Annotated in this window: 51 protein-coding genes and 1 pseudogene; 41 read left to right on the top strand and 11 right to left on the bottom strand. The window is 75.7% G+C overall.

Annotation, left to right across the window (positions count from 1 at the left end; genetic code table 11):
* The first annotated feature begins 418 nt into the window (after positions 1-418).
* From AC3WUG_RS11145 to AC3WUG_RS11200, 12 genes and pseudogenes are all read left to right on the top strand, one after another.
* On the top strand, positions 419-1,195 hold the full coding sequence (locus AC3WUG_RS11145) for a cell division protein FtsQ/DivIB (RefSeq protein WP_492327720.1): 777 nt from the start codon (positions 419-421) through the stop codon (positions 1,193-1,195).
* A 141-nt stretch (positions 1,196-1,336) separates the two neighbouring features.
* Positions 1,337-2,590: a cell division protein FtsZ gene (ftsZ, locus tag AC3WUG_RS11150; protein WP_166944191.1), complete on the top strand. Its 1,254-nt coding sequence runs from the start codon at positions 1,337-1,339 to the stop codon at positions 2,588-2,590.
* Between the two features lie 4 nt (positions 2,591-2,594).
* Entirely contained in the window at positions 2,595-3,356 is a 762-nt protein-coding gene (locus tag AC3WUG_RS11155) for a purine nucleoside phosphorylase YfiH/LACC1 family protein (protein WP_492327721.1), read from the top strand.
* A 123-nt stretch (positions 3,357-3,479) separates the two neighbouring features.
* Positions 3,480-3,965: a cell division protein SepF gene (locus AC3WUG_RS11160; RefSeq protein ID WP_492327722.1), complete on the top strand. Its 486-nt coding sequence runs from the start codon at positions 3,480-3,482 to the stop codon at positions 3,963-3,965.
* A 24-nt stretch (positions 3,966-3,989) separates the two neighbouring features.
* Positions 3,990-4,280: a YggT family protein gene (locus AC3WUG_RS11165; protein WP_147793780.1), complete on the top strand. Its 291-nt coding sequence runs from the start codon at positions 3,990-3,992 to the stop codon at positions 4,278-4,280.
* A gap of 157 nt (positions 4,281-4,437) precedes the next feature.
* Positions 4,438-5,094, top strand: a complete 657-nt coding sequence (locus tag AC3WUG_RS11170) for a DivIVA domain-containing protein (protein WP_492327758.1) — start codon at positions 4,438-4,440, stop codon at positions 5,092-5,094.
* A 123-nt stretch (positions 5,095-5,217) separates the two neighbouring features.
* A complete protein-coding gene (locus AC3WUG_RS11175) occupies positions 5,218-5,670 on the top strand; it encodes a TraR/DksA family transcriptional regulator (RefSeq protein ID WP_492327759.1) in 453 nt (150 codons plus the stop codon).
* 95 nt (positions 5,671-5,765) lie between these two features.
* On the top strand, positions 5,766-6,479 hold the full coding sequence (locus AC3WUG_RS11180; protein ID WP_492327723.1) for a signal peptidase II: 714 nt from the start codon (positions 5,766-5,768) through the stop codon (positions 6,477-6,479).
* Positions 6,472-7,407: an RluA family pseudouridine synthase gene (locus AC3WUG_RS11185; protein WP_492327724.1), complete on the top strand. Its 936-nt coding sequence runs from the start codon at positions 6,472-6,474 to the stop codon at positions 7,405-7,407. Before AC3WUG_RS11180 ends, AC3WUG_RS11185 begins: the two co-directional genes overlap by 8 nt.
* Positions 7,408-7,485: 78 nt before the next feature.
* Positions 7,486-11,064, top strand: a complete 3,579-nt coding sequence (gene dnaE, locus AC3WUG_RS11190; protein ID WP_492327725.1) for a DNA polymerase III subunit alpha — start codon at positions 7,486-7,488, stop codon at positions 11,062-11,064.
* 134 nt (positions 11,065-11,198) lie between these two features.
* Positions 11,199-11,540, top strand: a complete 342-nt coding sequence (locus AC3WUG_RS11195) for an ArsR/SmtB family transcription factor (protein WP_492327726.1) — start codon at positions 11,199-11,201, stop codon at positions 11,538-11,540.
* 31 nt (positions 11,541-11,571) lie between these two features.
* Positions 11,572-11,994 (top strand): annotated as a pseudogene (locus AC3WUG_RS11200) (SRPBCC domain-containing protein); the annotation flags it as partial.
* A 323-nt stretch (positions 11,995-12,317) separates the two neighbouring features.
* On the opposite strand, the gene AC3WUG_RS11205 reads toward AC3WUG_RS11200, so the two are convergent.
* Positions 12,318-12,536 (bottom strand): RNA-binding S4 domain-containing protein, encoded by a 219-nt coding sequence (locus AC3WUG_RS11205; RefSeq protein ID WP_246855135.1) that lies wholly within the window; start codon positions 12,534-12,536, stop codon positions 12,318-12,320.
* 64 nt (positions 12,537-12,600) lie between these two features.
* Between AC3WUG_RS11205 and hisD the strand changes: the two genes are divergently transcribed.
* A complete protein-coding gene (gene hisD / locus AC3WUG_RS11210) occupies positions 12,601-13,923 on the top strand; it encodes a histidinol dehydrogenase (protein ID WP_492327727.1) in 1,323 nt (440 codons plus the stop codon).
* Between the two features lie 175 nt (positions 13,924-14,098).
* The gene (locus tag AC3WUG_RS11215; RefSeq protein WP_492327728.1) at positions 14,099-14,521 is read left to right on the top strand and encodes a hypothetical protein; all 423 of its coding nucleotides are present in this window, start codon (positions 14,099-14,101) and stop codon (positions 14,519-14,521) included.
* A 48-nt stretch (positions 14,522-14,569) separates the two neighbouring features.
* Here AC3WUG_RS11215 and AC3WUG_RS11220 read toward each other — a convergent pair whose 3' ends face one another.
* Complete coding sequence (locus AC3WUG_RS11220) at positions 14,570-16,759, bottom strand: RecQ family ATP-dependent DNA helicase (protein ID WP_492327729.1); 2,190 nt, start codon at positions 16,757-16,759, stop codon at positions 14,570-14,572.
* A 101-nt stretch (positions 16,760-16,860) separates the two neighbouring features.
* Between AC3WUG_RS11220 and AC3WUG_RS11225 the strand changes: the two genes are divergently transcribed.
* The 6 genes from AC3WUG_RS11225 (at position 16,861) to AC3WUG_RS11250 (ending at position 21,679) form a co-directional block, all read left to right on the top strand.
* Positions 16,861-17,991 carry a histidinol-phosphate transaminase gene (locus AC3WUG_RS11225; RefSeq protein ID WP_492327730.1) on the top strand — a complete coding sequence of 377 codons (1,131 nt, stop codon included), beginning with the start codon at positions 16,861-16,863 and terminating at the stop codon, positions 17,989-17,991.
* The gene (gene hisB / locus AC3WUG_RS11230; RefSeq protein WP_492327731.1) at positions 17,988-18,602 is read left to right on the top strand and encodes an imidazoleglycerol-phosphate dehydratase HisB; all 615 of its coding nucleotides are present in this window, start codon (positions 17,988-17,990) and stop codon (positions 18,600-18,602) included. Before AC3WUG_RS11225 ends, hisB begins: the two co-directional genes overlap by 4 nt.
* On the top strand, positions 18,599-19,234 hold the full coding sequence (locus AC3WUG_RS11235) for a hypothetical protein (protein ID WP_492327732.1): 636 nt from the start codon (positions 18,599-18,601) through the stop codon (positions 19,232-19,234). Before hisB ends, AC3WUG_RS11235 begins: the two co-directional genes overlap by 4 nt.
* Before the next feature lie 69 nt (positions 19,235-19,303).
* Positions 19,304-19,951: an imidazole glycerol phosphate synthase subunit HisH gene (gene hisH / locus AC3WUG_RS11240; protein ID WP_492327733.1), complete on the top strand. Its 648-nt coding sequence runs from the start codon at positions 19,304-19,306 to the stop codon at positions 19,949-19,951.
* Positions 19,952-20,009: 58 nt separating this feature from the next.
* Entirely contained in the window at positions 20,010-20,750 is a 741-nt protein-coding gene (priA, locus tag AC3WUG_RS11245) for a bifunctional 1-(5-phosphoribosyl)-5-((5-phosphoribosylamino)methylideneamino)imidazole-4-carboxamide isomerase/phosphoribosylanthranilate isomerase PriA (RefSeq protein ID WP_492327734.1), read from the top strand.
* Positions 20,747-21,679, top strand: coding sequence for an SseB family protein (locus AC3WUG_RS11250; RefSeq protein WP_492327735.1), 933 nt, complete (start codon positions 20,747-20,749; stop codon positions 21,677-21,679). Before priA ends, AC3WUG_RS11250 begins: the two co-directional genes overlap by 4 nt.
* A gap of 226 nt (positions 21,680-21,905) precedes the next feature.
* Here the strand turns inward: AC3WUG_RS11250 and AC3WUG_RS11255 are convergent, their stop codons facing one another.
* From AC3WUG_RS11255 to AC3WUG_RS11265, 3 genes are all read right to left on the bottom strand, one after another.
* Positions 21,906-22,694, bottom strand: coding sequence for a hypothetical protein (locus AC3WUG_RS11255; RefSeq protein WP_492327736.1), 789 nt, complete (start codon positions 22,692-22,694; stop codon positions 21,906-21,908).
* A gap of 76 nt (positions 22,695-22,770) precedes the next feature.
* The gene (locus tag AC3WUG_RS11260) at positions 22,771-23,511 is read right to left on the bottom strand and encodes a S1C family serine protease (RefSeq protein WP_492327737.1); all 741 of its coding nucleotides are present in this window, start codon (positions 23,509-23,511) and stop codon (positions 22,771-22,773) included.
* Complete coding sequence (locus AC3WUG_RS11265; protein WP_492327738.1) at positions 23,508-24,215, bottom strand: hypothetical protein; 708 nt, start codon at positions 24,213-24,215, stop codon at positions 23,508-23,510. Before AC3WUG_RS11265 ends, AC3WUG_RS11260 begins: the two co-directional genes overlap by 4 nt.
* Positions 24,216-24,353: 138 nt before the next feature.
* Here AC3WUG_RS11265 and AC3WUG_RS11270 point away from each other — a divergent pair, with 138 nt between their 5' ends.
* Positions 24,354-25,742 (top strand): MFS transporter, encoded by a 1,389-nt coding sequence (locus tag AC3WUG_RS11270; RefSeq protein WP_492327739.1) that lies wholly within the window; start codon positions 24,354-24,356, stop codon positions 25,740-25,742.
* Positions 25,743-25,843: 101 nt separating this feature from the next.
* Here AC3WUG_RS11270 and AC3WUG_RS11275 read toward each other — a convergent pair whose 3' ends face one another.
* The 3 genes from AC3WUG_RS11275 to AC3WUG_RS11285 all read right to left on the bottom strand — a co-directional run bounded on the left by AC3WUG_RS11275 (position 25,844) and on the right by AC3WUG_RS11285 (position 28,491).
* Entirely contained in the window at positions 25,844-26,200 is a 357-nt protein-coding gene (locus tag AC3WUG_RS11275; protein ID WP_147793764.1) for a DUF1844 domain-containing protein, read from the bottom strand.
* A 138-nt stretch (positions 26,201-26,338) separates the two neighbouring features.
* Positions 26,339-27,841 (bottom strand): catalase, encoded by a 1,503-nt coding sequence (locus AC3WUG_RS11280; protein WP_492327740.1) that lies wholly within the window; start codon positions 27,839-27,841, stop codon positions 26,339-26,341.
* 140 nt (positions 27,842-27,981) lie between these two features.
* Complete coding sequence (locus tag AC3WUG_RS11285; RefSeq protein ID WP_492327741.1) at positions 27,982-28,491, bottom strand: Fur family transcriptional regulator; 510 nt, start codon at positions 28,489-28,491, stop codon at positions 27,982-27,984.
* Positions 28,492-28,842: 351 nt separating this feature from the next.
* On the opposite strand from AC3WUG_RS11285, the gene infC reads away from it, so the two are divergent.
* The 9 genes from infC (at position 28,843) to AC3WUG_RS11330 (ending at position 41,741) form a co-directional block, all read left to right on the top strand.
* Positions 28,843-29,904 (top strand): translation initiation factor IF-3, encoded by a 1,062-nt coding sequence (gene infC / locus AC3WUG_RS11290; RefSeq protein ID WP_492327742.1) that lies wholly within the window; start codon positions 28,843-28,845, stop codon positions 29,902-29,904.
* Between the two features lie 86 nt (positions 29,905-29,990).
* Positions 29,991-30,185, top strand: a complete 195-nt coding sequence (gene rpmI, locus AC3WUG_RS11295) for a 50S ribosomal protein L35 (protein ID WP_147793761.1) — start codon at positions 29,991-29,993, stop codon at positions 30,183-30,185.
* 61 nt (positions 30,186-30,246) lie between these two features.
* Positions 30,247-30,633 (top strand): 50S ribosomal protein L20, encoded by a 387-nt coding sequence (rplT, locus tag AC3WUG_RS11300; RefSeq protein WP_147793760.1) that lies wholly within the window; start codon positions 30,247-30,249, stop codon positions 30,631-30,633.
* Between the two features lie 392 nt (positions 30,634-31,025).
* Positions 31,026-31,925 carry a TrmH family RNA methyltransferase gene (locus tag AC3WUG_RS11305; RefSeq protein WP_492327760.1) on the top strand — a complete coding sequence of 300 codons (900 nt, stop codon included), beginning with the start codon at positions 31,026-31,028 and terminating at the stop codon, positions 31,923-31,925.
* 145 nt (positions 31,926-32,070) lie between these two features.
* Positions 32,071-32,709 (top strand): RNA 2',3'-cyclic phosphodiesterase, encoded by a 639-nt coding sequence (thpR, locus tag AC3WUG_RS11310; protein ID WP_492327743.1) that lies wholly within the window; start codon positions 32,071-32,073, stop codon positions 32,707-32,709.
* A 336-nt stretch (positions 32,710-33,045) separates the two neighbouring features.
* Positions 33,046-34,110, top strand: a complete 1,065-nt coding sequence (pheS, locus tag AC3WUG_RS11315; protein ID WP_492327744.1) for a phenylalanine--tRNA ligase subunit alpha — start codon at positions 33,046-33,048, stop codon at positions 34,108-34,110.
* Positions 34,110-36,692 (top strand): phenylalanine--tRNA ligase subunit beta, encoded by a 2,583-nt coding sequence (gene pheT, locus AC3WUG_RS11320; RefSeq protein ID WP_492327745.1) that lies wholly within the window; start codon positions 34,110-34,112, stop codon positions 36,690-36,692. Before pheS ends, pheT begins: the two co-directional genes overlap by 1 nt.
* A 393-nt stretch (positions 36,693-37,085) precedes the next feature.
* Positions 37,086-41,222: an ExeM/NucH family extracellular endonuclease gene (locus AC3WUG_RS11325; protein WP_492327746.1), complete on the top strand. Its 4,137-nt coding sequence runs from the start codon at positions 37,086-37,088 to the stop codon at positions 41,220-41,222.
* Positions 41,223-41,405: 183 nt separating this feature from the next.
* Entirely contained in the window at positions 41,406-41,741 is a 336-nt protein-coding gene (locus tag AC3WUG_RS11330) for a helix-turn-helix domain-containing protein (RefSeq protein ID WP_492327761.1), read from the top strand.
* A gap of 37 nt (positions 41,742-41,778) precedes the next feature.
* Here the strand turns inward: AC3WUG_RS11330 and AC3WUG_RS11335 are convergent, their stop codons facing one another.
* The 3 genes from AC3WUG_RS11335 to AC3WUG_RS11345 form a co-directional block, all read right to left on the bottom strand.
* On the bottom strand, positions 41,779-42,171 hold the full coding sequence (locus AC3WUG_RS11335) for a VOC family protein (RefSeq protein ID WP_492327747.1): 393 nt from the start codon (positions 42,169-42,171) through the stop codon (positions 41,779-41,781).
* Positions 42,172-42,249: 78 nt separating this feature from the next.
* Positions 42,250-42,981, bottom strand: a complete 732-nt coding sequence (locus AC3WUG_RS11340; RefSeq protein ID WP_492327748.1) for a DsbA family oxidoreductase — start codon at positions 42,979-42,981, stop codon at positions 42,250-42,252.
* On the bottom strand, positions 42,978-43,961 hold the full coding sequence (locus AC3WUG_RS11345; protein ID WP_492327749.1) for a quinone oxidoreductase family protein: 984 nt from the start codon (positions 43,959-43,961) through the stop codon (positions 42,978-42,980). The genes AC3WUG_RS11340 and AC3WUG_RS11345 overlap by 4 nt, the downstream gene beginning before the upstream one ends.
* Before the next feature lie 232 nt (positions 43,962-44,193).
* Between AC3WUG_RS11345 and argC the strand changes: the two genes are divergently transcribed.
* The 11 genes from argC to tyrS all read left to right on the top strand — a co-directional run bounded on the left by argC (position 44,194) and on the right by tyrS (position 55,642).
* A complete protein-coding gene (gene argC, locus AC3WUG_RS11350) occupies positions 44,194-45,264 on the top strand; it encodes an N-acetyl-gamma-glutamyl-phosphate reductase (protein ID WP_492327762.1) in 1,071 nt (356 codons plus the stop codon).
* The gene (argJ, locus tag AC3WUG_RS11355; protein ID WP_492327750.1) at positions 45,261-46,445 is read left to right on the top strand and encodes a bifunctional glutamate N-acetyltransferase/amino-acid acetyltransferase ArgJ; all 1,185 of its coding nucleotides are present in this window, start codon (positions 45,261-45,263) and stop codon (positions 46,443-46,445) included. The genes argC and argJ overlap by 4 nt, the downstream gene beginning before the upstream one ends.
* Entirely contained in the window at positions 46,442-47,446 is a 1,005-nt protein-coding gene (argB, locus tag AC3WUG_RS11360) for an acetylglutamate kinase (RefSeq protein WP_158373226.1), read from the top strand. Before argJ ends, argB begins: the two co-directional genes overlap by 4 nt.
* Entirely contained in the window at positions 47,447-48,733 is a 1,287-nt protein-coding gene (locus AC3WUG_RS11365) for an acetylornithine transaminase (protein WP_492327751.1), read from the top strand. It abuts the gene before it with no gap.
* A complete protein-coding gene (gene argF / locus AC3WUG_RS11370; RefSeq protein ID WP_492327752.1) occupies positions 48,730-49,662 on the top strand; it encodes an ornithine carbamoyltransferase in 933 nt (310 codons plus the stop codon). The genes AC3WUG_RS11365 and argF overlap by 4 nt, the downstream gene beginning before the upstream one ends.
* Positions 49,659-50,213: an arginine repressor gene (locus AC3WUG_RS11375; RefSeq protein WP_492327753.1), complete on the top strand. Its 555-nt coding sequence runs from the start codon at positions 49,659-49,661 to the stop codon at positions 50,211-50,213. Before argF ends, AC3WUG_RS11375 begins: the two co-directional genes overlap by 4 nt.
* 57 nt (positions 50,214-50,270) lie before the next feature.
* Complete coding sequence (locus tag AC3WUG_RS11380; protein WP_492327754.1) at positions 50,271-51,509, top strand: argininosuccinate synthase; 1,239 nt, start codon at positions 50,271-50,273, stop codon at positions 51,507-51,509.
* Positions 51,502-52,917: an argininosuccinate lyase gene (gene argH / locus AC3WUG_RS11385; RefSeq protein WP_492327755.1), complete on the top strand. Its 1,416-nt coding sequence runs from the start codon at positions 51,502-51,504 to the stop codon at positions 52,915-52,917. The genes AC3WUG_RS11380 and argH overlap by 8 nt, the downstream gene beginning before the upstream one ends.
* Positions 52,918-52,936: 19 nt before the next feature.
* Positions 52,937-53,539, top strand: coding sequence for a nucleoside/nucleotide kinase family protein (locus tag AC3WUG_RS11390; RefSeq protein ID WP_492327756.1), 603 nt, complete (start codon positions 52,937-52,939; stop codon positions 53,537-53,539).
* Positions 53,540-53,601: 62 nt separating this feature from the next.
* On the top strand, positions 53,602-54,324 hold the full coding sequence (locus AC3WUG_RS11395) for a DNA-3-methyladenine glycosylase (RefSeq protein ID WP_492327763.1): 723 nt from the start codon (positions 53,602-53,604) through the stop codon (positions 54,322-54,324).
* A gap of 52 nt (positions 54,325-54,376) precedes the next feature.
* Positions 54,377-55,642 (top strand): tyrosine--tRNA ligase, encoded by a 1,266-nt coding sequence (tyrS, locus tag AC3WUG_RS11400; RefSeq protein ID WP_492327757.1) that lies wholly within the window; start codon positions 54,377-54,379, stop codon positions 55,640-55,642.
* Positions 55,643-56,365: the final 723 nt, after the last annotated feature.

Consider the following 56,365-nt stretch of genomic DNA (forward strand, 5'->3'; position numbering starts at 1 on the left):
CCCCCCCCCCCCCCCCCCCCCCTCCACAACAAAAAAGCCCCCCCCCTAGATCAGGCGCCATGTCTCGTGGGCTCGGAGATGTGGAGAAGAGACAGCGCCGCAGCCGCCGCGCCCCGCGGCGCCGCGGCCGGCCCCGGCGCGCCGTCCCGCGCCCCGGGCCACCCCGGACGCCGGCGACGCGACCGCTCCCACGGCGGCGGTCCCGTCGGCCGCCCGGCCGGCGACCCCGCCGGCGGGTGCCGCAGCGGCCCCGCGCCCGGACGGCCGCCCGGCCGCGCCGCGCGCAGGCGCCGCCCGGTCTGCCGGTGCCCCGCGCACCGCCGAGACGCCCGCGACCCCCGCGGCGCCCGGCCGCCGCCGCACCTCCGGCTCCGCCGCCCTCGCCCCGCGCACCGGCGCGTTCCCCGTCCGGCCCCCGGTGGTCAGCCAGGGGTCGGCCGCGCGGTTCGCCGAGCGCGCCCGCGCCCGCCGGCGGCTTGCCTGGCGGCAGATCCTCATCGCCGCGGGCTCGGTGGTCGTCGTCGGCGCCCTGGCCTGGCTCCTCCTGCTGTCCCCGGCGCTCGCCCTCGACGCCGAGCAGGTGCGGGTCACCGGCGCGGGGACCGTCGTCGCCGTCGACCAGGTGCGGGACGTGGTGGACGACGAGGCGGGCACGCCGCTGACCCGGCTGGACACCGCCGCGCTGCGCCAGCGCCTGCTCGACGTGCCCGGCGTCCGCGACGCGGCCGTCACCCGCGACTGGCCGCACGGCCTGGCCGTGCAGCTGGAGTCCCGCGAGCCGGTCGCGGCGGTGCCCGAGGCGTCCGACGTCGCCCAGCACGCCGACGGCGACGACGCGACCGGGCCCGGCTACGCCCTGGTCGACCAGGACGGCGTCAAGGTGGGCCGCGCGGACGCGCCGCCGGAGGGCCTGCCGGTCGTCGAGGTGCCCGTGGGCGAGGCGCGGATCCTGTCGGCGGCGCTCGGGGTGCTCGAGGCGCTGCCCGAGGACCTGCTCGCGGCCATCGGCCAGGTGTCGGCCGGCACGCGGGACACCGTGCGGTTCACCCTGCGCGACGGCGCGACCGTCGAGTGGGGGAGCGCGCAGGACTCGGCGCTCAAGGTGGCGGTCCTGCAGGCCCTGCGCGCGGCGCCCGAGACGGCGGGGTCGGCGCGGTACGACGTGTCCGCGCCGACGATGCCGGTCGTCGGGTGATCCCGGCCCGACACGCGCGCACGGGTCGTTGAACGACCCCCGCGCGCCACATACCGTCACCCCTAGACAGAACTGACATAACTATAACCCTCAACTTGAGGGTGAAGGTTCGTCGACATCGCGAGACGAGAGGCACCCACCGTGGCAGCTCCGCAGAACTACCTGGCGGTCATCAAGGTCGTCGGCATCGGTGGTGGCGGCGTGAACGCCGTGAACCGCATGATCGAGGTCGGCCTCAAGGGTGTCGAGTTCATCGCCATCAACACCGACGCCCAGGCCCTGCTCATGTCCGACGCGGACGTGAAGCTCGACGTCGGCCGCGAGCTGACCCGCGGCCTCGGCGCCGGCGCCGACCCCGAGGTCGGCAAGAAGGCCGCCGAGGACCACGCGGAGGAGATCGAGGACGTCCTGCGCGGCGCCGACATGGTCTTCGTCACCGCGGGCGAGGGCGGCGGCACCGGCACCGGCGGCGCGCCCGTCGTGGCCCGCATCGCCCGCTCGCTCGGCGCGCTGACCATCGGCGTGGTGACGCGCCCGTTCACGTTCGAGGGCCGCCGCCGCACCGTGCAGGCGGACTCCGGCATCGAGGCGCTGCGCGCCGAGGTCGACACCCTCATCGTGATCCCGAACGACCGCCTGCTGTCGATCTCCGACCGCTCGGTGTCCGTCCTCGACGCGTTCCGCTCGGCCGACCAGGTGCTGCTCTCCGGTGTGCAGGGCATCACCGACCTCATCACCACGCCGGGCCTCATCAACCTCGACTTCGCGGACGTGAAGTCCGTGATGCAGGGGGCGGGGTCGGCCCTCATGGGCATCGGCTCGGCCCGCGGGGAGGACCGCGCGGTCCAGGCGGCCGAGCTCGCGATCTCCTCGCCGCTGCTCGAGGCCAGCATCGACGGCGCCCACGGCGTGCTGCTGTCCATCCAGGGCGGCTCGGACCTCGGCCTGTTCGAGATCAACGAGGCCGCGCGCCTGGTGCAGGAGGCCGCGCACCCCGAGGCCAACATCATCTTCGGCGCGGTCATCGACGACGCCCTCGGCGACGAGGTGCGCGTGACCGTCATCGCGGCCGGCTTCGACGGCGGCGCCCCGGTGGTCCGCCGCGACGCTCGCGGGCTCGGCCAGGTCTCCGCCGGCGGCGGCGGCCAGGCCGCGCAGCAGGCGCCCGCGTCGATCCCGCCGGCCGCGGCCGTGCCGACGACCACCGCGGCGCACGCCGCCGTCCCGCCGCGCCCGGTCGGCCCGGACGAGGAGCGCCGCCAGGCCGCCGAGGTCCCCGCGTTCCTCACCCCGGACCAGGCCGGCACGAGCCAGCTCGAGGTCCCGCGGATCTTCGAGGAGGAGGTCGCCCGCCGCAAGGAGGACGACCTGGACGTCCCCGACTTCCTCAAGTAGCCGCGTGCCGCTGCCGGTCCTCGGGGTCGACCTCGGCCCGGGCGTCCGCGCGGGGTTCACCACCCGCGCGGGCGGCGTGAGCGCGCCCCCGTGGGACGAGCTCGACCTCGGGCTGCTGGTCGGCGACGACCCGGCGCACGTGCGGGAGAACCGCGCGCGCGTCGCGGCGTGGGCCGGCGCCCCGGTCGCCTGGGCCACCCAGGTGCACGGCGCCGACGTGCACGTGGTCGGCGGCCCGGGGGACGCGGCGACGGACTCGGTGGGGGAGGCCGACGCGCTGGTGTCGGCCGTGCCCGGCACCGCGGTCGGCGTGCTGGTCGCGGACTGCGTCCCCGTGCTGCTGGCCGACGCGCGGGCGCGGGTGGTCGGCGCCGCGCACGCCGGGCGGCGCGGCCTCGCGGCCGGCGTCGTCCAGGCGGCCCTCGGGGCCATGGTGGACCGCGGCGCCGACCCGGGCCGGGTGCGGGCCGTCGTCGGCCCGGCGATCAGCGGCGCGCGGTACGAGGTGCCCGCCGCGATGCGGGACGAGGTCGACGCGCTGGTCCCCGGCACCGCCTGCACGACCGACGCGGGCACGCCCGGGCTCGACCTGCCGGCCGGCGTGGCCGCGGTGCTGCGGGCGGCCGGGGTCGGCGACGTGCGCGTCCCGGGCTGGTACACCGACGCCGACCACCGGTTCTTCTCGCACCGGCGCGCCCAGCGCGCCGGGACCACCACCGGGCGGTTCGCCGGGGTCGTCGCGCTCGCGGAAATGCCGGGTGAGTGATATGTCCGGAAATTGCTCCGAGGACACGCCGACACGCCGCGTGTCGCACCGCGTGCGCATCCCGGCGCATTGCTAGCGTGACGGCGCAGGAGATGTGAGCAATTCGGGGATGGAGTGATCGCGATGGCCGGTGCGCTGCGCAAGACCATGCTGTACCTCGGGCTTGCCGACGACCGGGGCGAGCACGACCAGTACGTCGACGAGTACGACGAGCCGGAGGCGACGGTGGGACAGGACTACGAGGCCGAGGTCACGCCGCTGCGCCGCGAGCCGGCGCCGGAGCGACCCGTCGCCGCCGCGGCCCCCGCGCCGCGCCACGACGGCGAGGTGCGGCGGATCACCACGATCCACCCGCGCTCGTACAACGACGCGCGCAAGATCGGCGAGGCGTTCCGCGAGAACACGCCGGTGATCATGAACCTCTCCGACATGGACGACGCCGACGCCAAGCGGCTCGTGGACTTCGCGGCGGGCCTGATCTTCGGCCTGCACGGCGCCATCGAGCGGGTGACCAACAAGGTCTTCCTGCTGTCGCCGCAGTCGGTGGAGATCACCGGTGACGGGCGTGCCCCCGAGGCCTCCCGCGCCGGCTTCTTCAACCAGAGCTGACGAGGATCGGGGAGACTGGGACGCGTGACCCTCGTCCTCGGCCTGCTGCAGATCGTCGTCCTGGCCTTCATCCTGGTCCTGCTCGTGCGCCTCGTCCTCGACTGGGTGCAGTACTTCGCGCGGGACTGGCGCCCGCGCGGTGCCGCGCTCGTGGTCGCGGAGATCACCTACTCGGTGACCGACCCGCCGCTGCGGGCGCTGCGCCGGGTGATCCCGCCGCTGACCCTGGGCTCCGTGCGCCTGGACCTGGCGTTCCTGGTCCTCATGCTCGGCTGCTCCTTCCTGCTCTCGCTGCTGGGCGCGCTCGCCGCATGACGCGGCCCCGCGCGCAGCACGCCGGCCCGGTGGCCGGCACCCGCGCACGCCCCGCCGACCGGGTCGCGTGCACAAACCGGAATGTCCGCTACGGTGGCCCGAGGTGGTCGGCGGACTGCCACCGGCTCGACCCAGTACGACCGAAGAGGTGACGACGATGGCACTGCTCACAGCAGACGACGTCCTGAACAAGAAGTTCCAGGCGACGAAGTTCCGCGAGGGGTACGACCAGGACGAGGTCGACGACTTCCTCGACGAGGTCGTGAACACCCTCCGGGAGACCCAGAGCGAGAACGAGGAGCTCAAGGCCAAGCTCGCCGCGGCCGAGCGCCGGATCGCCGAGCTGAGCCGCCAGGGGGCGCAGGCCGCCCAGGCGCCGAAGCCCGAGGCCGAGAAGCCCGCTCCCGCCCCGGTCCCCGCCGCCGCCCCGGCACCGGCCCCGGTCGCCACCGCTCCGGTCGCGCCGCAGCGGCAGAGCGAGCCCGAGTCGGCCACCGGCATGCTCGCCCTGGCGCAGAAGCTGCACGACGACTACGTGCGCAGCGGCCAGGAGGAGGGCGACCGCATCGTGAACGAGGCGAAGGGCCAGGCCCAGCGCATCGTCCGCGAGGCGGAGGAGACCTCGGCCCGCACGCTGTCCGAGCTGGAGCAGGAGCGGTCGATCCTCGAGCGGAAGATCGACGAGCTCCGCGTCTTCGAGCGCGACTACCGGACGCGCCTCAAGAGCTACCTCGAGAACCTGCTGGGCGACCTCGACAACCGGGCCAGCGCGCTGCCGCAGCGCGGTGCCCAGGGCGCCACCCCGTCCGTCTGACGGATCGCACGCTCGTCACCCACGACACACCACGCCCGACCCCGGGCGTGGTGTGTTGTGCGTCCAGGCGGCGGGCGACTAGTCTCTGCGGACTCATCTGAGGAAAGAGGACCCGACGTGGCCATCAACGACTCGCTCGACGCGCCCGCTGCCCGCCCGCTGCCCGACCTCACGGACGCGGCCACGCGGTTCCCGGTCCGCGCCGGCGAGGAGCCCTGGACCGAGGAGGAGGTGCGCGAGGTCGCGACCGAGCTGATCAGCGAGATCGACCGCCTGACCGCCGAGCTCGCCGCCGCCGACGAGGAGCTGTCGAACCTGCTCCGCAACTCGGGGGACGGCGCGGGCGACGACCAGGCGGACTCCGGCTCCAGCGCCCTCGAGCGCGAGCACGAGCTGACCCTGGTCAACAACACCCGGGACATGCTCGAGCAGACCACCCGCGCCCTGGCCCGCATCGACGCCGGCACGTTCGGCCGCTGCGACTCCTGCGGCGAGGCGATCGGCAAGGCCCGCGTGCAGGCGTTCCCGCGCGCCACGCTGTGCGTGTCCTGCAAGCAGCGCGAGGAGCGCCGCTGACGCCTCGCGGTCGCCCGCAGCACGACGGCCCCCCGGCTCGACGCCGGGGGGCCGTCGTGCGTCCGGGGCCGCGCACGCCCGTAGACTCCTGCGCGATGTCCGCCACCTCCGGCCCCGCGGCCGACGACGCGCGCCGCGACGCCGCGTCCGCCGCGCCCGTGCCGCCCGCGTCCCAGCCCGCCGCGTCCGGGGCCGGTGCGCCCCAGGCGCCCGCCGCGACCCCCGTGGCCGTCGCGCCGGCGCGCCGCCGCCGCCTCGTCGCGACCCTGGTCGCGCTCGCCGCGGTCACGCTCGTGCTCGACCAGGCGACCAAGGCCTGGGCGCTCGCCGGCCTGGACGAGGGCGTGCGGCACCCGGTGCTCGGCGACCTGCTCGGCCTGCAGCTGCTCTTCAACCCGGGCGCCGCGCTCGGCCTCGCGACCGGCACGACCTGGCTGCTGACGATCGTCGCGATCACCGTCGTGGTGGTCATCATCCGGGTGTCCCGTCGGCTCGGCTCGACGGGCTGGACGATCGCGCTGGGCCTGCTGCTCGGCGGCGCGCTGGGCAACCTCGTCGACCGGCTGATCCGGGACCCGGGCGTGTTCATGGGGCACGTGGTCGACTTCATCGCGTACGGCGACCTGTTCGTCGGCAACGTCGCGGACATCGCGATCGTCGCCGCGGCCGGCCTGCTCATGCTGCTGTCGCTCCTGGGCGTGCGGCTGGACGGGACGCGGGAGCGGCGCGAGGACGAGGCGGAGCCGGCGGGCGACGCCGCCGACGCCGCGCCGGCCGCGGCCCCCGAGGACGGCCGCCGCGATGGCTGACGTCCGCACCCTGCCCGTCCCCGACGCCCTCGCGGGCGAGCGGGTCGACGCCGCGCTGTCCCGGATGCTCGGCCTGTCCCGCACCCGCGCGGCGGAGCTCGCCGAGGGCGGGTTCGTCCGGGTCGACGGCGTCGAGGTCGGCAAGTCCGTCCGGCTGCCCGCCGACGCGTGGCTCGAGGTCGAGCTGCCCCCGGTCGCCGAGGTGTCGACCGTGCCGACCGAGGACGACGTGCCCGCGCTGCGCGTGGCGTACGAGGACGACGACGTCGTGGTCGTCGACAAGCCGGTGGGCGTGGCCGCGCACCCGTCGCCGGGCTGGACCGGCCCGACCGTCGTCGGCGTGCTGGCGGCCCGGGGCTACCGGATCTCCACCTCGGGCGCCGCGGAGCGCCAGGGCGTCGTGCACCGCCTCGACGTCGGCACCTCCGGCCTCATGGTCGTGGCCAAGAGCGAGCACGCCTACTCGGTGCTCAAGCGGGCCTTCAAGGAGCGGACGGTCGAGAAGGTCTACCACGCGCTCGCGCAGGGCCACCCGGAGCCCACCACGGGCACGATCGACGCCCCGATCGGGCGGCACCCCAGCCAGGACTGGAAGTTCGCGGTCACGGCCGAGGGCAAGCCGTCGGTGACGCACTACGAGGTGCTCGAGATGCTGCCCGCCGCGTCGCTGTGCGAGGTGCACCTGGAGACCGGGCGCACGCACCAGATCCGGGTGCACTTCCAGGCGCTGCGGCACCCGCTGGTCGGGGACCTCACCTACGGCGCCGACCCGGCGCTGGCGGAGCGGGTCGGGCTGACCCGGCAGTGGCTGCACGCGATGCGGCTCGGCTTCGCGCACCCCGCGGACGGGCGGTGGCTCGAGGTCACCAGCGAGTACCCCGCGGACCTGGCGCACGCCCTGGAGACGCTGCGCGACGGGTACCGCTGAGCCCGAGCGGTGTGACGTCCGCCCCGGGGGCGGCGGGGCGGCCCGGGGCTGTCGGAGCCTCGACCTAGGATGGCTCGCATGGCATCAGGTGGCAGCAACGGGTCCGACTTCGTCCACCTGCACGTCCACTCCGAGTACTCGATGCTGGACGGCGCGGCGCGGGTCGGGGAGATGCTCGCGGAGGCCCAGCGCCTGGGCCAGACCGCGATGGCGATCACCGACCACGGGTACCTGTTCGGGGCGTTCGACTTCTACTCCCAGGCCAGGAAGCTCGGCATCAAGCCGATCATCGGCGTCGAGGCGTACGTCACCCCCGGGACCAGCCGGTTCGACCAGACGCGCGTCCGCTGGGGCGAGGCGCACCAGGCCGCCGACGACGTCTCCGCGCGCGGTGCCTACACGCACATGACGCTGCTCTCGCGGACCACCGAGGGCATGCACAACCTGTTCCGGATGGGCTCGCTGGCGTCGCTCGAGGGCCAGATGGGCAAGTGGCCCCGCATGGACCGGGAGCTGCTGCAGACGTACTCCGCGGGCCTCATCGCGACGTCCGGCTGCCCGTCCAGCGAGGTGCAGACGCGGCTGCGGCTGGGTCACTGGGACGAGGCCGTGCGCGCCGCGGGCGAGCTGCAGGACATCTTCGGCAAGGAGAACTTCTTCGTCGAGGTGATGGACCACGGGCTCGAGATCGAGCGCCGGACCGTCAAGGACCTCATCCGGCTCGCCGAGCAGATCGGCGCGCCGCTGGTCGCGACCAACGACCTGCACTACACGACCAAGGACGACGCGCACGCGCACGAGGTGCTGCTCGCGGTGCAGTCCGGGTCGACCCTCGACGAGCCGACGTACGACCAGGGCGGCTCGCGGTTCGCGTTCGGCGGCGACGGCTACTACGTGAAGTCCGCCGAGGAGATGCGCCGCACCTGGGCCGAGCTGCCCGAGGCGGTCGACAACACGCTGCTCATCGCCGAGCGGTGCGAGGTCGAGTTCCCGACCGGCGCCAACTACATGCCGCGGTTCCCGGTGCCCGCGGGCGAGGACGAGAACTCCTGGTTCGTGAAGGAGGTCGAGGCCGGCCTCCAGCGGCGGTACAAGGGGAACGTCCCGGACGACGTGCGCAAGCAGGCGGAGTACGAGACCGGCGTCATCGTCCAGCTCGGGTTCTCCGGCTACTTCCTCGTCGTCGCCGACTTCATCCAGTGGGCCAAGGACCAGGGCATCCGCGTCGGGCCGGGCCGTGGCTCCGCCGCCGGCTCCATGGCGTCGTACGCCATGGGCATCACCGAGCTCGACCCGCTCCGCCACGGGCTCATCTTCGAGCGGTTCCTCAACCCCGAGCGCGTCTCCTGGCCCGACGTCGACGTCGACTTCGACGAGCGCCGGCGCGGCGAGGTCATCCGGTACGTCACCGAGAAGTACGGCGACGACCGGGTCGCGCAGATCGTCACCTACGGCACGATCAAGGCCAAGCAGGCGCTCAAGGACTCCTCGCGCGTGCTCGGCATGCCGTTCGCGATGGGGGAGAAGCTCACCAAGGCGATGCCGCCCGCGGTGATGGGCAAGGACATCCCGCTGTCGGGCATGTACGACCCCGAGCACCCCCGGTACGCCGAGGCCGAGGAGTTCCGCCAGGTCGTCGCCGCCGACCCCGAGGCTCAGCGCGTCCTGGAGACCGCGCGCGGTCTGGAGAACCTCAAGCGCCAGTGGGGCGTGCACGCCGCCGGCGTCATCATGTCGAGCGAGCCGCTGATCGACATCATCCCGATCATGAAGCGGCCGCAGGACGGCGCGGTCATCACGCAGTTCGACTACCCGACGTCCGAGGGCCTCGGCCTGATCAAGATGGACTTCCTCGGGCTGCGGAACCTGACGATCCTCGACGACGCGCTGCGCAACATCGTCATGAACGGCAAGCCGCAGATCGAGCTCGACGACATCGAGCTCGACGACCGCGCCACCTACGAGCTGCTCGGCCGGGGCGACACCCTCGGCGTGTTCCAGCTCGACGGCGGCCCCATGCGGTCCCTGCTGCGCCAGATGCGCCCCGACAACTTCGAGGACATCTCCGCGGTCATCGCCCTGTACCGGCCGGGTCCGATGGGCATGAACTCGCACACGAACTACGCGCTGCGCAAGAACGGCCTGCAGCCGAACACGCCCATCCACCCGGAGCTCGAGGAGCCCCTGGCGGAGGTCCTCGACGGCACCTACGGCCTCATCGTGTACCAGGAGCAGGTGCAGAAGGCCGCGCAGGTGCTCGCCGGCTACTCGCTCGGCCAGGCCGACCTGCTCCGCCGCGCGATGGGCAAGAAGAAGAAGGAGATCCTCGACAAGGAGTTCGTGCCCTTCGAGGCGGGCATGAAGGAGCGGGGCTACTCCAGCGCGGCGATCAAGGCGGTCTGGGACGTGCTCGTCCCGTTCGCCGGGTACGCGTTCAACAAGGCGCACTCCGCCGGGTACGGCGTCGTCTCGTACTGGACGGCGTTCCTCAAGGCGAACTACCCGACCGAGTACATGGCGGGCCTGCTGACCTCGGTCGGCGACGACAAGGACAAGTCCGCGCTGTACCTCGGCGAGTGCCGCCGCATGGGCATCACCGTGCTGCCGCCGGACGTGAACTCCTCGTCCGCGCTGTTCACCGCCGTCGGCGACGACATCCGGTTCGGCCTCACGGCGGTGCGGAACGTCGGCGCCAACGTGGTCGAGGCGATCGTCCGCACCCGGGAGGAGAAGGGCGACTTCACGTCGTTCACCGACTTCCTCGACAAGGTGCCCGCCGTCGTCTGCAACAAGCGCACCATCGAGTCGCTCATCAAGGCCGGCGCGTTCGACTCGCTCGGGCACGCCCGCCGCGCGCTGCTGCTCGTGCACGAGCAGGCCGTCGAGTCCGTCATCGGCGTCAAGCGCAAGGAGGCGGAGGGGCAGTTCGACCTGTTCGCCGACCTCGGCACCGACGACGGCCCCGGGTTCTCCGTGCAGGTGCCGGACGTCCCGGACTGGGACAAGAAGCAGCGCCTGCAGTTCGAGCGGGAGATGCTCGGCCTGTACGTCTCCGACCACCCGCTGTCCGGCCTCGAGCACGTGCTCTCCGCGGCCGCCGACGTGTCGATCGCGACCCTCAACGCCGACGAGGCGCGCCCGGACGGGTCGACCGTCGTCGTCGCGGGCCTGGTCACGTCGCTGCAGCGGAAGATGTCCAAGCAGGGCAACCCGTGGGCCGCCGTGACGCTGGAGGACATGGAGGGCTCGGTCGAGATCATGTTCTTCGGCGAGACCTACCTGGCCTACTCGACCGTGCTCGCCGAGGACGCCGTCATCGTGGTCCGCGGGCGGGTGCGCCGCCGGGACGACGCCATGCAGCTGCAGGCGATGGAGGTGTCGCTGCCCGACCTGTCGGCCGTCGCGGACGCGCCCGTCGTCGTGACGCTGTCCGAGGCGCGGCTCACGCCGCCCGTGGTGGACCGGCTGCTCGAGGTGATGAAGACGCACCCCGGCATGACCGAGCTGCACCTCCGGGTGGCGAAGGCCAACGGGCGGCGCGCGCTGGTGGTCCCGAGCGACGGCTGGCGGGTCGAGCGGTCCCCGGCGCTGTACGGCGACCTCAAGGCCCTGCTGGGCCCGGGTTGCCTCCAGTCGGCGACCCCGGTCCCGGTCTGACCGACGGCACGCTCGCCGAGTCTCCGCCTCGTGCCTGCGCGGCGACCCCGTCGCGCAGGCCGGGGACGGAGACTCGGCGTGTTTAACTCTTGCGTTATATAAGCCCGGGTGGAAACATCGCAGGCGTGCAGGTGATGGACGCGTTGGGTGACCCGGTGCGGCGGCGGCTCGTGGAGCTGCTCGCCGACGGGTCGCGCCCGGCGGGCGAGCTCGCCGCGGCGGTCGGCGCCGAGTTCGGCATCAGCCAGCCCGCCGCGTCCCGGCACCTGCGCGTGCTGCGCGAGGCGGGGCTGCTCACCGTGGAGCCCGACGGCGCCCGGCGGCTGTACGCCGTCCGGCCCGAGGCGCTCGACGACGTGCAGGCCTGGGTCGGCGGCGTCCGGCGGTTCTGGGACCAGCGGCTCGACGCGCTGGCCACCGAGGTCGCGCGCGGGCGCCGGGAGCGCGACGGTGCGGACCCGGCGACCGCCGGGTGACGCGACGGGTCGAGGCGAGGGGCGGGGCGCGATGACGGGTGCGGGCGGGACGACGGGAACGGGCGGGACGCCGGGCGGGACCCCGGATCGAGCGACGGGCGCCGACGCGTCTCCGCGCACGGACGGGCCGGCGGGTGTGCGAGCGTCGGCGGGGGTCGACGACCCGCTCGGGGCGCTGCGGCTCGGCGGCGAGGCGTCGGTCACGTTCCGCCGGTGGTACCCCACGGACGCCGCGGACCTGTGGGCGGCCGTGACGACGCCGGAGCGCCTGGCGCGCTGGCTCGGGCCGGTGCACGGCGACCTCGCGCCGGGTGGCGCCTACGAGCTCCGGATGGGGGCCGACGAGCCGGGCTCCGACCAGAACGCCACCGGCGTCGTGCGGTCCTGCGACCCGCCGCGGTCGTTCGCGGTCGAGTGGTGCTTCCCCGGCGAGCGCCCGAGCGAGGTCGAGGTCCGGGTCGAGCCGGGAGCGGCGGCGGAGGGCGCGGTGCTCGTGCTCGTGCACACCCCGGCTCGAGGACGCCCAGGCGATCGGCTACGGCGCGGGCTGGCACACGTCCCTGGACCAGCTCGCGGACCACCTGGCGGGCACGGAGGTCCGCGACTGGGACGCCCGCTTCGCGGAGCTGCTCCCGGCCTACCGCGCCCTCGCCGAGCGCTGACCCCGCGCTGCCGCCCGCCGAGATGCCAGCTCTCGGCTGTGCGCGGCCGGCCTGAGACAGCCGAGAGTTGCCATCTCGGCGACGGGTCCCAGGGGGTTCGGGTCCGCGGCTCGGGTCAGCCGACCTCGGCCGAGTTGGCGCCGCGGGGGTCGTCGACCTCGACCACGTCGCCCTTGCGCAGCTGGCGGCCGCGGCGGGACTCGGGCTCGCCGTTGACCTTGACCTCGCCCTCGTCCAGCAGCGTGCGCGCGTCGGCGCCCGAGTCGGCCAGGCCGGCCAGCTTGAGGAACTGGCCGAGGCGGATGGAGTCGTCGGAGATCGGCACGATGGTCACCCGCCCATCCTGCCAGGGCCGGACCGGCGCGCTGCGCGTCCGCCCCCGCGAATAGACTCGGGTCGTGATCTCCCGCATCGACCTGCGTGGTCGCACCCTGTCCCGGCGCGAGCTGCTCGAGACGCTGCCGCGCCCCGAGCTCGACGTCGAGTCCGCCGCCGCGGCGGTCGAGCCGATCCTCGCCGACGTCCGCGCCCGCGGCGGCGCCGCCCTGCGCGAGCTGGCCGAGCGGTTCGACGGCGTGCGGCCCGAGCACCTGCGCGTGCCCGCCGACGCGATCGCGGCCTCGGTGTCCGTGCTGGACCCGGCCGTGCGCGCCGCCCTGGAGGAGACGATCCGCCGGGTGCGCCAGGTGCACGCCGCGCAGCGGCCCGCCGACCACACCGTGCAGGTCGCGCCCGGCGCCCAGGTCCGGCAGCGGTGGATCCCGGTCCGCCGGGTCGGCCTCTACGTGCCGGGCGGCCTGGCCGTCTACCCGTCGTCGGTGATCATGAACGTGGTCGCGGCGCAGGAGGCCGGCGTCGGCTCGCTCGCGGTGACCTCGCCGCCGCAGCGCGACAACGGCGGCCTGCCGGACCCGGTGGTGCTCGCCACCTGCGCCCTGCTCGGCGTCGACGAGGTGTACGCGGTCGGCGGCGCGCAGGCCATCGGCATGCTCGCCTACGGCGCGACGGGCTCGGAGCCCGCGGACGGCGACACGCTGTGCGAGCCGGTCGACGTCATCACCGGCCCCGGCAACGTGTACGTCGCCGCGGCCAAGCGCCTGGTGCGCGGAGCGGTCGGCATCGACGCGGAGGCCGGCCCGACCGAGATCGCCGTGCTCGCCGACGGCACCGCCGACGCCGACCACGTCGCCGCGGACCTGGTGTCCCAGGCCGAGCACGACCCGCTGGCGGCGTCCGTGCTGGTCACCACCTCGATCGAGCTGGCCGGCGCCGTCGAGTCCAAGCTCGTGGTCCGGGTCCAGGCGACCCGGCACGCCGAGCGGGTGGCCCAGGCGCTCACCGGGCCGCAGTCGGCGATCGTGCTCGTCGACGACCTCGACGCCGGCCTCGCGGTCGTCAACGCCTACGGCGCGGAGCACCTCGAGATCCAGACCGCCGACGCCGCCGCGGTGGCGGAGCGGGTCACCAGCGCGGGCGCGATCTTCGTGGGCCCGTACTCGCCGGTGTCGCTCGGCGACTACATGGCCGGGTCGAACCACGTGCTGCCGACCGGCGGCTGCGCGCACTTCTCGTCCGGGCTGGGCGTGCACTCGTTCGTGCGCGCGGTGCAGGTCGTGGAGTACGACGCGGACGCGCTGCGCGAGGTCGCGGACCGGATCGTCGCGCTGGCCGACGCCGAGGGGCTGCCCGCGCACGGCGAGGCGGTCCGCGCGCGGTTCTGACCGGAGCCGCCCCGACCGGAGCCGCCTCGACCGGAGCCGCCTCGACCGGAGCCGCCTCGACCGGAGCCGCCTCGACCGGAGCCGCCCCGACCGGAGCCGTCCCGACCGGCACCGTCCGCCGACGCCACCCCGGGACGTCCCGCGCGACGGCCCCGGCCCCGGCTACGGTCGGCGCATGCGCGCGCGAACCCGTCCGACCGTCCTCCTGGCGGCGCTGCTCCTCGTCGGCGCCGTGACCGGCTGCGACGACGCGGGCGGCGCGGCGTCGGGCGACGGCACGCGAACCCCGGCGGCGGCCGCCGGGCCGACGTCGTCGGGTGACGGGCGCGGCGGCACGGACGCCTCGGTGGACGCGGCGCCGTCGGCCGGCGCGAGCCCCGGCGCGGGCGCCGCCCCGGCCGACGACCCCACCCCCGGCCAGCCCTGCGAGCCCGGGTCGCACCCCGACTGCTCGGACGCGACCGGCACCGCCGGCGAGCCGTACCGGATCATCGCGGGCTACGCGGACTGCCTCGCGCTGCACGGCCCGGACGCGGCGTACGGGCTCTGCACCGACCTGGACGGCGACGACCACGCGGGCTACGCGGACGCCGGCTGACCCGCTCGACCCCCTCGACCCCCGGACCGGCGCCGGGCAGCCTCCGGATCAGCCCACGCCGAGCACGAACGGCAGCACCGCGGCCGCCCCGGCCTGCCGGAGCAGCCGCGCCGCGACCGTGAGCGTCCAGCCCGAGTCGGTGCGGTCGTCGACCAGCAGCACCGCGCGCCCCGGCAGCCCGGCCGCGGCCGCCGGCGCGAGGTCGAGCTCCAGCCGGCGCGCCACGGCCGCGAGCCGGTGCGCCGAGTTCACGTCGTGCCGGGTCGGCGGGCTGTCCGGCCGGGGCACGACCGCGCCGACCAGCGGCACGCCGAGGTGCCGGGCCACGCCCGCGGCGAGGTGCTCGACCAGCGCCGGGCGGGTCGCCGACCGGACCAGCACGACACCCTCGGGCCGGTGCTCCGGGTGCCACGCGTCGAGGGTCGCGAGCACGGGGTCCCGCAGCGCGACCGGCAGCCCGGCCTCCGGGTCGGCGTCGCCGCCGAACAGGTCGCGGAGCAGGCCGCCCCAGCCGACCGAGTCGAGCCGGGCGACGGCGCGGCCGGGCTCGGCGTTCTCCTCCGCCGGGATGCGTCCGCGCAGGTCGAGGCCGAGCGTCGCCATGCCGGTGGGCCACTGCCGTCGCGGGTCGACCGCGACGCCGGCCGTGGTCAGCAGCGCCTGGGCGCCCGCGACGTGCTCGGCGTCGGGCGCGACGCCGACGGCGGTGCCCGTGCACCGGTCGCACCGCCCGCACCGCCAGGCCTCGCCGGCCGGACCCGCGAGCTCCGGGTCGTCCAGCGCTCGCCGCAGGTGCGCCATCCGGCAGCCCTCGGTGGTGACGTAGTCGACCATGAGCTGCTGCTCGGCCTTGCGGGTCGCGGTGACCCGGTCGTACCGCTCGGCGTCGTAGGACCACGCCTCGCCGGTGCCCTCCCAGCCGCCGCGCACCCGGCGGACCGCGCCGTCGACGTCGAGGACCTTGAGCATCTGCTCCAGCCGGGACCGGCGCAGGGACACGTGCGTCTCCAGCGCGGCGGTGGACAGCGTGCCGCCCTCCCGCAGCGCCCGGAGCGCGGCGCGCACGTCGTCCTCCGGCGGGAACGCGGTCGAGGCGAACCACTCCCAGATCGCGCGGTCCTCGCGGCCGGGCAGCAGCACCGCGGTCGCGCGGCCGCCGACGGCCTCCGCGGCGCGGCCGGCGCGGCCGACCTGCTGGTAGTAGGCGATGGGGGAGGACGGCGCCCCGACGTGGATCACGTAGCCGAGGTCCGGCTTGTCGAAGCCCATGCCCAGCGCCGACGTCGCCACGAGCGCCTTGACCCGGTTCGCGAGCAGGTCCGCCTCCGCCACCTCGCGCTCGGCCGGGTCGGTCTGGCCGGTGTACGTCCGGACGTCGAGGCCGGCGGCGCGCAGGTGCTCGGTGACCTGCTGGGCCGCGGCGATCGTCAGGCAGTAGATGATCCCGGAGCCCTCGAAGGCCGGGAGGTTCTGCGCGAGCCAGGCGAGCTGCGCGGCGGTGTCGGGGAGCCGCACGACGGACAGGTCGAGGCTGGACCGGTCGAGCGGGCCGCGCAGGACCAGGACGTCGTCCCGCACCGCGGTGCCCAGCTGCTCGGCCACGTCGGCGGTCACCCGCGCGTTCGCGGTCGCCGTGGTCGCGAGCACCGGGATGCCGTCGGGCAGCTCGCCCAGCAGGGTGCGGATCCGCCGGTAGTCCGGGCGGAAGTCGTGGCCCCAGTCCGAGATGCAGTGCGCCTCGTCGATCACGACCAGGCCGGCGTCGGCCGCGAGCCGCGGCAGCACCTCGTCGCGGAACTGCGGGTGGGTCAGCCGCTCCGGGGAGACGAGGAGCACGTCCACCTCGCCCGCGGCGATCCGCGCGTGCACCTCGTCCCACTCGGTGACGTTGGCGGAGTTCAGCGTCGCGGCCTTGACGCCCGCGCGCTGCGCGGAGGCCACCTGGTTGCGCATGAGCGCGAGCAGCGGGGACACCAGCACGGTCGGCCCCGCCCCGCGCGCCCGCAGCAGGGCGGTCGCGACGAAGTACACGGCCGACTTGCCCCACCCGGTGCGCTGCACGACGAGCGCGCGCCGGTGGTCGCTCACGAGCGCGTCGATCGCCCGCCACTGGTCGTCCCGCAGCCGCGCGTCGTCCCGGCCGACGAGCCGGCGCAGGACGGCCTCCGCCTCCTCGCGCAGGGCGGCGCGCTCGGCCGCGTCGGGTCCGGTCGGGGCGTTCTGGTCCACGGAAGTCATCGCCCCCGACCCTAGCCACCGCCGCCGACACCCCGCCGCCCCGCGGCCGCCGCCTGTGGACGACCGGCGTCCCGGGGCCGGAGCGCGGATACGATCGCCCGGTGACCGCACCCGACACCGCCCCCCAGGCCGCGCGGCCCGTGCTGCCGGTGCGCCCCGAGCTGGCCGGCGAGGTGCCCTACGGCGCCCCCCAGCTCGACGTGCCGGTGCTGCTCAACGTCAACGAGAACCCGTACCCGCCGTCCGAGCAGGTCGTGGCGGACATCGCCGCCGCCGTCGCCGAGGCGGCCCACGGCCTCAACCGGTACCCGGACCGGGAGTTCCTCGGCCTGCGCGGCGACCTGGCCGACTACCTCGCCGTCGAGTCGGGCGTGCGCGTCGCGCCCGAGCAGGTGTGGGCGGCGAACGGGTCGAACGAGGTCATGCTGCACCTGCTGCAGGCGTTCGGCGGCCCCGGCCGGACCGCGCTGTCGTTCGCCCCGACGTACTCGATGTACCCGGAGTACGCGCGCGACACGCACACCCGGTGGGTCGCCGGCCGGCGCACCGAGCAGTTCGACGTCGACCCGGTCGAGGCGGCGGCGCTGATCGCCCGAGAGACGCCGTCCGTCGTGCTGCTCACCAGCCCGAACAACCCGACGGGCACCGCGCTGGAGCTCGACACGGTGCGCGCGGTGCTCGCGGCCGCGGCCGAGGTGCCGGGCGGCTGCGTGGTCGTCGTCGACGAGGCCTACGGCGAGTTCCGTCGGGAGGGCGTCGAGTCGGCGCTCACCCTGCTCGCGGACCACCCGCACCTCGCGGTCAGCCGCACGATGTCGAAGGCGTTCGGCCTGGCCGGCGCCCGCGTCGGGTACCTGGCCGCGTCGCGGGAGCTGGTCGACGCGCTGCGCGTGGTCCGGCTGCCGTACCACCTGTCCGCCGTGACGCAGGCGACCGCCCGCGCGGCGCTGCGGCACGCGCCGGAGCTCATGGCCCAGGTCGGCTCGCTGCGGGCCGAGCGGGACCAGCTCGTGCTCGACCTGCGCGACCGCGGGCTGCGCGTCGCGGAGTCCGACGCGAACTTCGTGCTGTTCCAGGTCGGCGAGAACCGGCACGAGGTCTGGCAGGGTCTGCTGGACCGGGGCGTGCTGATCCGCGAGGTCGGCCCGGAAGGATGGCTGCGGGTGTCGGTCGGCACCCCGGAGGAGACTGCGGCGTTCACCGCCGCGCTGTGGGAGGTGCTGGGGATTTGAGCACGACGACCGGTGGGCGCACCGCCCGGGTCGAGCGCACGACGAGCGAGTCCAGCGTCGTCGTCGAGGTCGACCTGGACGGCACGGGGCGCACGGAGATCAGCACCACGGTGCCGTTCTACGACCACATGCTCACGGCGCTGGGCAAGCACTCGCTCATCGACCTGACCGTCCGGGCGACCGGCGACACGCACATCGACGCGCACCACACCGTCGAGGACGTCGCGATCTGCCTCGGCGAGGCGCTGCGCACGGCGCTGGGCGACAAGCGGGGCATCGCGCGGTTCGGCGACGCCACGGTGCCGCTGGACGAGGCGCTGGCGCAGGCCGTGGTCGACGTGTCCGGCCGCCCGTACCTCGTGCACTCCGGCGAGCCCGAGGGCCAGGAGTACCACCTGATCGGCGGGCACTTCACGGGCTCGCTGACCCGGCACGTGCTGGAGTCCATCGCGCACCACGCCGCGTTCGGCATGCACGTCCGCGTGGTCGCCGGCCGCGACCCGCACCACATCGTGGAGGCGCAGTTCAAGGCGCTGGCCCGGGCGCTGCGGTTCGCCGTCGCGCTGGACCCGCGGGTCGACGGCATCCCGAGCACGAAGGGCGCCCTGTGACCGCGGGGACGCCGGACGGGCCCGGGCGCCCGGAGGACGACGACCTCGGCTTCGAGATCCCCGACGACCTGTCGGGGCTCGACGGCCTGGACCCGGCGCCCGCGGAGCAGGCCCGGCCCGCCGGGCAGGCCGACGAGGGGCCGTCCGTCGAGGTCCCCGACGACCTCGCCGGGCTGGAGGCCGCGGCCGCCGAGCCGGACGAACCGGTCGTCGCGATCGTCGTCACCCAGGTCGCGGGCGCGAAGCCGCTGGCCGCCGCGTGCTCGCTCGCGGGGGTCGACGTCGACGCCGTGCCGTCGCCCGTGGGGGCGCTCGCGGTCCTGCGGCACACGGCGGACGCCGCCGGGACCGCCGAGGCCGCGGCCGCGATCTCCCGGATGCTGCGCACGTCGCCGGTGATCCTGCTGGACCGCCGCGCGGGTCGCATCGCCGCCAGCCGCTGGTCGGCGGGGGAGAAGGAGGACGACCTCGCGGCCGGCCTCGTCCTCTCCGGCGCGCCCGACCTGCTGGACGACCTCCTCGTCGGCGGGAAGCCGGTGGGCGAGGTCGCGGGCGTGGAGACGAGCGTGGGCATGTCGCGGTGGGCCGCGATGCGCGCGCTGTCCGCCGGCGGACGCCGCCGCCGGGACTGACGCCCACGTCACGTCCCGCGCACCGGACGCGGGACGGCCGGCCCGGCGCGCGCCCGGTAGCCTGGGTGCGTGCCCAGCCAGCCTCGTGTCGTCGTCCTGGACTACGGATTCGGGAACGTCCGCTCGGCCGTGCGCGCCCTCGAACGGGTCGGCGCCCAGGTCGAGCTGACGTCCGACGCGCAGCATGCCGCGGAGGCCGACGGCCTCGTGGTGCCGGGCGTCGGCGCCTTCGCGGCCGTGATGGCGGGCCTGCGCGGGGTGCGCGGCGAGCAGATCGTCGACCGGCGGCTCGCCGGCGGCCGGCCCGTGCTCGGCATCTGCGTCGGCATGCAGGTCATGTTCGACCGCGGCGACGAGCACGGCGTCGAGACCGAGGGCCTCGGCGAGTGGCCCGGGACCGTCGACCGGCTGGAGGCCGACGTCGTCCCGCACATGGGCTGGTCCACGGTCGACGCGCCGGAGGGCACCCGGCTGTTCGCCGGCATCGAGGACGAGCGGTTCTACTTCGTGCACTCGTACGCCGCCCGCGGCTTCCCGCTGGCCGACCAGGTCGACACCGACCGGCTGACCCCGCCCCTGGTGACGTGGTCCGAGCACGGCGGCCGGTTCGTCGCCGCGGTGGAGAACGGCCCGCTCGCCGCCACGCAGTTCCACCCGGAGAAGTCCGGCGACGCCGGCGCCCGGCTGCTCGAGAACTGGGTCGGCTCGCTCGACTGACCCGCGCGCCGACGCCGGCGCGCCCCGCACCACCGCACGCCCCCGAACGAGGAGACCCATGTCCGACCGTCTGCAGCTCCTGCCCGCCGTCGACGTCGCCGACGGCCAGGCCGTCCGCCTCGTCCAGGGCGAGGCCGGCTCGGAGACCTCCTACGGCGACCCGCTCGCCGCCGCGCTCGACTGGCAGGCCGGCGGCGCGGAGTGGATCCACCTGGTCGACCTGGACGCCGCGTTCGGTCGCGGGTCGAACGCCGCGCTGCTCGCCGACGTGGCGCAGGTGCTGTCGGGCAAGGGCGTCAAGGTCGAGCTGTCCGGCGGCATCCGGGACGACGCCTCGCTGGAGCGCGCGCTCGCGACCGGCGCCGCCCGGGTCAACCTCGGCACCGCCGCGCTGGAGGACCCGGACTGGACGGCCGACGCCATCGCGCGGCACGGCGACGCGATCGCCGTCGGCCTGGACGTGCGCGGCACGACGCTCGCCGCGCGCGGCTGGACCCGCGAGGGCGGCGACCTGTGGGAGGTCCTGGCCCGGCTCGACTCGGTCGGCTGCTCCCGGTACGTCGTCACCGACGTGACCAAGGACGGCACCCTGCGCGGCCCCAACGTCGACCTGCTCCGCGAGGTGTGCGCCCGCACCGACGCGCCGGTCGTCGCCTCCGGCGGCATCTCCTCGCTCGACGACCTGCGGGTGCTGCGCGAGCTGGTCCCGGTCGGCGTCGAGGGCGCCATCGTCGGCAAGGCCCTGTACGCGGGCGCGTTCACGCTGCCCGAGGCCCTGGACGTCGCCGGCCGCCCGTGACCGGGCGCGAGCTTCCGCCGACCTCGGCCTTCGCCGGGGACGACGGCAGCGCCGACCCCGCGGTCGCGGCGGCGCTGACCGCGCTCGGCGACGGCAGCGGCTCGCTCGCGGCGGTCGTCGAGGCGCTGGCCGGCACCCGGGTGCTGGTGCCGGTGCTGGCCGAGCTCGAGGCGGCCGAGACCGTCGAGGTCGGCGGGCACGCGCACACCGTCGACAAGGAGGCGTCCGCGGGCATCGTCGCGCTGCAGGCCCCCGACGGCCGGACGGCGCTGCCCGTGTTCTCCTCGGTCGCGACGATGGCCGCCTGGCGCCGGGAGGCGCGACCGGTGCCGACGGACGTGGTCCGCGCGGCGCTGTCCGTGGTGAGCGAGGGCTGGGAGCTCGTGGTGGTCGACCCGGGCGGCCCGGTCACGGCGCTGCTGCCGCGGCCGGCGGTGTGGGCGCTGGCGCAGCAGCAGCCGTGGCGGCCGGCGGTGCTGGCGGGCGACGGCGGCGAGGCCGCGGGCGGCGAGGTCGGTGGCCCGGTCGGCGCGGCCGCCGGGGGAGCGGGCGACGTCGGCGCGCGCGTCGTCGACCCCGAGGTGCGCGCGGCGGTGCGCGCCGCCGTGCTGGGCGCGGTGCCGCCTGATGCCGTCCCCGGGCCGGGCCGGGAGCGTGGCGACGCGTCCGACGCGCCGGCCGGGCGGTCGTGGTTCCGCCGCCGCCGCCCCGAGCCGGCCGCGGCCCCGGCACCCGCCCCCGCCGCGAGCCCCGTGGTCGACGTGGACGCGGTCCCGGGCGCCCGCGCCGAGGTGGCCGTCGTGCTCACGCTCGTGCCCGGCCTCGACCGCCCGACCCTGGACGGCGTACTGCGCCGGGTCGGGGAGGCCCTGGCCGCGGACGAGACGGTCACCCAGCGCGTCGACTCCCTCGAGGTCCGCCTCCGCTGACCGCTCCGCGCCGGGGTGGCCGTCCCGCTCGCCCCGCCGCGGCGAGTGCAGAGGCGAGGGGGGGGGGGGGGGGGGGGGGGGGGGGGGGGGGGGGGGGGGGGGGGGGGGGGGGGGGGGGGGGAGAGGAGACAGGTGCCTATCCGCTGGATAGGCACTCGACGCGTCCGATGCGCACTCGCCGGATCGCGCACTCGCGGGGTTGCGGTCGCGCACGCCCGTCCGGCGGTCAGTGCCAGAGGCGCCGGCGGCGGCGCAACGACCAGGCCAGTGCGACCGTCGCGACCGCGCCGACGACCTGCCCGCCCAGGATGATGCGGTTCAGGTCGAGCGCCGGCTGCCAGTGCGCGCCGTCGTCGTCGACCACGAACACCCCGAGCGGCTTGACCCGGGTGGCGTAGCCGCCGGCGTCCGCCGCTCCGACGCCGCGCCCCCCGGGCCGGCCGGAGCCGAACGGCCACAGCGGCCCCAGCACGAACGGCAGCCGGCCGCCGTGACCCGGTCCGCCGTGCCAGCGCCCGGGCCCGCCGCCACCGGGGCCGGCCCAGGCGACGGGCCCACCAGGTCCACCGGGCCCGCCGCCCGCGCTCCCGACCGCGCCGACCGGCGCGCCCGGGCCGGACTGCGTCCACGGCCCGTCCTCCGGTGCCGGCGCCTCGGCGTGCGCACCGCGCCCGGCGCCCTCGGCGGCGTCCGTCCCGGTCCCGCCGGCCGCGGCGCCGGGGCCACCGTCGCCGCCGTGCGAGCGGGGACCGTCCGGCCCCTCGGGACCGTCGCCGTCGGCCGGTGCGTCGCCGCCCGCGCCCGGCCCGGGCGTCCCGGCGCCGTGCCCGCCGCGGATCCCGGCCCGCGCGTCCGCGTGCGCGCCCGCGACGCCGTGCCAGCCCATCACCTTCGCGACCGGCACCACGAGGGTGCTGCCGTGCTGGTAGGGCTCGCCGAACACGCGCCGCACGGAGATGATGTCGCTCGCCGCCCGGGTGAGGCCGGGCAGGTCGGGGTGGGTCTCGTCGGTCATCGTCGTCCTCCTCGGTGGGTGTCCGTGGGCCCACCGTGGCACGCCGGGTCGCGCGCCCACCAGGGGCCGCGCCGGGTCAGCCCGAGGCGCAGGAGGTGCTGGCGGTGAACGCGGTGTCGTCGTCGAGGAGCTGGCGCAGCGTGCTGACCGGGACCACGAAGCTCTGCCCGGTCGAGTTCTTCGCGTAGACCACGCCGACCACGCGGCCCTCGGCGTCGAGCACCGCGGAGCCGGAGCTGCCGGGCTCGACCTCGGCGTTCGTCACGAGCACCTGGCCGAGGTTCTCGTTGAGCGGGTCGGTGGTGGCGCCGATGACCTGGCCGCTCGTCACGGAGAGCTGGCCGCCCTGCGGGTAGCCGACCACGGTCACCTCGTCGCCCGGGTTCGGGTCGGCGTCGGCGAGGCCCGGCGCGGACGGCAGCGGGTCGGCGGTGCGGACGACCGCGAGGTCCGCCAGCGCCGCGGTCGAGGACGCGGTCACCGCGACGTCCCGGCCGTCGTAGGTGCTGAGCTGCAGGTCGGCGGAGTCGGCGACGACGTGCCGGTTCGTGATGAGGGTCGTCTCGTCGATCGCGAAGCCCGACCCGGTCGACAGCGAGTTGCACCCGACGTTCCGGATCCGCACCGCCATCCGCTGCGCGGCGTCGAAGCCGTCGGGGGACAGGTTGCCGGAGGACGACGGCGTCGGGACCGGGACGCTCGACGGCACCAGGTCGGTCGGAACCGGGCCCGGCATCGGCGGCAGCACGCCGCACCCGGCGAGCAGGAGGACGGCCGCGGCCCCGAGGGCGGCGCGGCGGGCGGTCGGGCGGGTCACCCGGTCGCCCCGGCCGCGAGCTGCCGCTGCAGCTCCGTGTTCGCGACCGTGGCGGCGTTGCACACGCCCTGGACGTCGCTCTTGAACCGCTGCAGGTCCGCCGGGTCGTAGGCGGCGGCGTCCTCGAGGTAGGTGATGAGCTGGTTCTGCGCGTCGATGCAGGTCGACAGCGCCGACGCGACGTTCGCCGCGGCCTGCGAGATGCGCTCCTGGTAGTCGACGAGCTGGCGCTGCACCTCGCGGTCGTCGCCGACCTGGGCCTTCTCGTCGGCGAGCTGGGTGATCCGGCTCTGCGCCGTCGTCAGCTGCTCGTTCACCGCCGAGAGCTCCGCGAGGGTGCCGTCGTGCTGCGCGCGGAGCGTGGCGAGCTCGGTCCCGACGGCGCGGCCCTGCGCCTCGATCCCGGCGGCGTACTCCTCGTACCGGACCGTGCGCACCCAGAGGTAGGTCGCCAGCGCGGTGACGAGGACCAGCAGCAGGGACAGGACCACGACGGCCCAGGGCCGGCGGCGACGTCGGGGCGCGGGCGGCGGGGCCAGGTGGCTGTGCTCGGGGTGCCGTCCGGGCGGCCGGTCGTCGGGGTGCGTCGCGGGGTGCTCGACCGGCAGCGCGTCGTCGGGACGGGTGGCGGTGTCCGGCCACGACGAGGGCCCGGCCGGCCGCGGCGGGCCGATCGGGTCGTGCGGCCCGGTGGCAGACGTCACGTCCCCACCTTACGGGGAGTCAGCGAGGGCCGGATCCGTCCCGGGACGGAAGCGGGTGGTGGACGTCACGCCGCCCCGCGCGCCCGGACGGCCGAATCCTGTCGTCCGACAGGCGCGCGACGGGCGAGAATCCTGGGCGTGTCCCTCGCCCCCTACGGCCGCCTGCTGCGCCTGCCCGGTGTCCTGCCCCTGGTCCTCGTCTCGTTCGTCGCGCGCATCCCGCACGCGATGACCGGCGTGGTGCTCACCCTGCACGTCGTGGGCCCCCTCGGCCTCGGCTACGCGCGGGCCGGTCTGGTGGCGGCGGCGATGACCGTGGGCGTGGCGATCGGCTCGCCGTGGCGCGGCCGCCGGGTGGACCGGCTGGGGCTGCGCCGGGCGCTGCTGCCGTCGGTCGTCGTGGAGTCGGCGGTCTGGCTGGTGGCCCCCCGGCTGGGCTACGAGGCGCTGCTCGTCGCCGCGGTGGTCGCGGGCGTGTTCCTGGTGCCGGTGTTCTCCGTGGTGCGGCAGTCGCTCGCGGTGCTGGTGCCGGCGGAGCAGCAGCGCACGGCGTACGCCCTGGACTCCGTGGGCACCGAGATGACGTTCATGCTCGCGCCGACGCTCGGCGTGCTGGTCGCGACCCAGGTCTCCACGACCGCGGCGCTGACCCTGGTCGGCGTCGCCACGGTCGCGGCCGGGCTGCTGCTCATGTGGTTCAACCCGCCGACCCGGTCGCCCGAGGGCACGGCGCCCGAGGTCCTCGCCGACGGGGGCCGTCGTCCGCGGCTGCTGACGCCCGGCCTGCTGGTCGTCCTGGCCGCGGCGTCCGCCGCCGCGCTCATCCTCAACGGGACGGACGTCGGCATCGTGGCCGCGCTCGAGGGCTGGGAGCGGGAGACCGCCGTCGGCTGGATGATCGCGCTGTGGTGCGTCGGCTCCGTCGTCGGCGGCCTGGTCTACGGCGCGCAGAAGCGGGAGCTGCACCCGCTCGCGCTCGTCGCGCTGCTCGGCGCCGCCACCGTGCCCGCCGCGTTCGCGCAGACGCAGGGGCAGCTCGCGGTCGCCGTCGTCGTGGCGGGCCTGCCGTGCGCGGCGAGCCTGTCGGCGATCAACGCGTCCCTGGTCCGGATGGTCCCGGAGCACCGGCGCGGCGAGATCATGGGCTGGAGCGGCACCGCGAACACGGTCGGTGCGGCGCTGGGCGCCCCGGTCGTCGGCGCGGTCATCGACTCGACGGGCCCGGGCGGCGGGTTCGCGGCCGCGGGCGGCGTGGGGCTGCTGCTCTCGGTGCTCGGGCTGGCCGTGCTGACGGTCGTGCGCCGACGGAACGCGGCTCGGCGGACGGCCGTCGCGGCCGGGCCCGGCGGGGCGCCGGCGGGGGTCGTCCCGGCGCCGTCGTCCGAGCCGGCCGCGGCGACGCGGACCGAGGCCGCCGCGGCGTCGCCCGCGGAGTGGGTCGTCCCGACGCCCGCGCCCGCGGGTGCCGACGACGTGCCGGTGCGCCCGTCACCGGTCGACCCGTCCCCGGAGCCGACGCCCCGCTGACCCCCACGGACGACGACGCCGAGCCTCCGTCCCGGGCCTGTCCCGCGACGGCGGTCCACAGGCACGGATCGGAGACTCGGCGGGTCGGCCGCGCGGGGGCGTCAGGACACGTAGCCGGTGAACTTCTCGCCCGGGCCCTCGCCCGGGGCGTCCGGGAACGGGCTGGCCTCGCGGAACGCCAGCTGCAGCGAGCGGAGCCCGTCGCGCAGCGAGCGCGCGTGCTGGTTGCCGATGTCCGGCGCCGAGGCCGTCACCAGCGCGGCGAGCGCGGTGATGAGCTTCCGGGCCTCGTCGAGGTCCAGGTAGTCGCGGCCGGCGTGCTCGTCGGTGTCGGGGGACAGGCCGCACTTGACGGCGGCGGCGCTCATCAGGTGCACGGCGGCGGTGGTGATGACCTCGACCGCCGCCACGTCGGCGATGTCGCGGGTGGCGGTCGTGGGGTCCGGGGTCTCGCTCATGCCGCCGATCCTCTCATCGTCCGGGTCGCGCGCCCCGCGGACGACGACGGGCGCGGCCGGAGCGAGTGCCGGCCGCGCCCGTCGTCGGTGCTGCGGGGTCGGGGCGGCCGGCTGGGGGACCGGCCGCCCCGTGGGGGGTCAGGCGACGGGCGTGCTCGCGGTGGCGGGCTCGCCGTTCTCGACCGGCGCCGTGCCCTGCAGCGCGGCGGCCAGCGCGGCGCCGAGGCCGGCGTCGACGTTGGTCCAGTACTGGATCGCCCGGGCGCGGATGACGTCGCTCTTCACCGCACCGACGTGGCCGGTGATGGTCTCGAGGAACCGGGCGCGCGCGGCGTCGTCGAACACCTCGCGGTACAGCGTGCCGGCCTGGCCCCAGTCGTCGTCCTCGGGGTGCAGGGTCGCGGCGCTGCGCACGAGCTCGCCGTCCGCCTCCCACCCGGCCGACTCCGCGGCGCGGGCCGGGTCGGCCGCCGGGCCGCCGACCGAGTTCGGCGCGTAGACCGGGACCTCGGGCGCGTTGAAGTGGTAGCGCGCCGCGCCGTCCTTCGAGTACGAGTGCACCTCGGACTTCGGTGCGTTCACCGGGAGCTGCGCGTGGTTGGTGCCGACGCGGTACCGGTGGGCGTCCGCGTAGGAGAAGATCCGCGCGAGCAGCATCTTGTCCGGGCTGGTCGCGATGCCCGGGACGAAGTTGCTCGGCGCGAACGTCGCCTGCTCGATCTGCGCGAAGTAGTTCTCCGGGTTGCGGTTGAGCTCCATCACGCCGACCTCGATCAGCGGGTAGTCCGCGTGCGGCCAGACCTTGGTGAGGTCGAACGGGTTGAACCGGTAGGCCTTCGCGTCCTCGTACGGCATGACCTGCACCGACAGCGTCCAGCGCGGGAACTCGCCGTCGGCGATGTGCTCGAACAGGTCGCGGATGTGGTGGTCGGCGTCCGAGCCGGCGAGCTGCGCGGCCTCGTCGGCGGTCAGGTTGTCGATGCCCTGCTGGGACTTGAAGTGGTACTTGACCCAGAACCGCTCGCCGGCCGCGTTGATCCACTGGTAGGTGTGCGAGCCGAAGCCGTCCATCGTCCGCCAGGAGCGCGGCAGGCCGCGGTCGCCCATCAGCCAGGTGACCTGGTGCGCCGACTCGGGGGACAGCGACCAGAAGTCCCACTGCATGTCGTTGTCGCGGAGGTTCGAGCCGGGCAGGCGCTTCTGCGAGCGGATGAAGTCGGGGAACTTGATGCCGTCGCGCAGGAAGAACACCGGGGTGTTGTTGCCGACGAGGTCGTAGTTGCCCTCGGACGTGTAGAACTTCAGCGCGAAGCCGCGGGGGTCGCGCCAGGTGTCGGGGGAGCCGTGCTCGCCGGCGACGGAGGAGAACCGCGCCAGCATCTCGGTCTCGACGCCCGGCTGGAACAGCGCCGCGCGGGTGTACCGGCTGACGTCGCCCGTGGTGGTGAACGTGCCGAAGGCGCCGCCGCCCTTGGCGTGCACGACGCGCTCCGGGACCCGCTCGCGGTTGAACTGCGCCAGCTTCTCGACCAGGTAGTGGTCGTGCAGGACGATCGGGCCGTCGGCGCCGACGGACTGCGAGTGCGCGTCGGACGCCACGGGGGCGCCGGAGTTGGTGGTCGTCGGGTGGACCTGGGTCACGGGAGTGTCCTTCCGGGTCGTCGGCAGGCCGGTCGAGGGCGCGCCGGGCACCGGTCGGGCAGGGTCGCCCGACCGGGAGTCGTGGGTGGTCGGTGGTGCGGGGAGTCGGGCCGGGGCGGCTGCTCGCCCCGGGGCTGCGGTCAGTCGGTCGCGCGGCTGCGGCAGTCGGGGCACTGGCCCCAGAAGGTGACCTCGGCGGTCTCGACGGTGAAGCCGGACGTCGAGCTCGGGACGAGGCAGGGCGCCTCGCCGATGACGCAGTCGACGTCGTCGACCGCGCCGCAGGAGCGGCACACCACGTGGTGGTGGTTGTCGCCCACGCGGCGCTCGTACCGGGCCGGGTGCCCGGCCGGCTCGATGCGCCGCAGGATGCCGACGTCGGTCAGCGCGTGCAGGACGTCGTAGACCGCCTGCACCGAGACCGTCGGCAGCGCCTCCCGGGCCCGTCGGAGCACGGCCTCGGCGTCGGCGTGCGGGAGGTCCGCCACGGCGCCGAGCACGGCGAGCCGCGGGGCGGTGACGCGCAGACCGCGGGCGCGGAGCAGCTCCGCGGGATCGGTCGAGCGGTCGGCGGTGCGGCCCGCGGGGTGCGGGTGGCCGGCGGTCGACGCGACGCCGGGTGCGGCGGGTACGTGCTGGTCGACGGGCATGGCGCCACCCTGACACGTTTTCTGGAACTGTTCAAGCAGGGATCTGACGGAGTGTCACGTCGGGGGCGGGTCCGTGGGGTGACGCGGGGAACAGGCAAGGGTCCCCGGGTGTTCTGGTAGAGTCATTCACGACTGGCCTGGGCTGACGTGCGCCACCGCTTCACCGCGGGGCGACCGGCGGTCCGGGTGCACAAGTGGAGGCCACTCCCACCTGAGTCCCGACCGCCCGGTCCGCCGGCAGCAGGGTCCAGGTTTCGGTCCAGGTCACGAGCCCCTCGCGGGGAGCGTGGCCCGACGGCGCACCGTCCCGACGGGTGCCGTGGATCGTGTCGGCCCTCCACCTGTGCCCGGGTGCGAGGGCCTTCCTCGTTCTCGGAGGTCACCCACTTCGACTTCGAGGAGCACCACATCAGCGAGCCCCGCATCAACGATCGGATCCGCGTCGCCGAGGTCCGCCTGGTCGGCCCGAACGGCGAGCAGGTCGGAATCGTCCGCGTGGAGGACGCGCTGCGCCTGGCCCAGGACGCCGACCTCGACCTCGTGGAGGTCGCGCCGGACGCCCGCCCGCCCGTCTGCAAGATCATGGACTACGGCAAGTTCAAGTACGAAGCAGACATGAAGGCCCGCGAGGCCCGGCGGAACCAGAGCAACACGGTTCTCAAGGAGATCCGCTTCCGGCTCAAGATCGACCCGCACGACTACGGCACCAAGAAGGGCCACGTCGAGCGGTTCCTGGCGGCCGGCGACAAGGTCAAGGTCATGATCATGTTCCGCGGTCGCGAGCAGTCGCGCCCGGAGATGGGCGTGCGCCTGCTGCAGCGCCTGGCTGCGGACGTCGAGGAGCTCGGCTTCATCGAGAGCATGCCGAAGCAGGACGGCCGCAACATGATCATGGTGCTCGGCCCGACCAAGAAGAAGGCCGAGCAGAAGAACGAGCAGCGTCGGGCCCGCGCCCAGCGCGAGCCGCGTCCCGAGGCCCCCGAGGTCGAGGAGGCGGAGACGGACGCGCCGGTCGAGGCCGCCGCTCCGGCTGCTGCCGCCCCGGCTCCGGCCGCTGCCCCGGCCCCGGCCGCCGAGCCCGCCCCGGAGCCTGCCCCGGCTCCCGCCGCCGCCGCTCCGGCTCCGGCCGCTGCTCCGGCTCCGGCCGCCGCACCGCGTCCGCAGACCGCGCCGAGGCCGGCGTCGGCCCCGCGGCCCGCGGCCGCTCCCCGGCCGGCCGCCGCGCCGAAGCCCGCCACCGCCCCGAAGCCGGCCTCGCGGCCGACCTCGACCCCCCGCCCGACCCCCGGCTCCTCGGCCGGGTCGACGGCGGCGCCGGCCCCGCGGCCCACCCCGCGCCCGGCACCGACCCCGCGCCCGTCGGCGCGACCGGCCCCCCGCGGCCAGTCGTCCGGCGGCACCGGGAACGCCTGACCTGCACCGACACGCTCGGACCCCACCGGGACCGGACGGACGAGTCGCGCCCCGGCGCGATGCGACGACAAGGAGAGACGGCAGCCATGCCGAAGAACAAGACGCACTCCGGTGCGAAGAAGCGCTTCCGGATCACCGGGAGCGGCAAGGTCATGCGCGAGCAGGCCAACGCGCGTCACCTGTTCGAGCACAAGTCGAGCCGTCGCACGCGTCGCCTCGCCTCGGACCAGGTCGTCTCCGCGGCCGACGCCCCCAAGATCAAGAAGCTGCTCGGCAAGTGACCCGTCGGCGCGCGAGCGCCGCGGTCCGCAGCCGACCCGATAACGAAGCAAGGAGCATCACGTGGCACGCGTGAAGCGGGCGGTCAACGCCCAGAAGAAGCGCCGGGCGACCCTCGAGCGGGCCTCCGGCTACCGCGGTCAGCGGTCGCGTCTGTACCGCAAGGCCAAGGAGCAGGTCACCCACTCCCTGGTCTACGCCTACCGCGACCGCAAGGCGCGCAAGGGCGACTTCCGCAAGCTGTGGATCCAGCGGATCAACGCGGCTGCGCGCGAGCAGGGCCTGACCTACAACCGCCTCATCCAGGGCCTCAAGGCCGCTGGTGTCGAGGTCGACCGTCGCGTGCTGGCCGACCTGGCCGTCACCGACGTCGCGGCGTTCAACGCCCTGGTGCAGGTCGCCAAGGACGCGCTGCCGGCCGACGTGAACGCGCCGAAGGCCGCCGCCTGACGCTCGACGTCACCGCGACGCGCGCCGCCTGACCGCGCGCACGCACCGCTCAGGACCCCCGGGAGCCGACAGGCCCCGGGGGTCCTGCGCGTCCGGGGGCGGGCGACCGCAGGGCGGCTGCGGGCTCGGCGGGCGCAGTACCTCCCGCCGAGCGCGGTACCTCCCGCCGAGCGCGGTACCTCCCGCCGAGCGCGGTCGCGGGAGTCACCGCGTTCGGCTGGATCTGCCGCGCTCGGCGCGACCTGCCGCGCTCGGACTCGACGCCGCACCCGGTGGACCTGCCGCGCTCGGGCGCGGCTGGCGCCGGCCGGATCCTCCCCGGGCGCCCGGTGCGGGAGGATGGGGCCGTGTCCCGCACCGCACCCGACGGCCCCGCCGCCGCACGTCCCCCGATGACCAACCCGCACGCCGACCGCGTCAAGGCCGTGCGGGCGCTCGCCACCCGGTCCGGGCGTCGCCGCGCCGGGCGGTACGCCGTCGAGGGCCCCCAGGCCGTGCGCGAGGTCATGCGGTGGGCGCCGCGCACCGTCCGGGACGTCTACCTCACCGCGGAGGCCGCGGACCGGTACGCCGAGATCGTCGCCGACGCGGAGGCGGCCGGCCTGCACGTGCACCTCGGGGACCCGGCCGTGCTCGACGCGATGTCGCCGGACGCGCAGGGCGTGCTCGCCGTCGCCGACCTGCCCGAGGCCGCCCGTGCCACCGCGCGGGACGGGGTGCCCGTCGGGCCGCTGGGTGCCGACGCGCTCGCCGCCGTGCTCGCCGCACGGCCCCGCCTGGTCGCGGTGCTGGCGCAGGTGCGCGACCCCGGGAACGCGGGCACGGTCATCCGGGTCGCGGACGCGGCGGGCGCGGACGCGGTCGTCGTGGCGGGGGACAGCGTCGAGACGACGAACCCGAAGGTCGTGCGCTCGACGGCCGGCTCGCTGTTCCACCTGCCCGTCGTGTCGGGGGTGTCGGTCGCGGACGCGGTCGACGCGCTGCGCGCGGCGGGTCTCGCCGTGCTGGCGGCGGACGGCTCGGGCGACCTCGACCTGGACGACCTGCAGGACGCCGCCGCGGTGGCGGGCGCCGCGGCCGAGTCGTCCCCGGGGGCCGACGCCGCCGGTCCCGCCGACCTCCGCGCCGCGACGGCGTGGCTGTTCGGCAACGAGGCCTGGGGCCTGCCGCCGGAGGACCGCGACCGCGCGGACGCCGTCGTGCGGGTGCCGCTGCGCGGGCGCGCCGAGTCCCTCAACCTCGGCACCGCCGCGGCGGTCTGCCTCTACGCCTCGTCCCGCGCCCACCGCTGACCGGCCGCCGCGTGCGCCACGTGCACCCGGGAGTGGACGGTCTTGCCGGACACACCCCCGGTGTGTCCGGCAAGATCTTCCACTCGGCCGATCGGCCCACCTACCTGCCCATCCACCCGGCCCCGCCGCACGGCATGCTGGGCCGATGCGCGTCTTCGCCGCCCTGTGGCCCACCCCCGAGGTGCGCCGGCACCTGGCCGCCTCGCTCGTCACCGCCGTCGGCGTCGACGCCGAGACCGCTCCCGGCCGGTCGCCCGACGGCGTGCGCTGGACGCCCGCCGAGAACTGGCACGTGACGCTGGCGTTCTACGGCGAGGTCGGCGAGGGGCGCGCGGAGCTGCTCGCGGAGCACCTCGCCGGGGTGGCGGCGGACGGGCTGCCGTTCGACCTGGAGCTCACCGGCGCCGGCGTGTTCGCGCACCGCACGCTCTGGGCCGGCGTGGGCGGGGACGTCGCGGCCGTGCAGGACCTGGTCGCCGGGTGCCGGGACGCCGGTGACGCCGTCGGGGCGCGCCAGGACGACCGCGTCCGGTCCCGCCCGCACGTCACGCTCGGCCGGGTGGCCCCGCAGCGCGGCGCGAACCGGCGCCGGGACCGCGCGTCGCGGGCCCCGGACCCGGGCGACCTCCTGGTGCACGCGCTCGCCGTCTACCGTGGGCCGCGGTGGCCGGTGACGGAGCTGGTCCTGGCGGAGTCGCTCCCCGGGGAGGGCCGCGCCGGCGGGCCGCTGTACCGGCAGCTCGGCGCCTGGCCCCTGGGCGCGACCGCGCGCTCGGCGTCCTGAGCCGCGACCGCCGCGCGCCCCCGAGCGCCGCGCCCCCGGCCGCCCCACCCCGACGGCGTCCCCAGCGCCCCGGAAACCGCCCCGCAGCGCCCCGGCCCCTGTGGCACGATGGCGGGCATGACCTCCGCCCGCAGCCTCGGCCGCCGATTTCCCGGGCCCGTTCCCGGGCCGCGGCGCTGAGAGGCGCGGCACCAGGTCCCGTCCGGCGCCACGGCGCGGACGGTCCCGAGGCCCCGGAGCGGGCGCCACTAGACTCGCCCGTCGGTCGGCCCGTCGCGCGCGCCCCGCGCGCCTGACGCACGCCGGCCCGCCGCTCCACCCGCAGAGAAGGCTCGGATGACCACGCCCGACACACCCCTGAACCCGCTCGACGCCGACGCCGTCGGCCGCGCCCTCGACGACGCCCTGGCGGCCGTCGCGGCGGCCGGCGACCTCGACGCCCTCAAGTCCGCGCGGCTCGCGCACACCGGCGAGCGCAGCCCGCTGGCGCTCGCCAACCGCGCGATCGGCGGCCTGGCCCCGGCGGACAAGGCCGTCGCCGGCAAGGCGCTCGGCCAGGCCCGCGGCCGGCTGAACTCCGCGATCGCGGCCCGCGAGGAGGTGCTCGCCGCGGAGCGCGACGCGCGCGTCCTCGTCGAGGAGGCCGTCGACGTCACGCTCCCGTCCGACCGCACCCCGCGCGGCGCGCGGCACCCGCTGGAGCTGCTCCAGGAGCGCATCGCGGACGTGTTCGTCGCGATGGGCTGGGAGATCGCGGAGGGCCCCGAGGTCGAGGCCGAGTGGTTCAACTTCGATGCCCTGAACTTCGGCCCGGACCACCCCGCGCGCCAGATGCAGGACACGTTCTACGTCGCGGCGCCCGAGGGCGAGCCGGACCCGCACCTGGTGCTGCGCACGCACACCTCGCCGGTGCAGGCCCGCAGCCTGCTGGAGCGCGGCGTGCCGCTGTACGTCGCGTGCCCGGGCCGGGTGTTCCGCACCGACGAGCTCGACGCGACGCACACCCCGGTGTTCCACCAGGTCGAGGGCATCGCGGTCGACAAGGGCCTGACGATGGCGCACCTCAAGGGCACGCTGGACCACTTCGCCAAGGCGATGTTCGGCCCGGACGCCCGCACGCGGCTGCGGCCGTCGTACTTCCCGTTCACCGAGCCCAGCGCCGAGATGGACCTGTGGTTCCCGCAGAAGAAGGGCGGGCCCGGCTGGATCGAGTGGGGCGGGTGCGGGATGGTCAACCCCAACGTGCTGCGCGCGGCGGGCGTCGACCCCGAGGTGTACTCCGGCTTCGCGTTCGGGATGGGCATCGAGCGCACGCTCATGCTGCGTCACGAGATCGCGGACATGCACGACATGGTGGAGGGCGACGTCCGCTTCTCCACCCAGTTCCGGGCGGTGATCTGATGCCTCGCATCCCCCTGACGTGGCTCGCCGAGCACGTCGAGCTCCCCGAGGGCCTGTCGGCCGAGCAGCTGGCGGCGGACCTGGTCCGCGTCGGGCTCGAGGAGGAGGCCGTGCACCCGGCCGCCGTGTCCGGCCCGCTCGTGGTCGGCCGCGTCGTCGAGCGGGTGCCCGAGCCGCAGAAGAACGGCAAGACGATCAACTGGTGCCAGGTCGACGTCGGCGACCACAACGGCACGGCCGAGGACGGCACGCGCACCCCGCGCGGCATCGTGTGCGGGGCGCACAACTTCGACGTGGGCGACCACGTCGTCGTCGCGCTGCCCGGGACCGTGCTGCCCGGCCCGTTCGCGATCGCCAGCCGCAAGACCTACGGCCACGTGTCGGACGGCATGATCTGCTCGTCCCGGGAGCTCGGCCTCGGCGACGACCACGACGGCATCATCGTGCTGTCGGAGATGGGCATCGAGGCCGCCCCCGGGACCGACGCCCGCGCCCTGCTGGGGCTCGGCGAGGAGGTCCTGGAGATCAACGTGACGCCGGACCGCGGGTACTGCTTCGCGATGCGCGGCGTCGCCCGCGAGTACGCGCACTCGACCGGGGCGGCGTTCACCGACCGCGGCCTGCCCCGCGCCGGCGCGGACGAGGGACTGGCCACCACGGGCGGCTTCGGCGTCGAGCTCCGCGACGAGGCGCCGATCCACGGCGTCGCCGGCGCGGACCGGTTCGTCGCGCGTGTCGTCCGGGGCGTCGCGGCCAGCAAGCCGTCGCCGACCTGGATGCAGCAGCGCCTGACCCAGGCCGGCATGCGGCCGATCTCGCTCGCCGTCGACGTCACCAACTACGTGATGCTCGACCTCGGGCAGCCGCTGCACGCCTACGACCTGGCGACGCTCGACGGCCCGATCGTCGTCCGGCGCGCCCGGGCGGGGGAGCGGCTCACGACGCTCGACGGCGCGGACCGGGCCCTCGACCCCGAGGACCTGCTCATCACCGACGGCCCCGACGCCGGCCGCGTGCTCGGGCTCGCCGGCGTCATGGGCGGCGCGGAGACCGAGGTGTCCGAGTCGACCACGGACCTGCTGATCGAGGCCGCGCACTTCGACCCGGTCTCGATCGCCCGCACCGCCCGGCGGCACAAGCTGCCGAGCGAGGCGAGCAAGCGGTTCGAGCGCGGCGTCGACCCGCAGCTGCCCCGCGTGGCCGCGGCCCGCGTGGTCGAGCTGCTGGTCGAGCACGGCGGCGGCACGGCCGACCCCGTGCTGACCGACGTCGACCTCACGACGCCGCCGCCGGTGCTGAACCTGCCGGTCGGGCTGCCGGCGCGGCTCATCGGCCTGGACCTCGACGTCGCCGCCGTCTCGCGCTACCTGCGGGAGATCGGCTGCACCGTCGGCGAGGTCGTCGGGGCGGGCGCCGACGCGGTCGTCTCCGTGACCGTGCCGACGTGGCGCCCGGACCTGACCGAGCCCGTCGACCTGGTCGAGGAGGTCGCGCGGCTGCACGGCTACGACGCGATCCCGTCGGTCGTCCCGCGCTCGCCGGTGGGCCTCGGCCTCACCGTCGCGCAGCGGCGCCGGCGCCGGGTGGCGCAGGTGCTGGCGGACGTGGGCTGGGTCGAGACGCTGTCGTACCCGTTCGTCGGGACGGCGCAGCTGGACGCGCTCGCGCTGCCCGCCGACGACGAGCGGCGCACCATGGTCCGGCTGGCGAACCCGCTGTCGGAGGAGCGGCCGTCGATGCGCGCGTCGCTGCTGGTGACGCTCCTCGACACGGCCCGCCGGAACGTGGCCCGCGGGACGACCGACCTCGCGGTGTTCGAGGTCGGCGCGGTCACGCTGCCCCGCCCGGGCGCGGCCTCGGCCCCGGTGCCGCCGATCGCGCAGCGGCCGTCGGACGACGTGCTCGACGCCGTCCGCGCGGCGGTGCCGCACCAGCCGCGGCACGTCGCCGGCGTGCTCACCGGCCTGCGGGAGCCCGCGGGCTGGTGGGGGCCCGGCCGCGCCGCCGACCACACCGACGCGATCGACGCCGTGCGGCTGCTCGCCGAGACCCTGGGCGTCGAGCTCGCGGTCGCGGCGGACGCCGGGCGGGCGCCGTGGCACCCGGGGCGCTGCGCGCGGTTCACCACCGCGGACGGCGCCCTCGTCGGCCACGCCGGCGAGCTGCACCCGAACGTGGTCGCGGCCCTCGGGCTGCCGGCGCGGGCGAGCGCGTTCGAGGTCGACCTGGACGTGCTGCTCGCCGCCGCCCCGCGCGAGGAGGTCGTCGCCACCGAGGTGTCGACGTTCCCGGTCGCCAAGGAGGACGTGGCGCTGGTGGTCCCGGCCGACGTGCCGGTGGCCGACGTGCTGGACGCGGTCCGCACCGGTGCCGCGGCGAGCGCGGCGGGCGACGTGCTGGAGAGCGCGCGGCTGTTCGACGTGTACACCGGCGAGCAGGTCGGCGAGGGCCAGCGGTCGCTCGCGTTCGCCCTGCGCCTGCGCGCCGCGGACCGCACGCTCACGGCCGACGAGACCGCGGCCGTGCGCGCCGCGGTCGTCGCGGAGGCCGAGCGCCGCTTCGGCGCCACCCTCCGCGCGTAGCAGCACCCCGACGGCCCCGGCCACGCGCGCCCTCCAGGGCGCCCGTGGCCGGGGCCGTCGCCGTCCCCCCGCGCCCGCGCCGCCGCGCCCGCGCCTCCGCCGAGGTCGAGCGTTTCCGCCGAGGTCGAGGGTTTCTCCGGGGCGTCGACCGGCAAACCCTCGACCTCGAGCGATCGGGTGACGCGGCGTTCACCCGATCGCAACCTTCGTGTCCCTCGCTCGTGCTTGTGTATCCGGACATACCGCCCATACGTTGTCAGACGGCTGTGTGACGACTGTGATGCGGCCTGCTGACGAGGGCGCCAGAAGCGCCCCGGGGGATCGGAGAAGATCAAGGTGAGCGCTGTACGCACACGCACCAGGTGGGCGGCGAGCCTCGCCGCCGTGGGGGCGATGGTCGGGGTACCCCTGACCGCGGTCCCCGCGGCTGCGGCGGAGGACACCCACACCATCGCGGAGGTCCAGGGCCCGGGCGACGCGTCGCCGCTCGCGGGCCAGACGGTCACGACGTCCGGCGTCGTGACCGCGGTCTACGCGACCGGCGGCTACCGCGGCTACGTCATCCAGACGCCGGGCACGGGCGGGGACACCGACGTCTCGGCCCGCACGGCCTCGGACGCGGTCTTCGTGTTCTCGGGCGCCACGGCGGGCTCGGTCGCGATCGGCGACCACGTCCAGGTCACCGGCGCGGTGTCCGAGTACCAGGGTCTGACGGAGATCACGGTCGGCAGCGCCGCCGGCCTGGTCCGGCTGGGCGACGCCCCGGCCCCGGTCGAGCCCGTGACGGCCGCGTGGCCGGCCGGCGACGCCGCGCGCGAGACGCTCGAGTCGATGCTCTACCTGCCGTCGGGCGACCTGACGGTGACCAACACCTACTCGACCAACCAGTACGGCGAGGTCGGCCTGGCGTCCGGGACGACGCCGCTGATCCAGCCGACCGAGGTCGCCCGCCCGGGCACCCCGGAGTACGACGCGGCCGTCGCGGACGACGCGGCCCGCGGGGTCGTGCTCGACGACGGCGCGAGCACCAACTTCCTGTCCGCCGCGAACTCCGGCCTGACCCCGCCGTACGTGTCGCTGGAGAACCCGGTGCGCGTGGGCGCGGCGGCCACCTTCACCGCCCCGGTGGTCGTCGACTACCGGAACAGCGCGTGGAAGCTCAGCCCCACGCTGCCGCTCGACGCGGCGAACCCGGGCGGCTACCCGGCGACGTTCGAGAACGACCGCACCGCGGCGCCCGAGGGCCTGGGCGAGGCCGACGTCACCGTCGCGTCGTTCAACGTGCTCAACTACTTCACCACCCTCGGCGCGGACACCGCGTCCTGCGTGCCGTACACCGACCGCGCGGGCACCCCGGTGACCGTCCGCGAGGGCTGCGCGCAGCGCGGGGCCTGGAGCCAGGCCGACCTGCAGCGCCAGCAGGACAAGATCGTCGCCGCGATCAACGCGCTCGACGCGGACGTCGTCGGCCTCATGGAGATCGAGAACTCCGCGGCCGTCGACGGCGTGACCGACGAGGCGCTCTCCACGCTGACCGCCGCGCTCAACGCCGCGGCCGGCGAGGGCACCTGGGCGTTCGTCCCGTCCTCGAAGGAGCTGCCGGACGCGTCCGAGCAGGACTCGATCACCAACGCGCTGATCTACCGCCCGGCCGCCGTCGAGACCGTGGGCGACGCCCGCGCGCTCGGCACGCAGTCCGGCGACGACCAGGCGTTCGGCAACGCGCGCGAGCCGATCGGCCAGGCCTTCGTGCCGACCGAGGGTGGCGAGCAGCTGTTCGTCGTCGTGAACCACCTCAAGTCGAAGGGCTCCGCCGGCCCGTGGCCGGGCGACGCCGACACCGGCGACGGCCAGGGCGCGTCCAACGAGTCCCGGGTCCGCCAGGCCGAGGCGCTGCGCGACTGGGTGCCGACGGTGCAGGGCGACGCCGAGGCGGTCGCGCTGCTCGGCGACTTCAACTCCTACACCCAGGAGGACCCGCTGCAGGTGCTGTACGCGGCGGGCTACACCGACGCGACGACGGCGCTCGACGCGGGGGAGTACTCCTACTCGTACCAGGGCCTGTCCGGCTCGCTGGACCACGTGCTGCTGAACGACGCGGCCCTGGGCCGGGCGACCGGCGCGGACGTGTGGAACATCAACGCGGGCGAGTCGGTGGCGCTGGAGTACAGCCGCTACAACGCGCACGGCAGCCTGTTCTACGCGCCGGACGCGTACCGGTCCTCGGACCACGACCCGGTGCTGGTCGGCCTGACCGCCGGCGACACCGGCACGACCCCCGACGGCCCCGTCGACCTCACGCTGCTCAACATCAACGACTTCCACGGCCGGATCGACGCCAACACCGTCGCGTTCGCCGGGACGGTCGAGCAGCAGCGGGCGGCGGCCGAGGCCGACGGCGGCGCGGCGGTCTTCCTGTCCGCCGGCGACAACATCGGCGCCTCCCTGTTCGCCTCCGCGGTGGCCGAGGACCAGCCGACGATCGACGTGCTCAACGCGCTCGACCTGGCCGCGTCGGCGGTCGGCAACCACGAGTTCGACCGCGGTTACGCCGACCTGGTCGACCGCGTGATCGCCGACGGCTCGAACGCGGCGTGGCCGTACCTCGGCGCGAACGTGTACGACAAGGGCACCGAGAACCCGGCGCTCGACGAGTACACCGTGCTCGACGTCGACGGCGTGCGGGTCGGCGTCATCGGCGTCGTCACCCAGGAGACGCCGACGCTGGTCAGCCCCGGCGGGATCACCGACCTGGACTTCGGCGACCCGGTCGAGGCGGTCAACCGCGTCGCCGCGCAGCTGTCCGACGGCGACGACGCCAACGGCGAGGCCGACGTCGTCGTGGCCGAGTACCACGAGGGCGCCGGTGCGGGGACGCCGGACGGCGCGACGCTGGAGGAGGAGATCGCCGCGGGCGGCGCCTTCTCGGACATCGCCACGCTGACCTCGGGCGACGTGGACGTCATCTTCACGGGCCACACCCACAAGCAGTACGCCTGGTACGGGCCCGCTGAGCCCGAGGCCTCCGGGGAGTGGACCCGCCCGATCGTCCAGACCGGCTCGTACGGCGAGAACATCGGCAAGGTCACGCTGACGTACGACCCGGCTTCCGACGCGGTCTCCGCGCTCACCGGTGAGAACGTCAAGCGCGTCGCGCCGGCGGCGGGCCAGACCCAGGCCCAGCTCGACGCGGCCCTCGTGGCGCAGTACCCGCGCGTCGCCCAGGTCAAGACGATCGTCGACGCCGCGCTGGCCGAGGCGGCCGTGGTCGGCAACCAGCCCAAGGGCTCGGTGACCGCGGACATCACGACCGCCTACGCCGGCGGCTCGTACACGGGCGGGGTCTACACGGGCGGCACCCGCGACGACCGGTCCAAGGAGTCGACGCTGGGCAACCTGGTCGCCGACTCGCTGCTGGAGACGCTGTCCTCCGACGAGCGGGGCGGCGCGCAGATCGGCGTCGTCAACCCGGGCGGCCTGCGGGCGGAGCTGCTGTACGCGCCCGACGGCACCATCACGTACGCCGAGGCCAACGCGGTCCTGCCGTTCGTGAACAACCTCTGGACCACGACGCTGACGGGCGAGCAGGTCGTCACGATGCTCGAGCAGCAGTGGCAGACCAACGCGGACGGCACGATCCCGAGCCGCCCGTACCTGCAGCTCGGCCTGTCGGACAACGTCACGTACACCTACGACGAGTCGCAGCCGCTGGGGAGCCGGATCACCTCGGTGACGGTCGACGGCGAGGCGCTCGACCCGGCGGCGGAGTACCGCATCGGGACGTTCTCCTTCCTGGCGCAGGGCGGCGACAACTTCCGGGTGCTCGCCGAGGGCTCCGGCACCACCGACTCGGGTCTGATCGACCGGGACGCGTGGATCGCCTACCTCGAGGCGCACCCGGGCCTGTCGCCCGAGTTCGACGAGCGGGCGGTCGGCGTGCCGGCCCTGCCCGACGAGGTCACCGCGGGCACCGAGCTGGCCTTCCCGGTGACGGGCCTCAACCTGACCAGCCTGGGCTCGCCGCTGAACACCTCGCTCGACGTGCAGCTCGACGGCGCGTCGATCGGCTCGGCGACCGTGACCGACGGCGCGGCGCAGGTCGCGGTGACGGTCCCGGCGGGGACGACGGCCGGCGAGCACGTGCTCACCCTGGTCGCCGCCCCGAGCGGCACCGTCGTGACGCTGCCCGTCACGGTGGCGGCCGCGCAGGAGCCGGAGCCGCAGCTCAAGGAGTCCTCGGTCACGCTGTCGGCGAGCCGCAGCAGCCAGTCCTACGGGACCTGGCTGCCGACGCTGCTGGTCTCGCAGGTCCGGGTCGAGGGCACCTGGTTCCCGTCCGGCACGGTCGAGTTCCGGGAGGGCGACCGCGTGATCGGCCGCTCGCCGGTGGTGCTCGGCCTCGCGCTCGGCTCCGTGCCGCGCACCGCCTCGGTGGGCGCCCACGAGTACACGGCGGTGTTCGTGCCGTCGCGGCCCGACGTGGTCGCCGGCAGCACCAGCGCGCCGGTGAAGGTCACCGTCAAGAAGTGACCTGAGCCCCGCACGAGGACGGGCCCCCGCCCGCCGGATCGCTCCGGCGGGCGGGGGCCCGCGTCGTCCCCGGGTGGGATGCTGCGGGGGTGTACGCCGAGCGCCCGTCGACCCGAGTCCCGGGGGCGGTGCTGTGGTCGGTGACGGCGAGCGGCGCGGGCGGGTCCGGCGCACCCGCGGTGCCTGCAGAGCACCCCGGCCAGGACGTGCTGCCCGACGGCTGCACGGACCTCGTCTGGTCCGGCGGGCGGCTGCTCGTCGCCGGGGCCGCGGACGCTCGGGCGGGTGCTGCGGCTGCAGCGGGTGCTGCCGCTGCTCGACGCGGGGATCCCCCTGGCGGACGTCGCGCACCGCGCGGGCTACGCCGACCAGCCGCACCTGTCCCGCGAGGTGCGCGCGCTGACGGGCCGGTCGCCCGCGGCGCTCGCGGCTGAGCGCGCCGGGGCCGCGGCCTCCGCCCGACCTCCGGTCCCCGGCCCCGCCCTCGCCGATCGGCGTGGGCCGCACCGGAGACCGTAGGCCGCACGCCCGGGCTGGGCCGGAGGGCGCGCCCGGGTCAGGACGCGTCGGCGAACAGGTCGACCGCCGTGCCGTCCGGGTCGTGCAGCACGGCGTACCGCTGCCCCCAGAACGCGTCCCAGGGCGCGAGGTGCCCGGCGAACCCGGCGTCGACCATGCGCGCGTACACGGCGTCGACCTCGGCGGCGTCCGCGCACCGGAACGCCAGCGCGGCGCGGTGCCCGCCCGTCGGCGGCGCCCAGTCCGGGTCGAACGACCGGATCACGTCCACGCTGTCCCAGGCGAGCCGGAGCCCGCCGGGCAGGGTGACCTCGACGTGCGGCTCCGCGTCGGCCGCCGGCGGCAGGTCGACGCCCAGGGCGCGGTAGAACGCGAGGGTGCGCGGCAGGTCGCTCGCGACCAGCCCGATCATGTCCAGCTGCGGTGTCATGCGACGACGGTAGGCGCCGCGGCGGGCGCGGGTCGTGGACGTTTCGGACACCCGGCCCGCCGACCCGCGCCCCGCGGCTCAGCAGCCGTCCGGCCCGCACGCCTCCGCGTCGGCCGCGCCCGCGATCGTCGGGATCGCCAGCGGCGGGTTCGCGTCGGCCCAGGCCTGGGACAGCAGCTGCGCGAACACCTCGACCGGCTGCGCACCCGACAGCCCGAGCCGGCGGTCGGCGACGAAGAACGGCACGCCCTGGATGCCCAGCGCGGCGGCCTCGGCCTCGTCGGCGCGCACGGCGCCCGCCCCGGCGTCCGACGCCAGCGCGGCGCGCACGGCGTCGCCGTCCAGCCCGGCCTCGACCGCGACCTCCACCAGCACGTCCGGGTCGTCGACGACCCGCCCGTGCTCGAAGTGCGCGCTCATCAGCCGCTCGACGACCTCGGCCGCGGCGTCGTCCCCGCCCAGCGAGGCGGCCACGTGCACCAGGCGGTGCGCGTCGAAGGTGTTGGCGGGCACGACGGTGTCGAAGTCGTAGGCCAGCCCGACCGACGCGGCGACGGCCGTCACCTGGTCGAACATCTGCCGCACCTGGTCGACGGGCATGCCCTTGCGCTCGGACAGCATCTGCGCCTCGGTCAGCCCGGGGTGGGCCGTCGACGGCTCGGCGTCCGGCTGCAGCTCGAAGGAGCGCCACGTCACGCGGACGTGCTCGCGGTGCTCGAAGTCGGCGAGCGCGGCGGCGAACCGGCGCTTGCCGATGTAGCACCAGGGGCAGGCGATGTCGGACCAGATCTCGACGTGCAGGTCTCTCATGCGGTCAGGAGCACCTTTCCGGTGGTGGCCCGGCCCTCGAGCGCGCGGTGCGCCTCGGCGGCCTCGGCCAGGGGGTAGGTCGCGCCAACCCGGACGTCGAGGGTGCCGGCGGCGACGGCCGCGAACAGCTCGTCGGCCCGCCTGGTCAGCTCGTCCCGGGTGGCGGTGTAGTGGCCCAGGGTCGGCCGGGTGAGGAACAGGGACCCGGCGGCGTTGAGCCGCTGCGGGTCGAACGGCGGGACCGGCCCGGAGGAGGCGCCGAACAGCGCGAGGCCGCCCCGGGGCCGCAGCGAGGCGAGCGAGGCCTCGAAGGTCGTGGCACCGACGCCGTCGAACACCGTGTGCACGCCGCGGCCGCCGGTCAGGTCGCGCACGAGCGCGGGCAGCTCGGTCGTGAGGTCGTCCAGCTCGGTGTACCGGATCACCTCGGAGGCGCCGGCGGCGCGGGACAGCGCCTCCTTCTCGGCGGTGCCGACCGTGGTGATGACCCGCGCGCCGCGCGCGGCGGCGAGCTGGGTGAGCAGCAGGCCGACGCCGCCGGCCCCGGCGTGCACCAGCACGTCCTGGCCCTCGCGCACGGGGAAGGTCGACGTGACGAGGTAGTGCGCGGTGAGGCCCTGCAGGGGGAGGGCGGCCGCGACCTCGTCGGCGACGCCGTCCGGCACCCGCAGCGCGACGGCCTCCGGCACGACGACGAGCTCCGCGTAGGAGGAGGGGGCCGACGCCCACGCCACCAGGTCGCCGACCGCGAAGTCCCGCACCTCGCGGCCGACGGCCTCGACGACGCCCGCGCCCTCGGACCCCGGCACGTGCGGGAACGGCATCGCGTAGACGCCGCTGCGGCGGTACGTGTCGATGAAGTTCACGCCCGCGGCGCTGAGCCGCACCAGGAGGTCGCGCGGACCCGGCAGCGGGTCGGGGATCTCGTCGGGCTCCAGGACGTCGGGTCCACCCGGCTCGGTGGCGAGGATCGCGTGCATACGAGCAGCAACGACCGGCCCGGCCCCGGCATTCCGGCCGTGTCAGGGTCCGGGCCGGCGCGAGGGCCGCGTGCTCGCGGCCCGGTCCCCGCCCGATAGTGGCCTGACCACCCGCTTCATCGGGTGCCGGCGCGACAATGGACCGGGGACCAGCGGCCGGTCCACCCGCGCCGACCCCGCGCGCCACGCCGCGGACGCCCCGATGAATCACTGTGCACTCGGGTGTATGGTCATGCACATGTCCTTCTCCGTCGCCGTCGCGGGCGCCTCCGGGTACGCCGGCGGCGAGACCCTGCGGCTCCTGCTCGGCCACCCCGAGGCCGAGATCGGCGCGCTCACCGCCCACTCCAACGCCGGCACCCGGCTCGGCGCGCACCAGCCGCACCTGCGCGGCCTCGCGGACCGCGTGCTGACCCCGACCTCGGTCGACGAGCTCGCCGGCCACGACGTCGTGGTGCTGGCCCTGCCGCACGGCGCCTCCGGCGAGATCGCCGCGGCGCTCGCGGACCGGGGTGACGGCGCGCTGGTCGTGGACCTCGGCGCGGACCACCGGCTGACCGACCCCGAGGCGTGGCGCCGGTTCTACGGCACGGAGCACGCGGGCACCTGGCCCTACGGCATGCCCGAGCTGCTGCACGCGGGGGAGACGACGCCGTCCGCCCAGCGCGCGGCGCTCGCGGACGCCCGCCGGATCGCCGTCCCCGGCTGCAACGTCACCGCCGTGACCCTGGCGCTCCAGCCGGGCGTCGCCGCGGGCGTCGTCGACCCGGCCGACGTGGTCGCGGTCCTGGCCGTGGGGTACTCCGGCGCCGGGAAGTCGCTCAAGACCCACCTGCTGGCGTCCGAGGCGCTCGGGTCCGCGCAGCCGTACGCGGTCGGCGGCACGCACCGGCACGTCCCGGAGATCCAGCAGAACCTCGGCGTCGCCGGCGCCGCGACGGTCGGCCTGTCGTTCACCCCGGTGCTGGTCCCGATGTCCCGGGGCATCCTCGCGACCGTGACCGCGCCGCTGGCGCCCGGCGCCGACGCCGCCGCCGTGCGCGCCGCCTGGGAGACCGCCTACGCCGCCGAGCCGTTCGTCGAGCTGCTGCCCGAGGGGGAGTGGCCGACCACCGGCGTCACCACCGGCGCGAACACCGCGCTCGTCCAGGTGACCGTCGACGAGGCGGCCGGCAAGGTCGTCGCGCTCTGCGCGCTGGACAACCTGGTCAAGGGCACCGCGGGCGCCGCGGTGCAGTCGCTGAACCTCGCGCTCGGCCTGCCCGAGCGCACCGGCCTCACCACCGAGGGAGTCGCCCCGTGACCGCCGCCATCGAGAGCGCGGGCGTGACCGCGCCCGCCGGCTTCCGCGCCGCGGGCGTGACCGCCGGCCTCAAGCCGTCCGGGAAGCCGGACGTCGCCCTCGTCGTGAACGACGGCCCGCTGCAGGTCGCCGCGGGGGTGTTCACCTCGAACCGCGTCGTCGCGGCGCCGGTCGTCTGGTCCCGGCAGGCGGTGGCCGACGGCGTCGCCACCGCGGTCGTGCTGAACTCCGGCGGCGCCAACGCGTGCACCGGCCCCGACGGCTTCCTCGACACCCACCGCACCGCCGAGCACGTCGCGGAGGTGCTCAGCACGTCCGCCGGGGACGTCCTGGTGTGCTCGACCGGCCTGATCGGCGAGCGGCTGCCGATGGACCTGCTGCTCCCCGGCGCCGACGCCGCCGCCGCGGCCCTCAGCACCGAAGGCGGCCCCGACGCCGCCACCGCCATCATGACCACCGACACCGTGAGCAAGACCGCCGCGGTCGCCGGCGACGGCTGGACCGTCGGCGGCATGGCCAAGGGCGCGGGCATGCTGGCGCCGGGCCTCGCGACCATGCTCGTCGTGCTCACCACCGACGCCGTCGTCACCGCCGAGCAGGCCGACGCCGCGCTCCGCGCCGCCACCCGGACCACGTTCGACCGGGTCGACTCCGACGGCTGCATGTCGACCAACGACACCGTGCTGCTGCTGGCCTCCGGCGCGAGCGGCGTGACGCCGGACCCCGAGGCGTTCGCCGCCGCCGTGGCCGCGGCTTCCGCCGACCTCGCCCGGCAGCTGGTGGCGGACGCCGAGGGCGCCTCGCACGACATCGCGGTCACGGTGACCGGCGCGACCTCCGAGGAGGCGGCCGTCGCCGTCGCGCGGGCGGTCACCCGGTCGAACCTGTTCAAGGCCGCCGTGTTCGGCAACGACCCGAACTGGGGCCGCGTGCTCGCGGCGGTCGGCACGGTGCCGGAGGACGTCGCCCCCTTCGACGCCGCGCTGCTCGACGTGTCGATCAACGGCGTCCAGGTGTGCCGCGCCGGCGGGGTCGGCGAGCCGCGCGAGCTGGTCGACCTGGCCGCCGCCCGCGAGGTCCGCGTCGACGTCGACCTGCACGCCGGCGACGCCGCCGCGACCATCTGGACCAACGACCTCACGCACGACTACGTCCACGAGAACAGCGCGTACTCCACATGAGCCTCGACGCCCCGCCCCCGCACGACGACGCGTTCGACACGCGGACCGACCTGCGCCCCGACCAGAAGGCCGAGGTGCTGATCCAGGCGCTGCCCTGGCTGCAGCGGTTCGCCGGCGCGCTCGTCGTGGTCAAGTACGGCGGCAACGCGATGGTCGACGAGGACCTCAAGCGCGCGTTCGCCGAGGACATGGTGTTCCTGCGCCAGGTCGGCCTGCGCCCGGTCGTCGTGCACGGCGGCGGCCCGCAGATCAACGCGATGCTCGACCGGCTCGGCATCGAGTCGGAGTTCCGCGGCGGCCTGCGCGTCACCACGCCCGAGGCGATGGACGTCGTCCGCATGGTGCTGACCGGCCAGGTGTCCCGCGAGCTCGTCGGCCTGCTGAACGCGCACGGCCCGTACGCGGTCGGCCTGTCCGGCGAGGACGGCGGCCTGCTGCAGGCCCGGCGGCGCACTGCCACGGTCGACGGCCAGCAGGTGGACGTGGGCCAGGTCGGCGACGTCGTCGAGGTGAACCCGGGCGCCGTGCACGACCTGCTCGACGCGGGGCGCATCCCCGTCGTCTCGACGGTCGCCCCCGACATCGACGACCCGACGCAGGTGCTCAACGTCAACGCGGACACCGCGGCGGCGGCGCTGGCGGTCGCGCTCGGCGCGCGCAAGCTCATCGTCCTCACCGACGTCGAGGGCCTGTACACGTCCTGGCCCGACCGGTCCTCGCTCGCGCGGCGGATCCGGGCCGGCGCGCTCGCCGACCTGCTGCCGTCCCTCGACTCCGGCATGCGCCCCAAGATGGAGGCCTGCTGGCGGGCGGTCACGGGCGGCGTCGGCCGCGCGCACGTCATCGACGGCCGCCAGGCGCACTCGATCCTGGTCGAGGTCTTCACGTCCGACGGCATCGGCACGATGGTGCTGCCCGACGACGAGCCCAGCCCCTCGCCCTTCACGTCCCCGATCCCGCGGGTCGCACCGACCGTCCCCCACGTCCCCGAGGTGAGCTGAGTGACCGAGCAGCACCTGGAGCCGCAGGACCCCGCCGCGCTGGCCGGGGCCGACTCCGTGGCCCACTGGACCGAGCGCTACGGCCACGCGCTCATGGACACGTTCGGCGCCCCGCAGCGCGTGCTGGTCCGCGGCGAGGGCCCGTACGTGTGGGACGCCGACGGGTTCCGCTACCTCGACCTGCTCGGCGGCATCGCGGTCAACTCGCTCGGTCACGCGCACCCGACGCTGACCGCGGCGATCTCCGCGCAGCTCGGCACGCTGGGCCACATCTCGAACTTCTTCGCGAGCCCGACGCAGATCGCGCTGGCCGAGCGGCTGCTCGCCGTCGCCGACGCCCCTGAGGGCTCCCGGGTGTTCCTCACGAACTCCGGCACCGAGGCCAACGAGGCGGCGTTCAAGATGGCCCGCCGGAACAGCGAGGGCCCCGGCGGCGTGCGCCGGACGCGGGTCCTCGCGCTCGAGGGGGCGTTCCACGGCCGGTCGATGGGCGCGCTCGCGCTCACCTCCAAGGCCGCGTACCGCGAGCCGTTCGAGCCGCTGCCCGGCGGGGTCGAGTTCCTGCCGTTCGGCGACACCGCGGCGCTGGAGGCCGCGTTCGCGGACGGTGCCGGCGACACGGTCGCCGCGCTGTTCCTCGAGCCGATCCAGGGCGAGGCCGGCGTCCTTCCGCTGCCGGCCGGGTACCTGGCCCGCGCCCGCGAGCTGACCGAGGCGCACGGCGCGCTGCTGATCCTCGACGAGGTGCAGACCGGCATGGGCCGCACCGGCACCTGGCTCGCGCACCAGCACCCGCACCTCGGCGGCGGCACCCGCCCCGACGTCGTCACGCTGGCCAAGGGCCTGGGCGGCGGCTTCCCGGTCGGGGCGGTCGTCGCGTACGGCGAGCGGGCGGCGACGCTGCTCGGCCGCGGCCAGCACGGCACGACGTTCGGCGGCAACCCGGTGGCCTCGGCGGCGGCGCTGGCGACCATCGGCGTGATCGAGCGCGACGGGCTGCTGGCGCACGTGACGGACCTGGGCGCCTGGTGGCGGTCGGAGATCGCCGCGCTCGGGCACCCGCTGGTCGCCGAGGTGCGCGGCGAGGGTCTGCTGATCGCGGTGCAGCTCACCGCGCCGGTCGCGGCCGAGGTCGCGTCGCGCGCCCTGGCCGCCGGGTTCATCGTCAACCCGTGCACCCCGCAGACCATCCGGCTCGCCCCGCCGTACGTGCTCACCCGCGAGCAGGCCGCGACGTTCACCGAGTTCCTCGCGGCGCTCCCGCACGACCTGGGGAGCGCGGCGTGAGGCACTTCCTGCGCGACGACGACCTGTCGCCCGCCGAGCAGGCCGAGGTCCTGGAGCTCGGGCTGGCGCTCCGGGCGGACCGGTTCGCCCGCCGCCCGCTCGACGGCCCGCGCGCGGTCGCGATCATCTTCGACAAGCCGACGCTGCGCACCCAGGTGTCGTTCACCACCGGCGTCGCGGAGCTCGGCGGCTACCCGCTGCTGGTCGACGGCAACCTCGCCCGGATCGGCGTCCGGGAGTCGATCGCCGACACCGCGCGGGTGCTCGGCCCGCAGGTCGCGGCGGTCGTCTGGCGCACGCACGCGCAGGCCCGGATCGAGGAGATGGCCGCGCACGCGGGCGTCCCGGTCGTGAACGCGCTGACCGACGACTTCCACCCGTGCCAGATCCTCGCGGACCTGCTGACGATCGCCCAGCACCGCGGCGGCGTCGCGGCGCTGCGCGGGCTCCAGCTCGCCTACACCGGCGACGGGTCGAACAACATGGCGCAGTCGTACCTCCTGGGCGGCGCGACCGCGGGGATGCACGTGCGGATCGCCACGCCGGCGGCGTACCTGCCGGCGGCGGAGGTGGTGTCGGCGGCGGCCGCGATCGCCGCGGAGACCGGCGGCTCGGTCCAGGTGACCGACGACCTCGCGACGGCCGTCGCCGGCGCGGACGCCGTCGCCACCGACACCTGGGTCTCGATGGGGCAGGAGGCCGAGGCCGCCGAGCGCGAGCGGCCGTTCGTGCCGTACCGGCTCGACGCCGCGGCCCTCGCGCTCGCCGCGCCGGGCGCCCTCGTGCTGCACTGCCTGCCTGCGTACCGGGGCAAGGAGATCACCGCCGAGGTGCTGGACGGCCCGCAGTCGGTCGTCTGGGACGAGGCGGAGAACCGGCTGCACGCCCAGAAGGCGCTGCTGGCGTGGCTCCTGGAGCGTGCCTCGTGACCGCGTCGGCCGCCCGGGCCGACGAGCCCGCCGCCACCACCGGCCGGGTCCCGTCGACCAAGGCCGCCCGGCACGCGCTGATCCGCGACGTGCTGTCCCGGCAGTCCGTGCACTCGCAGTCGGAGCTCGCCGACCTGCTGGCCCACCAGGGCGTCACCGTCACCCAGGCCACGCTGTCCCGGGACCTCGTCGAGCTGCGCGCGGTGAAGATCCGCACGCCCACGGGGTCGCTCGCGTACGCCGTGCCGGGGGAGGGCGGCGACCGGTCGCCGGCCCCCGTGGTCGACGCCGAGGCGCTGGCCGCCCGGCTCGCGCGGCTGTGCTCCGAGCTGCTCGTCACCGCCGAGGCCTCCGGCAGCCTCGTCGTCCTGCGGACCCCGCCCGGGGCCGCCCAGTTCCTCGCCTCCGCGATCGACCACTCGGTGCTCCCGGGCGTGCTCGGCACCATCGCGGGGGACGACACCGTCCTCGTCATCGCCCGCGAGGGCGCCGACGGTCCCGAGGGCACCGCGCTCGCCGCGCGGTTCCTCGAGCTGGCGACGACCGGCTGACGCGCCGGTCCGCCCCACCTGCTCCGCACCACTCACGACACCTGAAAGAGAAGACACATGACTGAGCGCGTCGTCCTCGCCTACTCGGGCGGCCTGGACACCTCCGTGGGCATCGGCTGGATCGCCGAGGCGACCGGCGCCGAGGTGATCGCCGTGGCGGTCGACGTCGGCCAGGGCGGCGAGGACCTCGAGGTCATCCGCCAGCGCGCCCTCGACTGCGGCGCCGTCGAGGCCTACGTCGCCGACGCCCGCGACGAGTTCGCCGCCGAGTACTGCATGCCCGCGCTGCGCGCGAACGGCATGTACCTCGACCGGTACCCGCTGGTCTCCGCGCTGTCCCGCCCGGTCATCGTCAAGCACCTGGTGCGCGCGGCCCGCCAGTTCGGCGCCACCACCGTCGCGCACGGCTGCACCGGCAAGGGCAACGACCAGGTCCGGTTCGAGGTCGGCATCACCTCGCTCGCCCCCGACCTCAAGTGCCTCGCGCCGGTGCGCGACCTGGCGCTGACCCGCGACAAGGCGATCGAGTTCGCCGAGCGGAAGAAGCTGCCGATCGCGACCACCAAGCACAACCCGTTCTCGATCGACCAGAACGTGTGGGGCCGCGCCGTCGAGACCGGCTTCCTCGAGGACATCTGGAACGAGCCCACCAAGGACGTCTACACCTACACCGACGACCCGACGTTCCCGCCGGTCGCCGACGAGGTCGTCATCACGTTCGCCCAGGGCGTCCCGGTCGCGCTGGACGGCGTGCCGGTGACCCCGCTGCAGGCCATCCAGGAGATGAACCGCCGCGCGGGCGCCCAGGGCGTCGGCCGGATCGACATCGTCGAGGACCGCCTCGTGGGCATCAAGTCCCGCGAGGTCTACGAGGCGCCGGGCGCGATCGCGCTGATCGCGGCGCACCAGGAGCTCGAGAACGTCACCGTCGAGCGCGAGCAGGCGCGGTTCAAGCGCCAGGTCGAGCAGCGCTGGACCGAGCTGGTCTACGACGGCCAGTGGTTCTCCCCGCTGAAGAAGTCGCTCGACACCTTCATCGACGACACCCAGCGCTACGTCTCCGGCGAGGTGCGCATGGTGCTGCACGGCGGGCGCGCGACGGTCACCGGCCGGCGCTCCGAGACCTCGCTGTACGACTTCAACCTCGCGACCTACGACTCGGGCGACACGTTCGACCAGTCGGCGGCCCGCGGGTTCATCGAGATCTACGGCCTGTCGTCCAAGCTCGCCGCCGCGCGCGACGTGAAGTTCGGCAACGCCGAGGACCTCGGCTCGCAGGGCGGCATCGGTGCCTGAGCAGGCCGGCGCGCTGTGGGGCGGCCGGTTCGCCGGCGGCCCCGCGGACGCGCTCGCCGCCCTGTCGAAGTCGACCCAGTTCGACTGGCGGCTGGCGCCGCAGGACATCGCGGGGTCGCAGGCGCACGCGCGAGTGCTGCACGCGGCGGGGCTGCTGGACGACGCGGGCCTCGCGGGCATGCTCGACGCGCTGGAGCGGCTGCGCGCCGACGTCGCGTCGGGGGCGTTCGTCGCCGCCGAGTCGGACGAGGACGTGCACGGCGCGCTGGAGCGCGGGCTGATCGAGCGCGCCGGGGCCGACCTCGGCGGGCGGCTGCGCGCCGGGCGGTCCCGGAACGACCAGATCGCGACGCTGGTGCGGATGTACCTGCGCGACTCCGCGCGCGAGGTGGTGGGGCTGACGCTCGACGTCGTCGACGCCCTGGTGGCGCAGGCGGAGGCCGCGGGCGACGCGATCATGCCCGGGCGCACGCACCTGCAGCACGCGCAGCCCGTCCTGCTCGCGCACCACCTGCTGGCGCACGCGTGGCCGCTGCTGCGCGACGTCGAGCGGTACGCCGACTGGGACCGCCGCGCCGCGGTGTCCCCGTACGGCTCGGGCGCGCTGGCCGGGTCGTCGCTGGGCCTGGACCCGGCGGCCGTCGCGGCCGACCTCGGCTTCGACGGCCCCGTGGAGAACTCGATCGACGGCACCGCGTCCCGCGACGTCGTCGCGGAGTTCGCCTGGGTGTCCGCGATGCTCGGCGTCGACCTGTCCCGGCTGGCCGAGGAGATCATCCTCTGGTCGACCGTCGAGTTCGGGTTCGTCCGGCTGGACGACGCCTACTCGACCGGGTCGAGCATCATGCCGCAGAAGAAGAACCCCGACGTCGCCGAGCTCGCGCGCGGCAAGGCCGGGCGGCTGGTCGGTGACCTGACGGGGCTGCTCACCACGCTCAAGGGCCTGCCGCTCGCGTACAACCGCGACCTGCAGGAGGACAAGGAGCCGGTGTTCGACCAGGTCGACACCCTCACCGTCCTGCTGCCGGCCTTCGCGGGCATGGTCGCGACGCTGCGGTTCGACACGGAGCGGATGGCGTCGCTCGCGCCGCAGGGGTTCTCGCTCGCGACCGACATCGCCGAGTGGCTGGTCCGCGAGGGCGTGCCGTTCCGGGTGGCGCACGAGGTCGCGGGCGCGTGCGTCCGGGCCTGCGAGCAGCACGAGCCGGCTGTGGAGCTCTGGGAGCTGACGGACGACGAGCTCACCGCGATCCACCCGGCGCTCACCCCCGAGGTGCGGTCGGTGCTGAGCGTCGAGGGGTCGGTCGCCTCGCGGTCGGCGCACGGCGGGACGGCGCCGGTGCGGGTGGCGGAGCAGCTCGACCGGGCGCGCGCCCGGGCCGCGGAGCTGCGCGCCGCCGCGTCGTGAGGTCTGGCACGATCGCCGCGTGGACCTGACGCGCGAGCAGCAGGGGCACGAGGACGCCGCGGGCGTGCTCGTGCCCCTGCTGCTGTCCCGGGGCCCGCGGCTCGGGCCCGTGCGGGCGGTCGCCGTCGACGGCCCCGCCGGGTCCGGCAAGACCACCCTGGCCGGGGGGATCGCGCGCCGGTGCACCGAGGCGGGGGTGCGCGCGCAGGTCGTGCACATGGACGACCTGTACGCCGGTTGGTCCGGGCTCGACGGCGACCTGTGGCCGCGGCTCGCGGCCCAGGTGCTCGAGCCGCTGCGCCGCGGCCTGCCCGGCCGGTTCCAGCGGTACGACTGGCACGCGGGGCGGTTCGACGGCTGGGTCGACGTGCCGGTCCCGGACGTGCTGGTGCTGGAGGGCTGCGGCTCGGGCCGGCTCGCGGGCGCCCCCGACCTGTCGCTGCTGGTGTGGGTCGAGGCCGACGACGCGACCCGGCTGGCGCGCGGCCTGGAGCGCGACGGCGCGGACGCGCTGCCGCACTGGGAGCGGTGGATGCGCGACGAGGCGGCGCACTACGCGCGGGAGGGCACGCGCGGACGCGCCGACGTGCGGGTCGACGCATGGGGCAGGATGGCCCGGTGAGCCGGGCGGTCGAGGGGAGCGGGGCGGACGACGCGCGCGCCGCGACGCCCGCCGGCGAGCCGGTGCCCGCCGCGTCGCTGCCGGGGCCCGGGCCCGAGCTGCCCGGCGGCGTCCCGGGCGTCGTGCCCGCGCGGACCTGGTTCGGGCGGCCGGTGCTCACCGTCGCCCCCGACCTGCTCGGCGCGCACGTCACCGTCCGGTCCGACGAGGGCGACGTGACCCTCCGGATCACCGAGGTCGAGGCGTACGCGGGGGAGGCCGACCCCGGTTCGCACGCCTTCCGCGGCCGCACGGCGCGCAACGCCGTGATGTTCGGCGAGCCCGGCCGGCTGTACGTGTACCGGCACCTCGGCCTGCACCACTGCGTCAACGTCGTGACCGGCCCCGCCGGCGCCGCCTCGGCCGTGCTGCTGCGCGCGGGCGAGGTCGTCGACGGCGTGGAGCTCGCCCGCGGCCGCCGCCTGCGCTCCGGCGTCGTCGACTCCGACCGGCAGATCGCGCGCGGCCCGGCACGGCTCGCGGTCGCGCTCGGGCTCGACCTCGCGGACTACGGGGCCGACCTGACGGAGCCCGGGGGGCGGATCGTGGTGCACCGCGACCCCGACGCGGTCGTGGGCGCGCACGCCACCGGCCCGCGGGTCGGCGTCTCGGGACCCGGCGGCGACGCCGCCCGGTACCCCTGGCGGTTCTGGCTCGCCGGCGAGCCCACGGTGTCCGCCTTCCGGCCCGCGTATCGCCGGCCGGCGTCGGGAAGCAGCCCGCAGCGCGGGACGACGCCGGCATGACCTCTTCCGCCGACGGTGCGGCCCCGCGGCCGCGCGATGCAAGGAGCACGACGTGACCCACCTCCTGGACGAGCTCGCCTGGCGCGGCCTCGTCGCCCAGACCACCGACCTCGACGCCCTGCGCGAGGCGTTCGACGCCGGCCCGGTGACCTTCTACGCCGGGTTCGACCCGACCGCGCCCTCGCTGCACCACGGCCACCTCGTGCAGCTGGTGCTCATGCGGCACCTGCAGCTCGCCGGCCACCACCCGCTCGCCCTGGTCGGCGGCGCCACCGGCCTCATCGGCGACCCGCGGATGTCGGGGGAGCGGGTGCTCAACACCAAGGACACCGTCGCCGAGTGGGTGCAGCGCCTGCAGTCCCAGATCAGCCGGTTCCTCGACTTCGACGGGGACAACCCCGCGCGCATGGTGAACAACCTCGACTGGACGGGCGAGCTCACCGCGATCGACTTCCTGCGGGAGATCGGCAAGCACTACCGGCTCGGCACGATGCTCGCCAAGGACACCGTCGCCCGGCGGCTCGCGTCCGACGAGGGCATCTCGTTCACCGAGTTCAGCTACCAGATCCTGCAGGGCATGGACTACCTCGAGCTGCACCGCCGGCACGGGTGCACGCTGCAGACCGGCGGCAACGACCAGTGGGGCAACCTGCTGTCCGGCGTCGAGCTCATCCGCAAGGCCGAGCACGCGTCGGTGCACGCGCTCACCACGCCGCTCATCACCAAGGCCGACGGCACCAAGTTCGGCAAGTCCGAGGGCGGGGCCATCTGGCTCGACCCCGAGATGATGAGCCCGTACGCCTTCTACCAGTTCTGGCTCAACCAGGACGACGCCGAGGTGATCGGCTACCTCAAGGTCTTCACGTTCCGCACCCGCGAGCAGATCGCCGAGCTCGAGGAGGCGGTGGCCACGCGCCCGGCCGCCCGGGAGGCGCAGCGCGCCCTGGCCTACGACGTGACGTCGCTCGTGCACGGGGTGGACGCGACCGAGAAGGTCATCGCCGCGAGCCGCGCGCTGTTCGGCGGCGGCGACCTGGCCGAGCTCGACGCCCCGACGCTGGCCGCCGCGGTGGCCGAGCTGCCGTCGGCGGACGTCGCGGTCGGCGACCCGCTGGTCGACGTGCTCGCCGCCACCGGGCTGGTCGCCAGCAAGGGCGCGGCCCGGCGGGCGATCGCCGAGGGCGGGGCGAACGTCAACAACCGGAAGATCACCGACGAGGCCGCGGTCGTCGAGGCCGGCGACCTGCTGCACGGGGAGTACCTGGTGCTGCGGCGCGGGAAGCGGACGCTCGCCGTGGCGCGGGTGGCCGGCGCCTGACCCCGCCCGGCGCGGTGCCGGGCGCCGCGCGGGCGCAGGTCGGCGGTCGCCGACGACGAGGGGCGGTCCGCCGGGTGCGGGCCGCCCCTCTCGCACGTGCGGCGGGGCGGCGCGGGCGGCTGCGCGCCGGTGCCGCCGGGGCGGGAGGTCCGGACAGGGCCGGCATCCGGCGGGGTTGCGCCGTCCCGGGACGTGGGTCACAGTGGGACGAGCGCGAGGGTGCTGGGACCGAGGTCCCGGTGCTCCCGACAGGGGTCACCCTGGCCGCCGGGAGGCGAAAGCCCAGGTGGGACGGGGTGCGGGGAGCGCCCGCGCCGCCGGTTTGACGAGGGTCGGACGGCGTGCGTAAGGTATCTCCTCGTCGCCCGGCAGGGAGGAACGGACACCGAGGGTCACCTCGATGGCTGGTCCCGCGGGACGACGAACCCCCGGCACGACCTCCAGGCGCTTCGGCGCCTCCTCGGTCGCGCCGGACCGGGACTGCTGACCTGCTCCGCGAAATGCCGCGGACAAAGCGGGTCGGAAAGCCTGGTAGGGTTTCGGAACGTCGGAAACGCCCGGTAAACGGACGGTGAAGACGGGAAAGAACCTCTGGTAGGGTTCAGGAACGCGAAGAAACGCCGGAAGGCGCGGAAAGCGGGCCAGGAACTCTGGTAGATTGGAACCGAGCCTCCGGCCGGACGCCCTGCAACGGGTGGACGGGGGATGCGCGTCTGTTCTTTG

The organism is Cellulomonas sp. EB106-03-03-XG116 (assembly GCF_058792015.1).

Bases quoted from the DNA above. Each gene is read 5' to 3' on its own strand.
- AC3WUG_RS11275 (WP_147793764.1), bottom strand. From the start codon at position 26,200: ATGAGCGAGACCCCGGACCCCACGACCGCCACCCGCGACATCGCCGAC.
- AC3WUG_RS11345 (WP_492327749.1), bottom strand. From the start codon at position 43,961: ATGCACGCGATCCTCGCCACCGAGCCGGGTGGACCCGACGTCCTGGAG.
- AC3WUG_RS11305 (WP_492327760.1), top strand. From the start codon at position 31,026: ATGACCAACCCGCACGCCGACCGCGTCAAGGCCGTGCGGGCGCTCGCC.
- pheT (WP_492327745.1), top strand. From the start codon at position 34,110: ATGCCTCGCATCCCCCTGACGTGGCTCGCCGAGCACGTCGAGCTCCCC.
- AC3WUG_RS11180 (WP_492327723.1), top strand. From the start codon at position 5,766: ATGTCCGCCACCTCCGGCCCCGCGGCCGACGACGCGCGCCGCGACGCC.
- argC (WP_492327762.1), top strand. From the start codon at position 44,194: ATGCACATGTCCTTCTCCGTCGCCGTCGCGGGCGCCTCCGGGTACGCC.
- AC3WUG_RS11185 (WP_492327724.1), top strand. From the start codon at position 6,472: ATGGCTGACGTCCGCACCCTGCCCGTCCCCGACGCCCTCGCGGGCGAG.
- AC3WUG_RS11215 (WP_492327728.1), top strand. From the start codon at position 14,099: ATGCGCGCGCGAACCCGTCCGACCGTCCTCCTGGCGGCGCTGCTCCTC.
- priA (WP_492327734.1), top strand. From the start codon at position 20,010: ATGTCCGACCGTCTGCAGCTCCTGCCCGCCGTCGACGTCGCCGACGGC.
- AC3WUG_RS11160 (WP_492327722.1), top strand. From the start codon at position 3,480: ATGGCCGGTGCGCTGCGCAAGACCATGCTGTACCTCGGGCTTGCCGAC.
- AC3WUG_RS11220 (WP_492327729.1), bottom strand. From the start codon at position 16,759: ATGACTTCCGTGGACCAGAACGCCCCGACCGGACCCGACGCGGCCGAG.
- thpR (WP_492327743.1), top strand. From the start codon at position 32,071: ATGCGCGTCTTCGCCGCCCTGTGGCCCACCCCCGAGGTGCGCCGGCAC.
- AC3WUG_RS11325 (WP_492327746.1), top strand. From the start codon at position 37,086: ATGGTCGGGGTACCCCTGACCGCGGTCCCCGCGGCTGCGGCGGAGGAC.
- AC3WUG_RS11170 (WP_492327758.1), top strand. From the start codon at position 4,438: ATGGCACTGCTCACAGCAGACGACGTCCTGAACAAGAAGTTCCAGGCG.
- argB (WP_158373226.1), top strand. From the start codon at position 46,442: ATGAGCCTCGACGCCCCGCCCCCGCACGACGACGCGTTCGACACGCGG.
- pheS (WP_492327744.1), top strand. From the start codon at position 33,046: ATGACCACGCCCGACACACCCCTGAACCCGCTCGACGCCGACGCCGTC.
- dnaE (WP_492327725.1), top strand. From the start codon at position 7,486: ATGGCATCAGGTGGCAGCAACGGGTCCGACTTCGTCCACCTGCACGTC.
- AC3WUG_RS11380 (WP_492327754.1), top strand. From the start codon at position 50,271: ATGACTGAGCGCGTCGTCCTCGCCTACTCGGGCGGCCTGGACACCTCC.
- rpmI (WP_147793761.1), top strand. From the start codon at position 29,991: ATGCCGAAGAACAAGACGCACTCCGGTGCGAAGAAGCGCTTCCGGATC.
- AC3WUG_RS11335 (WP_492327747.1), bottom strand. From the start codon at position 42,171: ATGACACCGCAGCTGGACATGATCGGGCTGGTCGCGAGCGACCTGCCG.
- AC3WUG_RS11340 (WP_492327748.1), bottom strand. From the start codon at position 42,981: ATGAGAGACCTGCACGTCGAGATCTGGTCCGACATCGCCTGCCCCTGG.
- AC3WUG_RS11255 (WP_492327736.1), bottom strand. From the start codon at position 22,694: ATGACCGACGAGACCCACCCCGACCTGCCCGGCCTCACCCGGGCGGCG.
- AC3WUG_RS11195 (WP_492327726.1), top strand. From the start codon at position 11,199: ATGGACGCGTTGGGTGACCCGGTGCGGCGGCGGCTCGTGGAGCTGCTC.
- AC3WUG_RS11285 (WP_492327741.1), bottom strand. From the start codon at position 28,491: ATGCCCGTCGACCAGCACGTACCCGCCGCACCCGGCGTCGCGTCGACC.